52 protein-coding genes, 1 tRNA gene, 1 other RNA gene, 3 pseudogenes and 1 riboswitch (3 of these 58 only partly in view) are annotated in these 56,035 nt (G+C 70.1%); of the genes and pseudogenes, 23 read left to right on the top strand and 34 right to left on the bottom strand.

Features of this window, described 5'->3' with window-relative positions; all coding sequences use genetic code 11:
- On the top strand, positions 1-2 hold a 2-nt sliver of the coding sequence (locus ET989_RS01395) for an ABC transporter ATP-binding protein (RefSeq protein WP_241656158.1). The gene continues 1,816 nt to the left of window position 1, outside the view; just 2 of its 1,818 coding nucleotides fall inside the window; the start codon falls outside the window, past its left edge; its stop codon straddles the left edge of the window (only 2 of its three bases are visible, at positions 1-2).
- On the opposite strand, the gene ET989_RS01390 is transcribed toward ET989_RS01395, so the two are convergent.
- Both ET989_RS01390 and ET989_RS01385 read right to left on the bottom strand, forming a co-directional pair.
- Positions 1-1,231: the 5' portion of an asparagine synthetase B family protein gene (locus ET989_RS01390; protein ID WP_131166759.1), read on the bottom strand. 2 nt of this gene lie to the left of the window's left edge; 1,231 of the gene's 1,233 nt are visible here — the first part of the coding sequence; it begins with the start codon at positions 1,229-1,231; the stop codon is cut by the window's left edge — 1 of its three bases falls inside, at position 1. The two genes, ET989_RS01395 and ET989_RS01390, sit on opposite strands and share 4 nt — an antisense overlap.
- Before the next feature lie 308 nt (positions 1,232-1,539).
- A complete protein-coding gene (locus tag ET989_RS01385) occupies positions 1,540-2,907 on the bottom strand; it encodes a glycosyltransferase family 4 protein (protein WP_131166758.1) in 1,368 nt (455 codons plus the stop codon).
- Positions 2,908-3,025: 118 nt separating this feature from the next.
- Between ET989_RS01385 and ET989_RS01380 the strand changes: the two genes are divergently transcribed.
- A complete protein-coding gene (locus ET989_RS01380) occupies positions 3,026-3,199 on the top strand; it encodes a hypothetical protein (protein WP_180320744.1) in 174 nt (57 codons plus the stop codon).
- Here ET989_RS01380 and ET989_RS01375 read toward each other — a convergent pair.
- From ET989_RS01375 to ET989_RS01330, 11 genes and pseudogenes are all read right to left on the bottom strand, one after another.
- Positions 3,192-3,707 (bottom strand): hypothetical protein, encoded by a 516-nt coding sequence (locus ET989_RS01375; RefSeq protein ID WP_131166757.1) that lies wholly within the window; start codon positions 3,705-3,707, stop codon positions 3,192-3,194. The two genes, ET989_RS01380 and ET989_RS01375, sit on opposite strands and share 8 nt — an antisense overlap.
- Positions 3,708-3,773: 66 nt before the next feature.
- Positions 3,774-3,998 carry a hypothetical protein gene (locus ET989_RS01370; RefSeq protein ID WP_131166756.1) on the bottom strand — a complete coding sequence of 75 codons (225 nt, stop codon included), beginning with the start codon at positions 3,996-3,998 and terminating at the stop codon, positions 3,774-3,776.
- Complete coding sequence (locus ET989_RS01365; protein ID WP_131166755.1) at positions 3,983-4,495, bottom strand: hypothetical protein; 513 nt, start codon at positions 4,493-4,495, stop codon at positions 3,983-3,985. The genes ET989_RS01370 and ET989_RS01365 overlap by 16 nt, the downstream gene beginning before the upstream one ends.
- Positions 4,492-5,013, bottom strand: coding sequence for a thioredoxin domain-containing protein (locus ET989_RS01360; RefSeq protein WP_131166754.1), 522 nt, complete (start codon positions 5,011-5,013; stop codon positions 4,492-4,494). Before ET989_RS01360 ends, ET989_RS01365 begins: the two co-directional genes overlap by 4 nt.
- Positions 5,010-5,573, bottom strand: a complete 564-nt coding sequence (locus tag ET989_RS01355; protein ID WP_131166753.1) for a MauE/DoxX family redox-associated membrane protein — start codon at positions 5,571-5,573, stop codon at positions 5,010-5,012. The genes ET989_RS01360 and ET989_RS01355 overlap by 4 nt, the downstream gene beginning before the upstream one ends.
- Positions 5,570-6,244, bottom strand: a complete 675-nt coding sequence (locus ET989_RS01350; protein WP_131166752.1) for a hypothetical protein — start codon at positions 6,242-6,244, stop codon at positions 5,570-5,572. Before ET989_RS01350 ends, ET989_RS01355 begins: the two co-directional genes overlap by 4 nt.
- 289 nt (positions 6,245-6,533) lie before the next feature.
- Entirely contained in the window at positions 6,534-6,860 is a 327-nt protein-coding gene (locus ET989_RS01345) for a hypothetical protein (RefSeq protein WP_131166751.1), read from the bottom strand.
- A gap of 186 nt (positions 6,861-7,046) precedes the next feature.
- On the bottom strand, positions 7,047-7,466 hold the full coding sequence (locus tag ET989_RS14720; RefSeq protein ID WP_165489972.1) for a type IV toxin-antitoxin system AbiEi family antitoxin domain-containing protein: 420 nt from the start codon (positions 7,464-7,466) through the stop codon (positions 7,047-7,049).
- Between the two features lie 186 nt (positions 7,467-7,652).
- Positions 7,653-8,297: a hypothetical protein gene (locus ET989_RS01340; protein WP_131166750.1), complete on the bottom strand. Its 645-nt coding sequence runs from the start codon at positions 8,295-8,297 to the stop codon at positions 7,653-7,655.
- A 98-nt stretch (positions 8,298-8,395) separates the two neighbouring features.
- A pseudogene (locus ET989_RS15925) lies at positions 8,396-8,497 on the bottom strand (DUF6918 family protein); the annotation flags it as partial.
- 688 nt (positions 8,498-9,185) lie between these two features.
- Positions 9,186-10,586 (bottom strand): tetratricopeptide repeat protein, encoded by a 1,401-nt coding sequence (locus ET989_RS01330; RefSeq protein ID WP_131166748.1) that lies wholly within the window; start codon positions 10,584-10,586, stop codon positions 9,186-9,188.
- A gap of 276 nt (positions 10,587-10,862) precedes the next feature.
- Here ET989_RS01330 and ET989_RS01325 point away from each other — a divergent pair, with 276 nt between their 5' ends.
- From ET989_RS01325 to ET989_RS01310, 4 genes are all read left to right on the top strand, one after another.
- Positions 10,863-11,654 (top strand): hypothetical protein, encoded by a 792-nt coding sequence (locus ET989_RS01325; protein ID WP_131166747.1) that lies wholly within the window; start codon positions 10,863-10,865, stop codon positions 11,652-11,654.
- Between the two features lie 51 nt (positions 11,655-11,705).
- The gene (locus ET989_RS01320) at positions 11,706-11,903 is read left to right on the top strand and encodes a hypothetical protein (RefSeq protein ID WP_077348558.1); all 198 of its coding nucleotides are present in this window, start codon (positions 11,706-11,708) and stop codon (positions 11,901-11,903) included.
- Between the two features lie 297 nt (positions 11,904-12,200).
- Positions 12,201-12,389, top strand: a complete 189-nt coding sequence (locus tag ET989_RS15110; RefSeq protein WP_180320743.1) for a hypothetical protein — start codon at positions 12,201-12,203, stop codon at positions 12,387-12,389.
- Positions 12,334-13,026, top strand: coding sequence for a hypothetical protein (locus ET989_RS01310; protein ID WP_206662166.1), 693 nt, complete (start codon positions 12,334-12,336; stop codon positions 13,024-13,026). The genes ET989_RS15110 and ET989_RS01310 overlap by 56 nt, the downstream gene beginning before the upstream one ends.
- Here ET989_RS01310 and ET989_RS01305 read toward each other — a convergent pair.
- The 4 genes and pseudogenes from ET989_RS01305 to ET989_RS01290 all read right to left on the bottom strand — a co-directional run bounded on the left by ET989_RS01305 (position 13,023) and on the right by ET989_RS01290 (position 19,646).
- A complete protein-coding gene (locus tag ET989_RS01305) occupies positions 13,023-14,348 on the bottom strand; it encodes a restriction endonuclease (RefSeq protein ID WP_241656157.1) in 1,326 nt (441 codons plus the stop codon). The two genes, ET989_RS01310 and ET989_RS01305, sit on opposite strands and share 4 nt — an antisense overlap.
- A 49-nt stretch (positions 14,349-14,397) precedes the next feature.
- On the bottom strand, positions 14,398-15,042 hold the full coding sequence (locus tag ET989_RS01300; protein ID WP_131166743.1) for a prepilin peptidase: 645 nt from the start codon (positions 15,040-15,042) through the stop codon (positions 14,398-14,400).
- 84 nt (positions 15,043-15,126) lie between these two features.
- Positions 15,127-16,765 (bottom strand): annotated as a pseudogene (locus ET989_RS01295) (IS1634 family transposase).
- 829 nt (positions 16,766-17,594) lie between these two features.
- Positions 17,595-19,646 carry a protein kinase domain-containing protein gene (locus tag ET989_RS01290; RefSeq protein WP_165489971.1) on the bottom strand — a complete coding sequence of 684 codons (2,052 nt, stop codon included), beginning with the start codon at positions 19,644-19,646 and terminating at the stop codon, positions 17,595-17,597.
- 52 nt (positions 19,647-19,698) lie between these two features.
- On the opposite strand from ET989_RS01290, the gene ET989_RS01285 reads away from it, so the two are divergent.
- Both ET989_RS01285 and ET989_RS01280 read left to right on the top strand, forming a co-directional pair.
- Entirely contained in the window at positions 19,699-21,282 is a 1,584-nt protein-coding gene (locus tag ET989_RS01285) for an IS1182 family transposase (protein ID WP_131166741.1), read from the top strand.
- A 1,160-nt stretch (positions 21,283-22,442) separates the two neighbouring features.
- Positions 22,443-23,458, top strand: a pseudogene (locus ET989_RS01280) (IS110 family RNA-guided transposase); the annotation flags it as partial.
- A 63-nt stretch (positions 23,459-23,521) separates the two neighbouring features.
- On the opposite strand, the gene ET989_RS01275 reads toward ET989_RS01280, so the two are convergent.
- Genes ET989_RS01275 through ET989_RS01265 form a run of 3 tightly spaced genes read right to left on the bottom strand, consistent with a single transcriptional unit; the run spans position 23,522 to position 25,470 of the window.
- On the bottom strand, positions 23,522-24,208 hold the full coding sequence (locus ET989_RS01275; RefSeq protein ID WP_180320742.1) for a hypothetical protein: 687 nt from the start codon (positions 24,206-24,208) through the stop codon (positions 23,522-23,524).
- A 9-nt stretch (positions 24,209-24,217) separates the two neighbouring features.
- On the bottom strand, positions 24,218-25,090 hold the full coding sequence (locus ET989_RS01270; protein ID WP_131166740.1) for an HAD family hydrolase: 873 nt from the start codon (positions 25,088-25,090) through the stop codon (positions 24,218-24,220).
- A complete protein-coding gene (locus ET989_RS01265) occupies positions 25,087-25,470 on the bottom strand; it encodes a relaxase domain-containing protein (protein WP_131166739.1) in 384 nt (127 codons plus the stop codon). The genes ET989_RS01270 and ET989_RS01265 overlap by 4 nt, the downstream gene beginning before the upstream one ends.
- Between ET989_RS01265 and ET989_RS15920 the strand changes: the two genes are divergently transcribed.
- Positions 25,452-25,673, top strand: coding sequence for a helix-turn-helix domain-containing protein (locus ET989_RS15920; RefSeq protein WP_131166738.1), 222 nt, complete (start codon positions 25,452-25,454; stop codon positions 25,671-25,673). The two genes, ET989_RS01265 and ET989_RS15920, sit on opposite strands and share 19 nt — an antisense overlap.
- Before the next feature lie 241 nt (positions 25,674-25,914).
- On the opposite strand, the gene ET989_RS01255 is transcribed toward ET989_RS15920, so the two are convergent.
- Positions 25,915-26,002: transfer RNA gene (locus ET989_RS01255), tRNA-Ser, on the bottom strand.
- 86 nt (positions 26,003-26,088) lie between these two features.
- Between ET989_RS01255 and ET989_RS01250 the strand changes: the two genes are divergently transcribed.
- From ET989_RS01250 to ET989_RS01240, 3 genes are all read left to right on the top strand, one after another.
- Positions 26,089-26,931, top strand: a complete 843-nt coding sequence (locus ET989_RS01250) for a carbon-nitrogen hydrolase family protein (RefSeq protein ID WP_131166737.1) — start codon at positions 26,089-26,091, stop codon at positions 26,929-26,931.
- Between the two features lie 50 nt (positions 26,932-26,981).
- Positions 26,982-27,078, top strand: an RNA gene (gene ffs, locus ET989_RS01245) — signal recognition particle sRNA small type.
- Positions 27,079-27,137: 59 nt separating this feature from the next.
- Entirely contained in the window at positions 27,138-29,489 is a 2,352-nt protein-coding gene (locus tag ET989_RS01240) for a DNA polymerase III subunit gamma and tau (protein WP_131166736.1), read from the top strand.
- A 55-nt stretch (positions 29,490-29,544) separates the two neighbouring features.
- Here ET989_RS01240 and ET989_RS01235 read toward each other — a convergent pair whose 3' ends face one another.
- Positions 29,545-30,054: a hypothetical protein gene (locus ET989_RS01235; protein WP_131166735.1), complete on the bottom strand. Its 510-nt coding sequence runs from the start codon at positions 30,052-30,054 to the stop codon at positions 29,545-29,547.
- A gap of 93 nt (positions 30,055-30,147) precedes the next feature.
- On the opposite strand from ET989_RS01235, the gene ET989_RS01230 reads away from it, so the two are divergent.
- The 5 genes from ET989_RS01230 (at position 30,148) to ET989_RS01205 (ending at position 34,468) form a co-directional block, all read left to right on the top strand.
- Positions 30,148-30,468, top strand: a complete 321-nt coding sequence (locus ET989_RS01230) for a YbaB/EbfC family nucleoid-associated protein (RefSeq protein ID WP_206662165.1) — start codon at positions 30,148-30,150, stop codon at positions 30,466-30,468.
- Positions 30,469-30,479: 11 nt separating this feature from the next.
- Positions 30,480-31,079: a recombination mediator RecR gene (gene recR / locus ET989_RS01225; protein WP_131166734.1), complete on the top strand. Its 600-nt coding sequence runs from the start codon at positions 30,480-30,482 to the stop codon at positions 31,077-31,079.
- Position 31,080: 1 nt separating this feature from the next.
- Positions 31,081-31,905, top strand: coding sequence for a Cof-type HAD-IIB family hydrolase (locus ET989_RS01220; protein WP_131166733.1), 825 nt, complete (start codon positions 31,081-31,083; stop codon positions 31,903-31,905).
- A gap of 167 nt (positions 31,906-32,072) precedes the next feature.
- Positions 32,073-33,038 (top strand): zinc-binding dehydrogenase, encoded by a 966-nt coding sequence (locus ET989_RS01210; protein ID WP_131166732.1) that lies wholly within the window; start codon positions 32,073-32,075, stop codon positions 33,036-33,038.
- 26 nt (positions 33,039-33,064) lie between these two features.
- Entirely contained in the window at positions 33,065-34,468 is a 1,404-nt protein-coding gene (locus ET989_RS01205) for a threonine/serine exporter family protein (RefSeq protein ID WP_165489969.1), read from the top strand.
- Positions 34,469-34,477: 9 nt separating this feature from the next.
- Here ET989_RS01205 and ET989_RS14710 read toward each other — a convergent pair whose 3' ends face one another.
- Positions 34,478-34,651: a hypothetical protein gene (locus tag ET989_RS14710; protein ID WP_165489968.1), complete on the bottom strand. Its 174-nt coding sequence runs from the start codon at positions 34,649-34,651 to the stop codon at positions 34,478-34,480.
- 277 nt (positions 34,652-34,928) lie between these two features.
- Between ET989_RS14710 and ileS the strand changes: the two genes are divergently transcribed.
- Positions 34,929-38,066 carry an isoleucine--tRNA ligase gene (gene ileS / locus ET989_RS01200; RefSeq protein WP_131166730.1) on the top strand — a complete coding sequence of 1,046 codons (3,138 nt, stop codon included), beginning with the start codon at positions 34,929-34,931 and terminating at the stop codon, positions 38,064-38,066.
- A gap of 62 nt (positions 38,067-38,128) precedes the next feature.
- Here the strand turns inward: ileS and ET989_RS01195 are convergent, their stop codons facing one another.
- From ET989_RS01195 to ET989_RS01180, 4 genes are all read right to left on the bottom strand, one after another.
- Complete coding sequence (locus ET989_RS01195) at positions 38,129-39,055, bottom strand: alpha/beta hydrolase (protein ID WP_131166729.1); 927 nt, start codon at positions 39,053-39,055, stop codon at positions 38,129-38,131.
- Positions 39,055-41,088: an acyltransferase family protein gene (locus ET989_RS01190; protein WP_131166728.1), complete on the bottom strand. Its 2,034-nt coding sequence runs from the start codon at positions 41,086-41,088 to the stop codon at positions 39,055-39,057. The genes ET989_RS01195 and ET989_RS01190 overlap by 1 nt, the downstream gene beginning before the upstream one ends.
- A 70-nt stretch (positions 41,089-41,158) precedes the next feature.
- On the bottom strand, positions 41,159-42,208 hold the full coding sequence (locus ET989_RS01185) for a lipoate-protein ligase LplAB (RefSeq protein ID WP_131166727.1): 1,050 nt from the start codon (positions 42,206-42,208) through the stop codon (positions 41,159-41,161).
- Positions 42,139-42,693: a DUF1707 SHOCT-like domain-containing protein gene (locus tag ET989_RS01180; RefSeq protein WP_131166726.1), complete on the bottom strand. Its 555-nt coding sequence runs from the start codon at positions 42,691-42,693 to the stop codon at positions 42,139-42,141. The genes ET989_RS01185 and ET989_RS01180 overlap by 70 nt, the downstream gene beginning before the upstream one ends.
- A gap of 125 nt (positions 42,694-42,818) precedes the next feature.
- Between ET989_RS01180 and ET989_RS01175 the strand changes: the two genes are divergently transcribed.
- The 4 genes from ET989_RS01175 to ET989_RS01160 all read left to right on the top strand — a co-directional run bounded on the left by ET989_RS01175 (position 42,819) and on the right by ET989_RS01160 (position 48,174).
- A complete protein-coding gene (locus ET989_RS01175; protein WP_131166725.1) occupies positions 42,819-44,078 on the top strand; it encodes an aspartate kinase in 1,260 nt (419 codons plus the stop codon).
- Positions 44,079-44,199: 121 nt separating this feature from the next.
- Positions 44,200-44,306, top strand: a riboswitch (TPP riboswitch).
- A 40-nt stretch (positions 44,307-44,346) separates the two neighbouring features.
- Positions 44,347-45,429: a thiamine ABC transporter substrate-binding protein gene (locus ET989_RS01170; RefSeq protein WP_131166724.1), complete on the top strand. Its 1,083-nt coding sequence runs from the start codon at positions 44,347-44,349 to the stop codon at positions 45,427-45,429.
- Positions 45,430-45,454: 25 nt separating this feature from the next.
- Positions 45,455-47,098 (top strand): ABC transporter permease, encoded by a 1,644-nt coding sequence (locus ET989_RS01165; protein ID WP_131166723.1) that lies wholly within the window; start codon positions 45,455-45,457, stop codon positions 47,096-47,098.
- Positions 47,092-48,174, top strand: coding sequence for an ABC transporter ATP-binding protein (locus ET989_RS01160; RefSeq protein WP_131166722.1), 1,083 nt, complete (start codon positions 47,092-47,094; stop codon positions 48,172-48,174). Before ET989_RS01165 ends, ET989_RS01160 begins: the two co-directional genes overlap by 7 nt.
- A 20-nt stretch (positions 48,175-48,194) precedes the next feature.
- On the opposite strand, the gene ET989_RS01155 is transcribed toward ET989_RS01160, so the two are convergent.
- Both ET989_RS01155 and ET989_RS01150 read right to left on the bottom strand, forming a co-directional pair.
- Positions 48,195-49,337, bottom strand: a complete 1,143-nt coding sequence (locus tag ET989_RS01155) for a hypothetical protein (RefSeq protein ID WP_131166721.1) — start codon at positions 49,335-49,337, stop codon at positions 48,195-48,197.
- Positions 49,334-49,873, bottom strand: coding sequence for an RNA polymerase sigma factor (locus ET989_RS01150; protein ID WP_131166720.1), 540 nt, complete (start codon positions 49,871-49,873; stop codon positions 49,334-49,336). The genes ET989_RS01155 and ET989_RS01150 overlap by 4 nt, the downstream gene beginning before the upstream one ends.
- Before the next feature lie 117 nt (positions 49,874-49,990).
- Between ET989_RS01150 and ET989_RS01145 the strand changes: the two genes are divergently transcribed.
- Positions 49,991-50,524, top strand: coding sequence for an NADPH-dependent FMN reductase (locus ET989_RS01145; protein WP_131166719.1), 534 nt, complete (start codon positions 49,991-49,993; stop codon positions 50,522-50,524).
- Here the strand turns inward: ET989_RS01145 and ET989_RS01140 are convergent.
- The 5 genes from ET989_RS01140 to ET989_RS01120 all read right to left on the bottom strand — a co-directional run.
- Positions 50,521-50,748, bottom strand: a complete 228-nt coding sequence (locus ET989_RS01140; RefSeq protein ID WP_421958203.1) for an IclR family transcriptional regulator domain-containing protein — start codon at positions 50,746-50,748, stop codon at positions 50,521-50,523. The genes ET989_RS01145 and ET989_RS01140 overlap by 4 nt on opposite strands.
- Positions 50,749-50,802: 54 nt before the next feature.
- Positions 50,803-50,961 carry a helix-turn-helix domain-containing protein gene (locus tag ET989_RS01135; RefSeq protein ID WP_165489967.1) on the bottom strand — a complete coding sequence of 53 codons (159 nt, stop codon included), beginning with the start codon at positions 50,959-50,961 and terminating at the stop codon, positions 50,803-50,805.
- A 131-nt stretch (positions 50,962-51,092) separates the two neighbouring features.
- Positions 51,093-54,440, bottom strand: coding sequence for a DEAD/DEAH box helicase family protein (locus ET989_RS01130; RefSeq protein WP_131166716.1), 3,348 nt, complete (start codon positions 54,438-54,440; stop codon positions 51,093-51,095).
- A gap of 4 nt (positions 54,441-54,444) precedes the next feature.
- Positions 54,445-55,506 carry a PDDEXK family nuclease gene (locus ET989_RS01125; RefSeq protein WP_131166715.1) on the bottom strand — a complete coding sequence of 354 codons (1,062 nt, stop codon included), beginning with the start codon at positions 55,504-55,506 and terminating at the stop codon, positions 54,445-54,447.
- 3 nt (positions 55,507-55,509) lie between these two features.
- Positions 55,510-56,035 carry the 3' portion of a restriction endonuclease subunit S gene (locus ET989_RS01120; RefSeq protein WP_241656174.1) on the bottom strand. It continues 620 nt past the right edge of the window, so 526 of the gene's 1,146 nt are visible here — the last part of the coding sequence; the start codon falls outside the window, past its right edge — the gene reads right to left on this strand; the stop codon is at positions 55,510-55,512.

The following is a 56,035-nucleotide window of genomic DNA, read 5'->3' as shown; positions in this document are numbered from 1 at the left end:
AGGACGTGTGCCGGGCAGCACGGGCGTAGAGCGCCGACTTCCAGTGCTTGCGGAAGCGGGCCTCCAGGTGGGTGAACCGGTTCTTCGGATTGATGGGGTAGTCCAGGAGCCGCGGCCACAGCTGCCCGGTCAGGTCTCGGAAGAACCGCCAGTCGTCGGGCTGCCGCAGCGAGGGGTCAACGCCCAGGAAGCACTCGATCAGGCTGCGCGAGTTGAAGGGGCTCACCGCCTCCTCCACGATGTCGAACTCGGACCGCACGGCTCCCAGCCAAGCGCTCAGTCTCTGTTCCCAGTAGAAGAGCGCCCAGGGATGGATTCCGGACACCTCGATCGCCGGTCCGGCGTCCTCGAACCACTGACCGAGTTGCGCGACAGCGAAGGCGCTGTCGCGCATGTGCACCGCCTCCGCCAGCCCCTCGGTCGTCATGTCCTGGCGCACGATCCAGGGAAGCCGTGCGATCTCGCAGACGTTCCCGTTAACGGTCACCCACTGCCCGCCGGGGCGGGGAGGTGTCTGGGCCAGCGCGGCTGCCTGGTCGGCCGTCTGCTGGTGGAACGGCGTGAAGGATGCGGCGATGGAGCGTGCGAGCGGGTGCGTCGACAGGGGTTGGACGGGTATCACTCGGTGAGACAGCCCGAGTTCCTTCGTCATCCGTCGGGGGATGGCGATGTCGGGTGTCAGGCGCGTCGCGCCGGTCTTCTTGAGGGTGTAGTAGGTCATCTGCCCGACGTAGTCACGGGCAGCGGCGAGCAGCAAGCGCGAGTCCTGTCCCGCCGTCAGGGCCATGGCGAGGGGGAACCGCGCGGTGGCGGCGGAGAACGCCCCTCTCAGGGAGCCGCCCGACCGGGCCATCGCCGTGTCCTGGTCCACCGCCGCGATGGGCGCGACGGGCCAGTAGCGGCGCGCCTGGCCGACGGTGAGGTCGAGGCAGTGGTTCGGAAGGAGCCGTTGGACCCCGATGAAGGCAGATCCGCTCCCTGGCCAGAAGCCCGTGGCCCCCGCGCGAAAGACCCCGATGCTGCGCAGTTCGTCCAGGTGCTCCAGGTCCAGCCTGTTCCCCCCCAAGCGGGCGATCAGCTCCGGTCGCGATCCGCACCACAGCGCCCCGGCTCCGTCGCGCCCGTAGTGAACCTGGCGCAGCCCGGCCGCATCGTGGAACACCACCGCCTCGTCGTCGTCGAAGTAGAGGGCCGCCCAGCGTCCGGTGAGGTCATCGAAGGACTTCAGCACGCTGGACAGGGTTGGTGACTTCCCCAAGACGTCCATCACGACCGTCCGGTCGTCCCGCGAAGGGTGTGCGGGGTCCAGTACATGGCCCAGGAGGATGAGGCTGCGGCATCGCTCGTCCGCACGCATGCACGCAAGATCGGGATGGACCGACAACACGAGATCCGTGCCCACCCGGTGGCGGCTCCAGCCGTGCAGAAGGTCAGGGGAGTGCGGGCCGAGGATGAACTGCCGCCTGTACTCCGCGCGGTCTGCTCGTGGTGCTCCCAGCGGTGCCATGGGAATCTCCCTCTTCTCCGGGTTGGCCGTTCTCACTCGCCCCGTAGGGCACCCCGCCCGCGTGACGCGATGAAGTGGCGGACCTCGGCGTCGTCGCGCAGGTCGACGTAGGGACGTCCGGCCTTGTCGACCCCGGCGGGTGGCTCGGTGAACGGGGTGTCGTCAGCGCCTCCTGTCCCGGAGCCGCCGACCAGCTCGTCGTACACGCCGATGTAGGCCCGTGCCTGGGGGCGCCAGTCCAGCTCGGAAGCCACGCGGTGGCGCGCGCGCAGCCCCAACTCGACCCGCAGGTCGGGGTCGTCGAGGAGCCGCTCGACGGCGTCCGCGAAGGCGATGATGTCCCCACTGGGCACGTACAGGACTGCATCGCTGCCTGACACGCGCGTCTCGACCAGGTCGAAGGCGACCGACGGGAGGCCGTAGGCCATGTACTCCATGGTCTTGTTCATCGTGGAGAGGTCATTCAGCGGCGTCTTCAGGTCGGGGCCCAGGCCGATGTCCGCGGCGCTGAGCCGGGTGGCGATCTCGTCACGGTCGACGCGTCCGGTGAAGGTCACCCACGGGTCGAGCCCCATGTCGGTGCACTGCCTGCGCAGGTCCTCGAGGCAGTCGCCGAACCCCATAAGTGTCGCCTGCACGTCACGGCGTCCGCGGCGGCGCAGCTCGTCCATCACGAGGAGCAACTGGTCGACCCCGTCCTGTGGGCCCATGATGCCGAGGTAGACCAGCTCGTGGGGCTTGTCGCCCGTCGCCTCGACGCGCAGGGGGCGCATGGCGTGGGTGTCGGGGCCGCTCCGCACGACCGTCACCAGGTGTGGTGCCAGCCCACCGCGCTCGATGGCGATACGCCGGTACGACTCGTTGGTGGAGATCACGCGGTCCGCCGCACGGAAGGTCATGCGCTCCAGCCACAGCAGGCCGCGGTACAGCGCCTTCCCCTTCGCGCCGGTGGGCTGCCCGAACCTGGACAGGTACAGCTCCGGGTTGAGGTCGTGGTGGTCGAAGATGAAACGGACGCCGGCGGGTCGCCACAGCCGTGCGAGCAGCCAGTACGTGTCGGGTGGGTTGCAGGCCTGCAGGATGGTGAAGGGCCGACGCGCACGGACGGCGATACTCAGGATCGCGGTGCGCAGCCAGCAGTAGACGAACTCGAGCGCGTACCCCGGCAGCCCCTCGGCCTGCGGTGGCGGTGCGTACTTGTAGAGATGCACGCCATCAATCACCTGGCGCACCGGGTCACCGGGGCCCGCGGGGCAGATGACGCTGACCTCGTAGCCGTGCGACACCAGCTCCCGGCACTCGAGCCAGACGCGACGGTCGAAGGGGACGGGCAGGTTCTGCACGATGATCAGCACATGCGGGCGGGCGGCCTGCCGCGTCGCCCTCACCGACTGCTCCATGCCTGATGGTAGCGCCAGCCCGAGCCGCTCGGTCAGGGCTGGGCCGCGATCGATGGCGATTGGGTCGGATGAGATTATCAATCACCGGCGATCAAGTCTTGGACATGTCAAGGTCTGCGTGCGACGCTGGGCGGGTCACCAGGGAGGTTCGAGGAAGCGCGTCATCACCAACCTCGGCGTCCTCGACTGCGCGGGAACTCACTACGTGCTGCGCGAGCTCGCCCCGGGCGTGGGCGTCGACGACCTGGTCGCCGCGACGGACGCCAGGGTCGACACCTCCCAGCTCATCTGAGGCCGAACGCGACCGCGGCGAGGACGAGGGTCGCCGCCACGACGCTGCCGAGGCGCTCGAGCAGGCGGCTGTGCCGGCCCAGGAACACCGACCAGGCGCCCTTGCTGAGCGCCATCGCCAGGCCGACCGCCCACGACCGCGAGAACCCGAACACGGTGGCGACCAGCAGCGTCTGCCACCACGGCAGGTGGAACATCACGAGCGCCCACGCGGTGATGTAGGACGCCGCGCTGGGGATCAGCGTGCGCACGCCTGTGCCGTACTCGAAGCCGAACCAGGCGATGCCGCGGGCCATGCCCTGCGCGAACACCTCCTGGGGGATGAGCGTCTCGCGCTGAGGGAGGCGCAGCTTGGCCTGGGTGAGGTCGAGCAGCAGCAGTCCCAGGGTGACCGCGACCGCGGCCATCGCGCGCACCGGCAGGGGCAGGACCGACGCGAGCCCGGACGCCACGGCCAGGCCGAGGCCGGTGACGGCACCACCGAGGGTTGTGCCGACCGCGAACGCCACCCACAGGGGAAGGGGGGAGGATTGGCCTCGAACCGAAGCCAACAGCGCCCACGCGCTGTTCAGGCCTCAAGTGGAGCCGGACAGCGCCAACCCGGCGGACGCGGCGGCAAGAGCCAGCAGCAGGACCGGCAGCCAGGTCGGCGAGCCCACCGCGAACCCGAGCCCCACGGCGACCAGCGCGAGGGCGCCGACGGCCCACAGCAACCACAGGGGGTCGGCCGCCCACTGGCGCAGCGTCGCTCCGCGCCAGGTGGGGGTCGAGGTGGGCGAGGACATCAGGTGACGGCCCAAGGACAGATCGTGCGGACGCAGGAGCCGTTGTTGCACGTCCAGCCGTCGGAGCAGCGGTAGGTCTTGCCGTCGCTGAACCTCCAGCGCCAGCTGTCGTACGTGCCGCCCCAGCAGGCGTCCGGACGGAACAGGTAGTACGTGCCGGTGCTGCGCGGGGTCTGCTTGTGCCAACCGCGGACGTTGCTGGGGGTGCTCTTGTAGCGCCAGCAGCACGACAGGTCGGTGCACATCGCCGAGGGGCCGCACTTCAAACCCTGCTCGGTGTGGTCCTTGGCGTAGGTCTCGCACGGGCCGGTCGAGGTGCTCAGGTAGTCCTGCCAGTAGGCGGCCTCGGCCTGGTCGGCGCTCCGGTTGACGAGGGCGAACGCCCCGAAGGCGACGCCGACGCCGCCGAGGGCCGCGGCGCGGAACAGCCCGCGCCGGCTCGGCGAGTTCTGCAGGCGCGCCCGCAGGTGCTTGTCGTCAGCCTCGGGCAGGTCGTCGAAACGCACGGTCATGGCAGTGCACCCTTCTGCACGGCGTGGTGGTTCAGCCAGTGCTCGAGTTCGTGGGGATCGATCGGAAGGAGGGAATCGATGATGGTCCCCGCGGCGTCCACCGCGAGGAGGTACGGGGTGGCGGGCACCTGCAGCTTGCGCAGGAGGTCGCCGGAGTCGGCCAGGCAGGTCGCGCCCAGGGCGTCCGGCACCTCGGCGCAGTCCCCGGTGGAGACGACCGTGACCGAACCGACGGACGGGCCGGACGCCAGGTCGGCGAGCACGTCCGAGCACGCGGGGCAACCGGGGGAGACGAAGGCGATCACGCCGCCGCCCGCCGGGCGGATCCGGCCGAGGGCGCCGGACGCCGGCAGCGCGAGGCCGGCCACGGGGCCGCCCGGCCGTTGGGAGGCCTGCCCCGAGCCGTCGCCGACGGCGCGGCGGAGCTCGCCCACCTGGGCGAGCAGGCCGGCGTAGCCGAAGGCGAGCAGGACGATCGCGAGCCAGGACACGATCAACGCGGCGGTGGTGAAGCTCATCGGACGCCTCCCCGGGTCACGAGCGTGAGGCCGGTCGGGGTGGTGCGGGCGACCGGCAGCAGGGCGGTGGACACGGCGAGCGTCACGGCGGCGCAGGCGAGGACGACCAACTCGTCCCAGGGGCGTCCGGCGAAGCCCCAAGCGCCGGAACTGAACGCCGCGACACCCCCGGCGACGGCAGCGAGGCCGGCCAGCAGCGCGGCGCGCAGGGTCACCCACGGGCCCAGCGGGGCCTCGCCGATGCCACAGGCGCACGGGACCGCGCCCGCGCTCCGCCGGTGGGCGACGTGCACGTAGGCGGCCATCAGCCCGAACAGCACGGCCATCGCCGCGCCGGCCAGCGCCGCCAGCCAGCGCGGCCCGACGAGCGCGGCCACCAGGCCGACCACGCCGAGGACGGCCTCGGTCGTCATCACGAGCCAGGCCAGCGGCGTCCGCACCCCGGCGGGCAGGACACCGTGGGCCGCCATGCCGGACGCCAGCGCGCGGGGACGCCGCAGGTGGGCACCCGCCGAGGCGAGCAGCACCAGGGCGCAGGCGGCGAGCAGGGCGGGGGTCATCGGCGTTCGACCAGCACCTCGGCGACGGTGCCGGCCAGGTCGTTGAGCTCGATCTCGGGGATGGGCAGGCCGTAGATCACGAAGTCCGGGTTCTCCAGGATGACGTAGTCGCGGCCGTGCTGATTCTGCTTGGTGAGCGAGCCGCCGCGGACCTGCAGCCCCTTGCTGCTGCGCTTCTGCCCGGGCACGGCGCGGCGGATGTCCAGCATGAGCTTGGTGCCGTCGGGGCGCGTGCCCATCTGGGAGGCGCCCTGGGTGCGGAACGGGGACCACGTGGCCGACCCGTTCGGCTGCAGGACGACGCCCCGGCCGTTGCGGGCGGGCGACGTGTCGGCCAGCACGGCGGCGAGGCGCTCGACGGTCACCGACGGCGGCGTCGGGCCGAACACGCGGTCGTCGCCGATCTCCACGACGTAGCCCCACCCGTTCGCGCGGTCCCCGCCGAGCGGACCGACGTGCAGCGTGCGGCCGCCGCGCAGGGTCAGCTGGCTGGTGAGCTCCGTGCCGGTGATCCCGAGGAAGAGGTCGGCGGCCTCCTGGGTGCCGGCGTTGACCTCGATCTCGGTGCTGTCGGCGTACAGCACGCCGATCACCACGGGCGGTGAGAGGGTCACGTCCGGGGCGTCGACGGAGACGAGGTCGCCATCGAGCAAGGTGAACTGGCTGAGCATGGGTGGTCCTCGAAACAGGGGGTTCGTCGACGGTCAAACTAGCCCAACTGCTGGCGCAGGGGGAACAGCCGGTGCGCAGGTCCCCACCCGGCGGCTGTCACGATGTCATCACGAACGGCGAACCCCCACCCGTTCACCGCACCGCAAACCTTCGAGACCAAGGGCGACGCCTGGGGGTGGATCGACCGCGAGCGCCGGCTGATCGAGCGCGATGAGTGGACTCCCCGTACGAGCGCATCCTCGCCATCCGAATCACTGAGCTCAGGGCCCCGGCTGCGAGGGCAGTCCGTCACGCCGCGGACAACGGTGCGGAGTCACTCGGCCTCAGCTTGAGCGAGCTGGTCAGGCGAGCCGATCGGCGTCGCCCACGACACCGGACGGCGGGACGGGGTGTGGCGGCTGCCCCGCGGGCGACTCGGGGGCTCAGGTCGAACGCCACGCCGTCGTCCCCGTCGGCGCCGGCCACGTCCCGGGCGACCTGGGTGAGCCACTCGTCGCTGACGCAGGCGCGGACCGCGTTGCTGTCGACGTCCTTGGTGGGCCGGCGGACGTCGTAGGCACCCAGGAGCAGGCCGCCTTTGAGGACGAAGCCGCGGGCGTGCCCGGTGACCGTCAACCGGTGGAGGAACGACTCCAGCGTGTGCCGGGTCAGGTACTCCTCGGTGGATGCAGACTCGCCGTCCTGCCGGGCTTGCGCGCGGGCGCGACGCTGCAGTTCGTTGAAGACCTGCCGGCCCGTCCTGGTACCTGGTCGGAGTGGCCCGCGGAGGCGGCAGCGGCGTGGGTCATGGGGCAGTCTCGCTCAGGTCAGCGCGGTGAGCGCTTGAAGGAGGGGGGCCTTGACCCTGGGGAGCTGGTTGGCGATCCTCATCAGGTCGGAGGGCATGCCGCCCCGGTTCAGCCAGGTGCGCAACGCCTGCGTGGCGATCTCGTAGCCGAGCTTCCCGCGGAGTCGGTAGGCGTCGGCGATGCACCGCTCCGGGCTGTACAGGCCGATCTGGAGGGCATCGGTGCCGGGGATGTCGATCTCGTCACGGCCGAGGTCGAAGGTGGCCTTGTCGAACAGGTGCCAGGTGATCGCGCCCTCGGTGGCCGGAATCCATGACCCTCGGGGGATGGCTATGTCGAGGCTGCTTGGGATCTCGTCGGTGAGTTCGTGGTGGGCGAGCGCCGAGATGAGGCAGATCGTCGCATCGGGCCGGCGGGTGGCCGCCTCGATCATGTCGAGGTCTGCCGGTTCGGCGTCGGCGGTTCGATAGATGCCGCGGGCGATACGCTCGTAGCGGCCGTCGCGGGCGCCGCGGTGCAGCCGTGTCTTGTTGGCGTCCTTGCCGGGCTTGGGCGCGACGCTCGAGGGGTTCGTGCGCTGAGCACTCCCGTGCGGGTTGACGCCTGAGGACAGGTGCTCTCAACGTTCGGGAAGCGCCGCTCGCCCAACGACCATGTCCCAGATCACCATCGTCGTCGGACCGATGTCTTCCAGGTCTGCGACGAGATCGGGCCAGAAGTCGGTCTCTCCGGCGATCTGCGCCACCTCACTCTCGAATGCTCGCACGGCCGACTCGATCTCGATCTGGGGCGTCACGTCGCCATCGATGGCATAGGTCCACCACTGCAGCGTGAGCATCTGGGCGCGGACGTGGCAGCGGGCATAAGCCTCCATGGATGGGGCGACGAAGCGCACCCGGAAGCCATCCGGATCGCGGTCCCCCTGGTCAGTACGGAGAGCCGCGACGCTGCCGGGGACGATCCTGGAGAGGTCAGCTGCACTGGCGTCGATGGTCCCGGTGACGCCCTCGACGAGGACCAGCAGAGTCTCGCCCGCGTTGCCGATGGCCACACCCCTCCAGTCCACGCTGACGACGTCCAGCGCGTCGTCGGGATGCTTCACAGTCGCGGGCAGGTCGCCACGGACGTGGGGCAACTTCAGGATCGGCCAGCGGGACTGGACGTCTTCATAACCGGCTGTGCCCTCGGGGCGGTCTCGGAGCGTGACCGTGTAGCCCGCAGCCTCAAGCGATTCAGTCGAGATGCCACCGAAGGGAAAGTGCATACATCAACCCTAGCCAAGGTGCCGAAGGCGAGGTCACCTTTGGCCTCGAAGTGCGGGTCCAGGGCCCGGGCGATCCCCGGTAGCAACCGGTCGATGCCCTTGCGCACGCTGCCCGCACTGGCCTTCTTGGCGCCGGAGTAGGCAGTCTTGAGCATCGTCCCCGAGATGCCCTTCTTGGTCGCGACGTCGGCGTCGGCCAGGCGCAGGAGCGCGTCGACCACCTGCGGCCGCCGCCTCGACGCGTCCATCCGGCGCGCCGGCTTCGCACCCCTGCGCCTCGACCTCGCCCAGGACGCCGGCTTCGCCGCCGCCACCCTGCCCCTGGGCCTCGGGCTCACCAGGAAGGCCGACGAATGAGGACGCCGCCCCGAGGGCGATCCACCGCCCAATTGCTCGCCGATTTTGGCCACGACCTACCCACCAAACCCGAACCCGAACGTCCCGGCAAGGAGCCGTACCTGTTCCGCGCGTCGCCGCGCCACGGCCGGCGGCGTCCCGGTCGCGGGTGGAACCCAGCTCGCACGCCGGTCGTCCAGTACCGGATGACCAGCGACCAGGCCGCTGCGCGGTGGCCGTTCATCGCGAACCCGCCACTGCCTCCCACGGGCGCGCAGATCGGCATCGACGAACTCTCCGGGGGTAGCTTCTACGCCGACCCGCTCGCATGGGTGCTCGACGACACCGTCCCAGTGACTAACCTAAGGCGGAATCGTCGCCACCACCTCGGGCAGAACGTCGAATGTCAGCCCCCCGTAAGCCCGGGAGAGAGAGTTCACCGGGCCAGTCGCACAAACACCGCCCCTTTACAGGCACGGTCAAGTCGCCCTGTACTCCAGAGGCGGCTTGGCGGCTGATCCTGCTCGCGCACATCGTCCTTCGGGGTGGTGCCTAGGAAAGTCCGGCCCGGTTCATGGCCGACATCAGGGCGGGACGGCGGCGATAGACCTCGCGCAAGCGGATGATCTCAGCGTCCGCCTCGGCTCGGTGGCCTGCCGTGTCGTAGAGGGCGCGTGCCTTGACGAGGAGATCGACGATGGCCGGGTACCGCTTGGAGTCCGGTGTGGTGAGGGACTCCAGCACCTGAGCCAGGCATAGGCGGGCTGCCCGGAGTGGGAAGGCGTCTTCGGAGGCGTCGACGAGTTCGCGCCACGCGTGGCCGGCGCCGAAGGTGTCCGCGGCCTCCCACGCGTGGGTGGAGTTCCCGTCGGCGAGGTGGAGCCGGACGAGGTGGGCGCCGCCGCTTCGGCGCGCCCGCTGGGTGGCCTGCTCGAATGCCCAGGTGCGTTGTTCGTCCTGGCGCCCGCACCGTTCCGCCACCTGGCTCAGCAACCGGAAGGCGTCCACGGTGAGGTCGCGGTCGAACAACGTCCGCGCGATCGCGAGGGCGGCCTCCGGACGCCCACCCTCCAGGTAGGCGTCGACGGCGTCCTCGACGGGCACGATGGCGGGTCCCGCCCGCCAGGCGACATCCACGCAGCCTTGGGTGACTGCTCGGTCCAGCCACGCGAGGACGTCAGCCGGCCGTCCGGCGTCACGCAGCCGCTGGAGGATCTCCCGGTAGTACGGGTGGTCCCCTCCGGACAGCAGGGCGACGGCCCGGTCAACGTCGCCGTCGTGGTCGGCCAGTTCCAGCAGCATGTGGTCGATCTCGCTGCGGTAGGGGTCGGCTGCCGGTCCACCGCCGCCGAAGGTCGCGACACTAGTGCGGTAGGCGTCCCAGGCGGGCTCGTCGAACGCGTGGGCCACGGCGTCCAGCGCGAGCGATGGCCAGCCGCCGTACTCGACCCGGAAGTCGACCACCCAGCGGGCGAGGGTGACCGGGTCGGGGTGCCCTTCGGCCGCGCGGCCGAACAGTGCCGACGCTCGTTCGGCCACCTCGAACAGGGCGTCCGCGTTGTCGGCGTCCCGGGCCAGGTCGCCGAGCCGGGTGAGTAGGTGCTGGAGCACTCGTACCACCACGGGGTGGGCGCCGCCGTCGAGGTGCCGCTCCAGTTCGTCGACGGCCTCCTCGATCCCTTGGACGCCGTCGTCGACGTCTTCGTAGAAGGGGTCGTGGTAGTCGAGGTCGACTCCGGCCAGCGCTGCGTCGACGGCCGTCAGGAGTTCGGAGGCGGTCGGTTCGCCCTCGGGTGTGGCGCGCAGCTGCAGCGATCGCATGGCTTCGGGGCTGTACCCCGCCATCTCGAGTACCAGCGACTGCAGCGCATCACGGTCCATCGAGCGCAGGAACCGCTCGATGTCTGGCGTGACCGGATACCGCACGCCGCCGGGCCCGATCACGTTCTTCACCCGCTGATTATCGCTGAACCTTTCCGCACGTGGCCGGTGTGGCCGCGTGGTTGCTTCCGTAAAGGGCCAGGCCCACTTCTCACGCGCTAGCGCATCTCCAGCCTCAGGCCGGGCGTGTCAGGGGCTACGCGGGGCAACACGGGGTCGACTAGGCGCTTTGGTTGGTGTTGGCCGCGTCGTGGGTCGCGGTTCGATGCCGCGAAGCCCTGTGGACTACGAAAGGAACAACGTCCGATTGGTGATCTTCCTGCATACCGACGCGGAAGGACCACGGCCATGAACATCACCGAGATGTTGGGTTTGCAGGACGAGCGGATGGCGTCCGTCGTCAAGGAACACTGGGCAGAATGGGTCGCCTTCGAGCCCCGGTTGGGGTTCGTCAACGACCCGTGTCGGCTGGACGCCTGGAGGCGAGCCGCCGATCCTGCGGTCGCCAACGACGTCCTGCTCGGCCTGGCCCGGCTGGCCGCCTTCGACGGCGCCGACGACCGCGACGCAGCGCTGGTACTGGCGTGGCTCCTCCTCCCGACCGCCCTGCGCGTCCGCCGCCGATTGGGGCTGGCCGACGATCGGGTGGACGAGGTGCTGGCCGCGCAGTTGTGGGTGGAGGTCCGCGGGCTGCCGTGGCGGCGTCCGCACTGGGTGGCGGCGAAGGTCGCCGGTCAGCTGCGTGAAGGGGTGCTACTGGACTGCGGGGCTCCCACGCACCACATGCCCCACCGGCTCTCGACCGTCTCGCTGGGCCCCGTCGACCCGGCTGACGATCGGCTCGTCGAAGACGAGGACCCGGCAGCCGAGTTGGCCGAGTTGCTCGCCTGGGCTTGCGCCGAGGACGTCATCACCCACGAGGATCGCGAGCCGCTGGTCAGTCTCATCGAAGCCGCGAAGACCGTTCAGGCCGAGGGCCATGCCCGCGAGGGCGGAGTTGCCGGCCTGTCGAGCCGACAGCTCAGCGCCGTCGTGGCGGAGGAGTGGGGCGTGTGCGCCCGCACCGTGCGTCGTCGCACTGCTCGCTGCGTGGCGGCCCTCAGCGAAGCCGCCGGCGAGTACCTGAGCGCCGTCGGCTGACTGTCCACCGGTGACGGGCGCGGCCCGTTAGGGATGGCGGAGGTGATGCCGATGACCAGCACTCCGGCCGAAGTGGCCGCCCTGTTGAAGATCGCGGCCATGGAGCCGGAGACCCTGGACGACCTGGACGGCTGTCTGCGCAGGCTCCGGGATGTGCAGAAGGCGAGACGTGAACTGGCCAAGGTGCCCCCGGCCATGCTCTTGTCCGGGCTGCTGGATCGGAGGCCTCGGGGCGGTGACCCGTCGTGACCGCGCACAGTGTGGCAGAGCTTCGAGAGGCGTGGCGCGCGATCGAGGGGGGCGAGTTCGCCCACGGGCCCCGGTCTATGCCCGCGGCCCCCGGAGCTGCGACCGTCTGGACGCCGGCGCCAGGTGAGCGGGTGGTCGCCGTCGTGGGCTGTGCCGGCGGAGTGGGTGCGTCCGCGGTGGCGCTCGCGCTGGCCACCGCATCCGGGGCACCGGCGCGGGTGGTGGAGTGCTGCTCGCCGTTGGCGTCCGATCCTGCGCCCGGAGGAACTCCGGCAACTGCCCGACAAGCAGGCGCTCGTGATCGCGGAGAACGCCCGTCCGATCATCGCCCGGCTGCACCGGTGCATCGAAGGACGCGACGGCCAACGGCTTCTCGCGCAACAGCGCGCGCTCCGGGAGCAGCTCGCCGCGAACCGTCAGGGTGTCGTGGATGTCGAGACCCGCACCGCCGCAGCGCTGGTGGAAGCGCAGCGTCATGGCTGGTGACCCGACGAGCTTGGCCGGGCCTCTGGCGCTGGGATTCCCGGCGCCGGGCAGCCGGGTCCAGAAGGCCTACCAGAACCTGTGGGAGGCCCAGAACGGTAGCGAGGAGCGCAAGAAGAAGCTGGGCAATCCGGCCAACCTGCCGCGTCCGTGGGATCCAGCGACCTGCTTGGAACGCGGCTTGCGGTGGGAGCTGTGGCTGTGGCTGGACGAGGTGGCCGAATGGATCAACTCCGAGTACGTGTGGGAGGCCTCCGGAGGCGGGTGCATCCCCGAGTGCTGGCCGCTGCACCCGCACCTGGTCCACGAACTGGCGGTGGTCGCGGATCAGCGCCGCAAGGCCGGTCAGGCGCCGAACTCCGACGTCCTGGAGAACTGGCACCGCTACGTCCTGCCCGGCTTCGTCGACCGGATGCGGCAACGCCTCAAGCAGTCCTGCGACGACGACCACCAACCCTGGCCCGCCCGGAGCCGCTACACCCGGCACACGAGCGAAGCGGCCTCCGCCCAGCGGCTCCGAGCGTTCGAGTCGGACCTCCTCGCACTCACCTACGACGAGGACCTCAAGCCCGCCCGCGGGCAACTCACCCTCCTGGACGGCGGCGGCCTGATCGATCCCGACACGGGTGAGGTCTTCTAGGCTCGCCGGAACCTCGCAGGGGTCCGACCCGGGAGCGGGCTGATAGCCGGTGACTGTGGTCCCTCCAGTGGCAGTTCCTCCGGGGAGCCGAGCACGATGTCGGCGTCGGGGGTCACCAGATCGGCGCGCGCGCGGGTGCTCGTGCTCACCGGGAACGTAAGCGCGAGGTAGGTGTTCAGTGCCTGGGGGTCGGTCATGCCCATGCGTTTGAGGAGGGCTGCGATGTCCCGTCCGGTCAGGAAGACCACCGGGTGCTTGTCCTCGCGCACCTCCTGATAGGCCTGCTGGGCGATGAAGGCGGTGGTCACGAAGACGCCGAACTCGCGGTGCTTGATGCGGGAGATCAGCCGGCTCACCATGCGGACCCCCACGCCTCCGCCGTCCGGGGCGTAACACTTGGCTTCGAGCGCGAACTGAAGCCGGATCGGATCCAGGTCCGGACCCAGGCGGTACTCGCCGACGGCGTCGCGTCCACCGTCCCGACTGGGTCGGGTGACCTCGATCGAGGCCACGTGCGGGTCGGACTGCACCCACATCGCGGCCGCGAAGTTCTCGAATTGCACGGGGTCCGCGGCGAAGTGTTGGTGCACGGCCCGCACGATCCACAGGTCATCCGGCTTCGGAAGCTGCTCCTCCTTGCTGCGGACGGACACGTTCCGCGGCGCTTCCAGGGCCCGGTAGATCCTGCCCTTGACCCAGACCCGCCACTCCGGGGGACAGGCAGGTCCGAGGGGATCGCCCGCGAGGATCTCGTCGATCCACGCGCGGGAGATCCGGGGTGTCTTCAGGACCGTGAAGTGCGAGCGGTAGTTCTGGAACCTCAACTGGCGGGTGGTGCGCCAGATGGCGACCAGTTCCTCATCGCTGGTCAGGCGAGGTGAACCCGGCGCCAGCAGCCCCCGGAACCTGACGTCGCGTCCGCTGACGCGCTCGAACAGGAAGACCGGCGGTACCTCCTGGCGTTCGATCGCGTCGGCTCGTGATGCCGCGAACATCTGCCGGAGGAGTTCGTTGCCGCTTCGGGGCGTGTCGTGAAGGTCCTTGCCGGGCTTGCGGTTGTCGCCGTAGTAGGTGAAGTCGCCCGTCGTCGGATCGATGTGGTCGGGCCAGTCGACCTCGGCGCCGGAGGTGTAGAGCACCACGAGTTTGACGGTCCGACTGGCCACACTGCCGTTGAACCTGAAGCCTCCCTGGTTGCCGACCGGCAACAGCCTTCCGATGGCATCATCGCCCGCGTGGCCGCGCGTGCCGCCGGCGTAGACCCGGTCAAGCACCAGGTCCGCGGTCGCGAGAGCGGCGAACGGGACCATCTCCTCGGGCATGCGGCCCATCCTGCCAGGGCATCTCGCGCCAAGTGAGGTCGTGTGCGGCTCAGCCGAGCAAAGCGAGGGCCAGCAGAGCACCGCCGACCAGCCACGGTCCGAATGCGAAGGAGGTTCGCTGGCGTCGGAATGGTGCGGCCACGACGGCTGCCACGCAGGCGATCAGGAACGCCCACCACTCGACGGTGGGGCTGACGGCGGCGGTCGCGGCTCCAAGGATCGGGACGTACTTGCCGTCGCCCCAGCCGAAGCCGCCGGGGCGGGCGCGGTCGAGAACCCAGAACACGACGAAGGCGACCACACCGCTCAGGGCGGCTTGGATCGCGATCGCGGAGTCGTTGGTGATGACGGAGGCGGCGCCCACCCCCGCAACGATGAAAGCGGCGTGGGCGGCGAGCAGCCGGTTCGGGAGTCGGCGAACGTCGAGGTCGATCGCCGACAACCACGGCCCGAACCAAGCAATGGGGAGCGTGGGCAGCAGCAGCGGCCACCGGTCAACGCCAAGACTCCAGGCAAGGAGTCCGCTGGGCGCCGCGACCGCGAGGGGGATCCACCATCGAGGCCCGGGAGGGGGTTGGTCCGCTTCATCGCCTTGACGGTAGGCGAGCGTGGAGAGCCGCCACCTGATGGCCACGCCGATCAGCGCACCGACGAGGGTAAGGGCTGCGGTGAGAATAGGGTCGTTGCTTGTCATCGCCGGAACCCGTGCTGCTGCTGGTCACCTGACGTCGTTCGGTTCCGCCTGAGCGGTAATCCGACCTGAGTTGGGTCAAGCGGCTTAGTGCCTTGAGCTGGCTTGTTTGAGGTCGTCAAGGACGGTCTGCTCGTCGTCGCCGAGGGCTGGTGGCAGGGTCTGGATAGCGCCGTTGGCCTGGATCGTCGCTGAACGCAGCGGACGGAGTAGGCGCAGGACTCGACGTAGCGACAGGCCGGTCCGGTCCTGGACGGTGCGGCCGATGGCTAGGGCGGTGAACACGATGGTCAGGTGCGCCTCGATGGAGTCGCGTCGTCTGGCGAACAGTGGGCGGGCCCTCAGGTCACTCTTGGACATCCTGAAGGAGTGCTCCACGTGCCACAGGTCGGCATAGGAGCTGATCACCTCGGCAGCGGGCAGCACCGTGGCCGGGATGTTGGTGACCAGGCCTTTGAGTCCTGCCAACCGCCGGGCTCGGGCCAGCGCGGCTTCGTCCAGGACCAGTCCGTCGGTCTGTGTCTTGACGAACCTGGGCGTCCGGGCTGGATTGTCCCCCTCGATCGCTGCCCGGGCCCGGTTCTCCTGGGCGGTGAGGGTCTTGTTGTCCCGGGCGAACCGCTTGGCCGCGTAGGACCACACCGCCCGCCACGAGTTGCGGTGCTGCTCGGGGTCCCAGACCGGCTCGCGACGCTTGGCGGTGTCGTTGTCGGTGTTCTTGCCGACCTTGGGGGTCAGGGTGTCGATGACCTGGCCGTCGGTGAACACGTCCCCGTGCCAGCGGAAGTGGGAGGCCAGGTCGATCGGGGCCTTGGTGGTCTTGGACCCGAGAATGAAGGTGTGCCCGGCCTGATCCAGGGCCTTCAAATTGGCAGCCGACAGCATCCCGGCGTCAGCGACCACGACCAAGTCCTCGATCTCGTGCCGGGCGGCGAAGGCCTCGATGATCGGCACGATCGTGTGCGTCTCGGCCTTGTTGCCCTCCCAGCACCCGATCTCCAACGGGAAACCGTGCCGGTCGACCAGCAGACCGACGATGATCTGCGGGTCGACCCGGCGTTCCTTGGAGTAGCCGACCTTGCGCAGGGCATCTTCCTCAGCGGCTTCGAAGTGCAGCGTGGTCACGTCGTACAGGCACAACGACACATCCCCGCTGGCCCGGGCCTGCTCGAAGCACAGTTTGGCGACCTGGTCGCGGTAGGCCCCGTCCTGGCATCGGCCCAACGTGCGCTTGCGCGTCGACAGGCTGGCCGCGGTCCGACCCAGGTCTGCCAGCACCCGGTCCACGTCCAGCAGGCTGGTCGGCTCCACCACCCGCGCGATGACCAGGTCGCGGAACACCTCATCGTCCATCCAGGATGTCGAAACCCAGGTCGGTGTACACCCCGGCCAACGCCTCATACAGCAACGCCGAGGACGTTCGCAGCACGCGAGGCGCGGCCACCACCGGGCGCCGCGCCGGGCCCTTGACCTGCTCCCCGAACAGCGTCTCGGCCGGGGCCGGCACCATCGCGGCCCAAGGAACTGGCAGCGACAGCCCCAGATCCAACTGCCCCTGGGCATCGTCCTGGAGCAGCTTGCTGGCCTGGGCCATCAGCAGCCCAAGCTCGGCTTCATCGTGCGCCGACCCCACGTGCCGCACGATGCGACGTCGACCACCCACCGACTCAGCGATCTGCACCGCGGTCGCCCCCGAGGCCGTCCGCACCCGCCGAATCCACGCCATGCCCCGATCCTAGAGTCCCGCTTAGTGCCTAAACGAAGCACCAAGCCACGGCATCACCGCAAGTCACGGCCCCTACCGATGCAAGAATCGCCGAACCCGACTTGCACATGTTTAGTGCCCTCCACGCGGGTCGATATCTCCAGCGAGTTCCGCTCACGCAGGGGCCAGGCCACGTCAGCGGGCTTCATGCGCAGGTTGGCCTCGGTGTCGTTGAGGCCCAAGAGGCCGGAACTTGCCAGGTGCGACTCCAGCAGGGCCCTCGTCAGGGTCTCAACGTGTCTCTGAAGTCCGCCCTGGGGGCTGCTGGCAGCGTGTGGTGGCCGACACCCGGCGCTCCAAGGCGTCGTGAACGGTCGTCACGGCTCAGGTTGATGAGGGCCACGGCTTCGAAGCGGTCATCATCTGCCCGGCTCTGACGGCGTTCAGCGGCCAACTCCAGCCTCGCATTAGTGCCCCGAAGGGGGCGGCCAAATCGCTTTGATAAGGCGCGATGAGCCAGCGAATCCACAAAGTTGACCTGAGGTGTGCAAGTCAGGCCCGAAGGGGGCGGCCAAATCGCTTTGATAAGGCGCGATGAGCCAGCGAATCCACAAAGTTGACCTGAGGTGTGCAAGTCAGGTCAGGCCGAACGGTGACCCAACTCAGGTCAAATTCCCCGAAAGTGGCCTAAGTCAGGTTTCACGAGCCATCACGCTCAGCCGGATAGCGGCGAGACCCGGAGCCTTCTCCCACGACCACCGTAGCGACCACCACCCGTCACCAGGAGGCACTCCAAGCAATACAATGATGCGAAGGGCGATATGGGGGGGGACTGCTGCGCGAGCAACACTCAATGAAGCGTCATCACACTAACCGCCTGGTCCAAGCTCTTGCCTAGATCATCAAGCTTCGCGGCGACGCTGTCGATAGCGATGTGAGCTTCTAGGCGCAGCGTCCCCTGAGGGCGGCCCGCAGCTGAAGCCTGCCAACCAGCCTTTCGTAGGATCGAGGCAGCACGATCAACGCGGTCCGGAATAGAGCGTAAGGCGCCATACACTTCAGTGCCCCTTGCCGTCCAGCTAATCGCGAGATTTAGATCATCGCCTTCGAGGGGTCCGGATAGCTTGATTGACATCCCCTGCGCGGTCTCGCGGGTCGCGCAATCTAGCTCCTCCTGCCATTCATACTTGTCATGCAACACCTCACTTCGTGCGCACAGTTCCTCGCAGAGGAGATCTGCTTCCATCACTCCATCCGGGTCGTCGATGCACGACTTCAAACGCTGGACCTCGTGGAGGAGCTGCGAGACGTCCGGCCGCTGGCTTTGCTGTTCGCGAGTTGCGGACAGGATCAAGCGTTCGATTCGGCGCGGAACTGATCGCCAGAACGGTTCGTCGACGCTTCGCGTTGCGGACCGGACGCTCCTCTCGAACTGAGCGCTCTGCTCAAAATTCGCCTTCGGCTCTTCGCCGCCGCAGAGGAAATAGAGGGTCATACCTATCCCAAATGAGTCCACCAAGCTGCTACGAGAGGAAAAACGCGATCGCGGGTCTACCTGCTCAGGAGCCAGATAACCGAGAACGCTCCGTTCCGCCAGGACAGATTTTTCCTCCGCACCCTTGTAGGTAGACAGATCGAAGTCGAGCACAAGCAGTTCCCAGTCTGCACGGGAACTCCAGCCATTACGCAGCATGACGTTAGCTGGCCTCAGGTCTCGATGGAGGACCCGTTCCGGAAGCGCGTGAGCGCGACGGATGATCGAACACAACTCAACTGTGATCCAAAGGATCCCGTCCCAATCTTGTAGGAGGCGCGCAGACTTGGCAACCGCGAGATTCGGACCGTCAATCCACTCCATCGTGACGAACGCCGGAATTTCGCTCGCTTGCTGGTATGCAACCATGCCGCGGACCCCCCTCTCCGCCAGAACCTGCATGGCACGGACGCCTCGCCGGTACGAGCGCAGAAGCGGCAGATTGGTTCGAATTTCTCGACGGAGAAGCTTGAGCGCACACAGGTTCCCGTCGGGACCAATTGCCGGGAACACGCGGCCAAACGCGCCAGCAAGGTTACTGTCCTGGAGCGTGTAGCCGAACAGCGTCGTCCCTTCAACCTTCCTCGGCATAAACCAAGCTCGATCGATAGCCTCCTCATACTCGTCGAGGAATTCTTCGAACAGTTCGATTCCGCCTTCCTGTGCCAGGAGGTGGCAGGCGTGCGCGTTCAGGATGAGGCGGAGTTCGTCGAGGGGGAGCGAAAGCAGGGTGCCAATTTGAGGCAACTCGGTGGGCGGATTCGGGCTCGCGATAAGTACCGGCTCAGCCTCGATCTCTGGCGCTACAGCAGCGCCTAGTCTATCGAGGAGTTCGAGGACATAGCTGTGTCGACCCGATGGGTAGTTTACTAGTCTCACACCACACGAGGCGGCCCATTTCCGAGAGTCGGCGTCGTCCCGATCGGTCACCCAGTAGTGGGTCGGCCCATCATTACCCCGGTCTCGCAGGCGCAGTAGAGGGGACCCGATCGCTAGATCGTGTGCAGAGATTCCAAGGTACAGAACCGTGCAAGTGTTAAAAACCAACTCCAAGAACTCTGCGTACCCAGATATCTCGTACAAGCTATCCAGGTCGGTCTTGGTAAAAACCCATGAGGAGTAGTCATCATTCGTGCCGTGCAGCTGGTATAAGAAGTGATGTGGTGAGTGAACAAAGCGGGACAGTCGGGCAGCATCCCTACCTAAGAAGCTCTTGAGTTCATCGCCAGGATGAACGAGTGAGTGAGATCGTTTGACGAACGAGTCAAGATTGAGCGAGAGGATTCCGCGTATGGGGAGCCTCCAAAGGAGTTGATATGCCTCCGGGGGTTGAGCCGTGTCGCTGGCCGCTAGGAGCCTGCTGAACAATCTGTCCGCGTGCCCACGGGACTGACCGGCAGCTGGCTGGAATTGTTGGGTTGTGCAGGGTGAGTCGAGTCCGCAGCGGGATGTGTTGGACGTGGAGTCGCTGGCGGGGCATTTGTTGCCGGCTGGCAGCGTGTTCCGGTTCTTGGCCGAGCACCGGCACCGCCTGTTCCCGGACGCGTTGTTCGCCGACCTGTTCCCGTCGGGGCGGGGCCGGCCATCGATCCCGGGCGAGGTGATCGCCTCGGTGATCGTGCTGCAGGCGTTGAACGGTTTGTCCGATCGGGAAGCCGTCGAAGCGCTCACGTTCGACCTGCGGTGGAAAGCGGCGTGTGGCTACCCGGTCGACAAGAAGGCGTTTGATGCGTCGTCGTTGATGGTGTGGCGGGCTCGGCTGGCAGCGTCGGAGCGGCCGCAGCGGATCTTCGAGGTGGTCCGGGACGTGATTGACGCCACGGGTGCGGTGAAGGGCCGGACGCGGCGTGCCCTGGACTCGACGATCCTGGATGACGCGGTGGCAAGGCAGGACACGGTCACCCAGCTGATCGCGCAGGTGCGCCGGGTGGGCCGGGAGGTGCCCGGCGCCCAGCAGGTAATCGAGCAGCGCTGCACCCGGCTGGCCGCGCTGACCGGCCAGGGGTACGACAGCACCGGCAAGCCGCGGATCGCGTGGGACGACCGCCAGGCCCGCGACGAACTGGTCACGGCGCTGGTCAACGACGCGCTCGCCCTGCTCGCCGGCCTGGACGCCGAAGCGATCACGGCTGCTGGCGGCAAGCCGGCCGAGGCGGTCGCGTTGCTCGCCTTGGTGGCCGGTCAGGATGTTGAACCAGCCGAGGGTTCCGTCGGCACGGATGGCCGGTGGCGGATCGCCCGCCGGGTCGCCCCGGACCGGGTCATCTCAACGGTCGACCCTGATGCGCGGCATGCGCACAAGACCGTGGAGCGCCGCCAGGACGGGTTCAAGGCCCACGTGGTGATCGAGCCCGACACCGGCCTCGCGACCATGGTCGAGTTGACCAAGGCCGCCGGGCCGGACAACAGCGACGCCACCGTCGGTGCCAGGCTGGTGGTGGCTGATCCGACCATCGACAGCCCGGTCGAGGTGCTGGGCGATTCGGCCTACGCCACCGGCGACATGCTCGCCGTCCTTGAGGCCAAGAGGTGGGTGCCGCTGGTCAAACCCTGGCCGATCCGGCCGGCCGTCGAGGACGGGTTCACCATCGACGACTTCACCCACGACCCTGCCGCCGGCACCCTGACCTGCCCAGCAGGAGTAACGAAGACCATCACCAAGACCCGCAAGGCGGTGTTCGGCATCGCCTGCCGGGCCTGCCCGTTCAGGCAGCGATGCACGACCGCCGCGAAAGGCCGCACCATCCAGCTGCACCCCCACGACCTGCTGCAACGCGCACACCGCCAACGGGCCGCCGGCGAGGGCTTCCAAGCCACCTACCGCCGGTACCGGCCCATGGTCGAACGCACGATCGCGTGGCTGGCCCGAGGCAACCGCAAAGTGCCCTACCGAGGCGTCACGAAGAACGACAACTGGCTCCACCAACGAGTCGCGGCGATCAACCTCCGCCGCCTCCTGAACCTCGGCCTCAGCTTCGGCAACACCGGCTGGGCGATCGCCTGACCAGCCCCGGAACGAGCTTGAACACCAACCACACGGGTCCACCACGACCCTCAGACAAGCGCGACGACCCCGCTGTCGCACTCAACTGCGCTGACTCACACTCGCGGCTCGACAGCCGCGGCGGCGTCCCACCCGCCACCCACGTCCAACCCGCCGTCAGATAGACGCCTTGTTCAGCAGGCTCCTAGAGCGTCGCGCAGTGTTGCCCTGTAGTCCGCGACGCCGAGCTCTTCCCTAAAGCCCTCGAACGCTAACCAGGGGTCCGGTTGTGTCACGAGCCGGTCCACCGTGCGCCGGATGCGGACCGCATCGTCTTCACCCGCCAGAGTCGCCCGGTCGAGAAGAGCAGTAGCAAGTTGCGTGCGCAAGTCAGCCCAACCAGGAATCCCGGCTGATTGGCTGAGCCCGGCCCCGACGACGGCGACCACCGGTGTCGACTGAAGAGCAAGCGTGGTTTGAAGGCCCCTGTAGCTTCCTGATGAAAGTACTTGGTCTAACAGGTCCACTGACGTCCTCCGGTTCGTCGTCGCCTGGGGAAATGACGCCAATCCTACTGCAATGCAGCTCACTGGCCGGGTGTCCCGGGCGTGTCCTACCCTCCCACCTGCCCAGTCCTCGCCCGTCGCGTCAGCTGATGCGCCCGAATCTGGCACGTGGCACCTGGCCCTCAATTGACATCGTAAGGCGGGAAGGCGATGAACGTGCTCGACAGAGGGCCGGTCATTCGTAGGTCTCAGGTTGGTGCATGCACCCTCTTGCCAGGAGCGCTGGGTGAGCTCGCAAGTGTGAGGCAACTTGAGCAACTGGGCATAAGAGCGAGGTGTTGACCTTCGGGTGCCAGGCCCTGCTTGGGAAGCGCGTCGGGACGGAACGAAGTGCCTTTAACTTGAACTATGACGCCGTGCGCTGTGGGTAGCGACGGAGCAGGGCTCGACGGCCTTCGGATCCAGGTTGAGGCTGCGGCCGGAGCGTACGACGGGAATACGCCCTCTGCGATCCGGCGGCGGATGGTCTTCACGCTGACCCCGATCCTGGCGGCTGCCGTGGGCAACGACTCGTAGGTCCGAGTGGTCATGGCGCTGTCCCTTTTCCGGGCCCTGGCGGGACCTCAAAGACACAGGACCAGCTCGACGTAGTGCACGTCGCAACCCCCGGACTGCACGATCGGCGCGTTGCCGATCGCGGTCGCCCGATCGATGGGCATCGAGGTCGCTTACCTGCCCGGCCTCGCGATGCGCCGGATCGCCGACCTCCACCCGGGCACCGGGAAGACCGGCGCCCGCGACGCCTATGTGATCGCCGACGCCGCCCGAACGCTGCCACACACCCTGCGCAGAGTCGACGCCGGCGAGGAGACGCTGGCCGAGCTGAAGGTACTGGTCGGGTTCGACGACGACCTCGCCGGTGAAGCGACCCGCCTGTCGAACCGAATCCGCGGGCTGCTCACCCAAGTTCACCCTGCCCTGGAACGCGTACTCGGACCAAGATTGGCCACCAAACAGGTCCTCGCCCTGATCAAGACCCACGGCGGCCCCCAAGGCATGGCCACCGCCGGGAAGACCCGGCTGCTGCGGACCGCGACCAAGGCCAACCCGCGGCGGCAACCGAGCCCGTCGACGCCATCGTGAAGGCCCTTGGTGAACAAACAGTGACCGTTCCCGGGACCGCTGCGGCCGACACTGTCCTGCCCAAACTCGCGGCCAGCCTGGCCGCCGTGCTGGATCAGCGGGCCGAGATCGCCACCCAGGTCGAACAGGTCCTCGATGCACACCCTCTTGCCGAGGTCCTGACCTCCAGGCCCGGCGTCGGGGTCAGGACCGCAGCCCGCATCCTCCTCGACGTCGGCGACGGCAGCGCGTTCCGCACCGCCGGCCACCTCGCTGCCTACGCCGGACTCGCGCCGGTGACTCGCCGCTCGGGCACCTCGATCCGCGGAGAGTTCCCCGCCCGCAGCGGCAACAAGCACCTCAAGCGGGCACTGTTCCTTTCCGCGTTCGCCGCCCTACGAGCCGACCCCGTCAGCCGCGCCTACTACGACCGCAAGCGGGCCCAGGGCAAGAAGCACAACGCTGCACTCATCTGCCTCGCGCGCCGCCGCTGCGACGTACTCCACGCCATGCTCAAGGCACGAAGCCACTACCAGAGGCCACCCGTCGGATCAGCGCCGGCCGCTTGACACAGAACATAGGGACACCCCGTGCAACGTCTGCCCGGTCGTGGGCCGCGACGCTTTCCGGCATCAAGGGGTTGCGTGCGGGGAGGGGGCTGCTGTCGTCGTGGGAGCCACCGTGGTGGACACTGTGCTACGTGTCGGCGCGAGTACTTCGGTGTGATCTGCCAGCAGGGCGCCAACCTGCAGTGCGACGGCTCCGATGATGAAGGTGAACGCGCCGACGCGATAGAACCACCGGAGCTTGTGGTCGGAGTGCATCACCGCGGCCCCGGCGACCCGCTCGGTGCCGGTGCGGCCAGCCAGGAACGCGATAAGTCGCCCGACTCTCTGCGGGCTCCGCTGGGTGATGCCTGCGGTCATGTGTGCCTCGGGGAGGTACTGCGCGATGGCCTTCTCGAACTCCTCACCTTCCGAGACGGCTGCCTTCAGCAGGGGGTGGTACCACAGGCGATCTACGAAATAGAAGGCGTACCAGAGGATCAATCCGAGCACCAGGACGGCGCTGCCGAGGCTGATCGGGCCGAGGGTCGAACCGTCCTTGGCTGCAACTCCTGCGGCCCCAAGTGCGAAGGTGGCGACCGTGAGGGCGAGCCCTCGGATGCGCCACTCGATGTCGTTGAAGTGCTGCTGAACCTCCACTGACGTCTTCCACAGCGAGACGTAGTGCCCCAGCGCCTCGTTGGGGCTCAGGCACACGGGGTCGGGGGTGGGTCGGCAGCGCCGTCCGGGACGCAGACGCTTCTTGTCGGCCATGAGGTGAGCCTAGGCCAGCCCGAGAATGGGCAGGACCTCGGCGAACTCGCTTCGGCAGGTGTGGGTCGCCGTGATCGGTCGCGCGACGCCAACGTATCTTCGTTCCCGCTCGACGTCCTCGTCGGTCCAGTGGGTAACGCGCCTCAGCAGGTCGTAGCCCGGGTGCTGTTGCACTTCGCCGTAGAGGGCGTGGACATCAGTGACGTGCGCCTCTTGCGCCATCGCGACGTCCTTCATGAGGCTGTCCCCGATGTAGACGGCTTCCTGCGGCTTGAAGCCGGCGGAGTCGAGGATGGTGAGCAGCACCTGAGCGTTGGGTTTCAGAATGCCTCTGGGTACGTGTTGGTGTTCTGTCCGTTCGAGTGCGTACGCCTCCTCTGGTTGACTGCGCATCCTCTCGAAGCTCTTACCCTTCGGAAGATCGTGGTCGGGCGCCGAGTAGAGGACGTCGATGATGCCGTCTAGGCCGGTGCGCTTAATCCGCCACATGGTCCAGTAGGCCAAGGACTCGGTGTAGGCGATGACGCTGATCCCCGCGGACTTCAGCGCGCTGAGCGACTCGAGGACGCCCTGGTAGGGCCGAGTCCGTTCACGTCGCTCTCGGCGAAGGGCTTCAACGGCGCGGGGGAACGCTCTCCACGGTTCCACCCCGCCGGCAGCATCAAGTAGGGATGGCACTTCGCTTAGCAGGTTCGAGTACTCGGTTGTGGCGTACTTCTGATGGAGGATTCGGATTTCGCTCTCGAGGACGCTGCGCGGCACCCCAGAATCCTCTTCGAGCGCCTCCAGCATCGCCGAGAAGGACGCGTTCCACGCGGAGAACCAGTCCCACAAGGTGTTGTCCAGGTCAGTGACCAATACCCGCTTCAGATCCCGCGTCATAGGCTCAACGTACCGGCCCGATGCGACGATTCCGCGCCGCCCTTGAGGGCGACCGCGAAGACGACCGCCGGGCTGGGCCCCGACAGCGCCTCGCCGCGCTGACTGGCGAGGGAATGGTGGCCGGAGCCAAACAGGAGCCGCATCTGCTCGGCGGTCAGCGGGTCACCGGCGTCCAGGCCCTCGATGCCGGCCATCCCGGAGCCGACCCACACGTCGGGGGTCTCGCCCTTCTGCGCGTAGTAGGACGCCAGCCCGGTGTGGCCCTTCTCGATGGAGTCCATCGCAGCCACCTGCCGGGTCAGGTACTCGTACCCGTCCCCGACGGTCAGCTTGTGCAGACTCGACCAACTGGGGTCAACACGTGCCCGAATGGCTGTCATTGCAGCAGGCGGCCGCGGTGCACGGCGTGAGTGTCGACACCCTGCGGCGCCGCATCGCCTCAGGGAAGCTCCGGGCGTCACGGTTCGGCGTGAGGCTCATCCGAGTCCGCGTCGAGGATCTCGACCGGCTGTTCCGACCCATCCCCACGGGCGATGACCTCACTCAACGACGGGCCCGTGCGCGCAATCAGCGCCCCTGGTAAACCACTGATCGTCCTCACCGGCGCCGCGCACCTCATGGTGCGCGGCGCTTCATGCCTGCGTCTGCGAGCTGGCGCGACCCCACGTCACGCGGATCCACGACGGCCGCGTCCGGGGCGCTCAAGTGCTCGGGCGAGAACAGGTCACGAAAACTCGGGGCACGCTCGGGGGCACGAATCGTGAAGCAGAGCACCATAGATCCCGAAAAGAAGATTCCCGCCCTAGTCAGAGCGGGAATCGATGTGGCGGAGGATACGAGATTCGAACTCGTGAGGGCGTGAACCCAACCCGGTTTCCAACCGAGCGCCATAGGCCTCTAGGCGAATCCTCCGTCGGACATGCTAACCGATGCCGCAGCGTCCGCCCAATCGGGTGTCGGCATTGACGCGGCACCCGTCGACACCGTCGAATGGGGGCATGCGCATCGCCCTGGCCCAGGTCGTCGCGGGCACCGACCCCACCGCGAACCTCGGCCTCGTGCGCGCCCACGCCACCCGGGCGCTGGACGTCGGCGCCGAGCTCGTGGTCTTCCCCGAGGCGATGATGGCCAGTTTCGCGACCCGCTCCGCCGACGTGGCCGAGCCGCTGGACGGGCCGTGGGTGCACGGCGTCCGTCAGTTGGCGCACGGGCTCGGCATCGCGATCGTGGCCGGCATGTTCACCCCCGGCGGCCCCCGCCCCGACGAACCCGACCGTCGCCGCGCCCGCAACACCCTCGTCGTCGTTGACGCGACCGGGGAGCTGGTCGCGACCTACGACAAGATCCACCCGTTCGACGCGTGGGGCTTCGTCGAGTCCCGCCACGTCGAGCCGGGGGACGCCCCGACCCTCGTCACCCTCGGCGGCGTCCGCTTCGGTCTGGCCACCTGCTACGACGTGCGCTTCCCCGAGCTGTTCAAGCACCTGGCCCACGCCGGCGCCGAGGTCGTGCTCGTGCCGGCGTCCTGGGCGAACGGCCCCGGCAAGGCCGAGCAGTGGCGGGCGCTCTGCGTCGCCCGCGCCCTGGACACCACCTGCTTCATCGTCGCCCCCGGCCAGGCCGACCCCGCCACCGTCGGTGTGGAGGTCAGGCCCGGCTCCCCGACGGGGGTTGGCCACAGCGTCGTGGTCAGCCCCTTGGGGGAGGTGCTCGCCGAGGGCGGGGCCTCCCCGGAACTGCTGGTGGTCGACATCGACACCGCCGGTCTTGAGGACGCCCGCGGGAGGCTCCCCGTGCTGGCCACGTCGCGTTTCACGATCTCCCCGCCGGAAGCCGGCTGACCCCGTCGGCCGTGCGCGGAGGGTGGCCCGCGGCATCGGTTATGATGGGCGTCGGGTCCCCGCGCGGTGGTACCTCGCCCAACTCCCCCAGGGCCGGAAGGCAGCAAGGGTCAGTGAGCTCTGTCAGGTGCGCGGGGGCCCTTCTGCGTCCCGGCGCGGCGGTGTCGGCGCGACCCAGTAGGGTGCGGAGCGTGGCAGGAGACGCGATGGGTGGTCTGTTCGACGACGACGAGGGTGTGGTCGCCGACGAGGCCGTGGACGCCTACGCCCAGGACGGTCCCGACCTGTTCGGCACCGAGCCGGACGAGCTCATCCTGCCCAGCGAACCCACCCCGGTTGACGACCCCGAGATGGAGATCGAACTCGACGAGATGGACGAGATCCCCGTCGACCCGGAGGAGGACGAGCCGACCGACGAGGCCGGGCCCGAGGCGTCCGCCCCTGAGCCCGCCCGACCGACGGGGCTCGCGCCCCCGCCCGCAGCCCCTGCGCCGACCGCGCCCGCGCGCCGCGACGCCCCCCTGGCCCTGTACCGCCGCTACCGGCCGGACACCTTCGACCAGGTCATCGGCCAGGAGCACGTGACCGAGCCGCTGCAGCGCGCGCTCACCAACAACCGGGTCAACCACGCCTACCTGTTCAGCGGCCCGCGCGGCTGCGGCAAGACCACGTCGGCGCGCATCCTGGCCCGCTGCCTCAACTGCGAGCAGGGCCCGACGCCGACCCCGTGCGGCACGTGCCGCTCCTGCCGCGACCTGGCGCGCGGTGGCACCGGCAGCATCGACGTGATCGAGATCGACGCGGCCTCCCACGGCGGCGTCGACGAGGCGCGCGACCTGCGCGAACGGGCGTTCTTCGCCCCGGTGCACAGCCGCTACAAGATCTACATCATCGACGAGGCCCACATGGTGACCCCGCAGGGCTTCAACGCGCTGCTGAAGGTCGTGGAGGAGCCGCCGCCCCACGTGAAGTTCATCTTTGCCACGACCGAGCCCGAGAAGGTGATCGGCACGATCCGGTCGCGCACGCACCACTACCCCTTCCGGCTCGTGCCGCCGCGCACGCTGAGCGCCTACCTCGCGGAGCTCTGCGAGGCCGAGGGCGTCACGGTCGACCAGACGGTGCTGCCGCTGGTGGTCCGGGCCGGCGCCGGCTCGGTGCGTGACTCGCTGTCGGTGCTCGACCAGCTGCTCGGCGGCGCCGCCGAGGGCGGCGTCAGCTACGCCCAGGCCACCGCGCTGCTGGGCTACACCCCCGACAGCCTGCTCGACGAGATCATGGACGCCTTCGCCGCCGGTGACGCCCACGGGGTGTTCGCGTGCGTGGACAAGGTGATCGAGGTCGGCCAGGACCCGCGCCGCTTCGCCGAGGACCTGCTCCGCCGCCTCCGCGACCTCATCGTCGTCTCCGCCGTGCCGGACGCCCTCGCCACCGGCCTCGTCGACGTGGCCGCCGACCAGGGCGAACGCCTCACCACGCAGGCCAACGGCATGGGCCGCGGCGAGCTCACGCGGGCCGCCGAGGTCATCGCCAAGGGCCTGACCGACATGCGCGGCACCACGGCCCCGCGCCTCCACCTCGAACTCATGTGCGCGCGCGTGCTGTTGCCGGGCGCCGACGTCGACGAGCGCGGCGTCCACGCCCGCCTCGACCGACTGGAGCGCAGGCTCCAGATGGCGGCCGGTGCCGACTCGCACGCCCCGCGTCCCGAACGGGCGGACGGCCCCGCCGAGGTCCCGGCGCCCCAGCGCCCGGCGCCGAGCCCGCAGCCCGGCCCCGCCCCGCGCCCGCAGGAGGCGGCCCCGGCCGCGCCGCAGGGCCGCCCGGCGCCAGCACCGACGGGCGATCCGTGGGCCGCTCCGTGGCCGGAGTCCGCACCGGCCCGGCGCCCCGAGCCGCAGCAGGAGCGCCGTCCCCAGCCGCCTGCCGAGCAGCCGCGCCGGGAACAGGTGCCCGCGGCGTCCGCCCTGCCGGCCACCCCGGCCGCACCCGCGGCGTCCGGGGGCGACCCGGCGGTGCTCACCACCGCCCAGATCCGCAACCAGTGGCCCGACGTGCTGGAGAAGATCAAGGGCCGCCGACGCGTCACGTGGATCACGGTCCGCGAGAACGCGGTGGTGCACGACTTCAGCGGTGGCGTCCTGACGCTGGCGTTCAACAACCCGGGCGCCCGCGAGAGCTTCTCCCGCGGTGGCAGCGACCAGGTCGTCCGCGAGGCGGTGCTGGAGGTGCTGGGCGTGGCGGCCACCATCCAGACCGTCGCCGGCGACGAGCCGCCGCCCCCGCCGAGCCCGGCCTTCGACACCGCGCCCGCGCCCAGCAATCCCGAGCCGCCGCCAAGCACCCAGGGACCGGACGCCGCGGCCGCTGCGCTCGCGGCCCGGGGCGCCGAGCAGGCGCGCGCGAACATCCAGGCGACCCAGGTGGGTCCGGTGGACGAGGGCGAGGAGGCGGAGGAGTCGCTCGACGACATCGACCTCGACGGCGTCACGAACGTCGACGAACTGCTCACCCGACACCTCGGTGCGGAGTTCCTCGGCGAGGAGGAGCCCGGGTAGTGAGCGCCGGGCTGGCGGATCGCCCGGGGCCTTCGGCCCGGCGTGATCCGCGGGCTCAGGCGTTCGGCGAGGAGCCGGACGCCGGCAGGATCGGGTTCGGGCAGTAGCTGAATGTGCCCGCGTTGCCGGCGTGGTAGCTGGCCTGGTTGCCCGCGACGCTGAGGACGAGCCGGTGCCCCGGCACGAGCGCCTGGGTGTACATCTTCCCCGGCTCGGGGCAGCCGAGGCTGCCGTCGTTCCAGGTGATCGACTCGTAGGCGACGACCGTCACGTTGACCGGGTCCACGCCCAGGCGCTCAGCCTCGGCCTGCACCGCGGCCTGCACCTCGGGTCGCGTCACGATCTCCTCCGGCACGGGCGTGGCCGGGGTGGACACCGGCGGCGAGATCGGGCCGGGGGTCGTGCGCTCGGGGAGGGGCTTGGTGGGGGACGCCAACGGGGGGCGTTCGCTGGGGCTGGTCACGGGTTCTCCCGGGGTCGTGGCGCAACCAGTGAGCAGCGCGCCCATGAGAACGCCCGCTGCGAGCGCGGCGGACAGGGATCGGGACGTGCGTGGTCGGTGCATGGCGTCCTCCTTGTCGCCAGCGTAGTCGCCGGACCGCCCTCAGGGGTCACCCCTCGGATCACCTACGATGGGGGCGACGTGAGGAGGTCACCGATGTCGATGTTCGGCACCGAGGGCGGGTTCGACATGAACGCGCTGCTGGCGCAGGCCCAGGCCATGCAGGAGCAGATGCAGAGCGCGCAGTCAGAGCTGGCGGCGCGGACGGTCACCGGCACGGCGGGCGGTGACCTCGTCACCGTGACGATGACGGGCGCCGGTGAACTCACCGCGGTGCGCATCGACCCGAAGGCGGTCGACCCCGACGACGTCGAGACCCTCGGCGACCTGGTGGTGCTGGCCGTCCGCGACGCCAACAACCAGGTGCAGGCGCTCGCCGCCGCCGCGATGCCGCAGATCCCCGGCCTGCCCTTCTAGGCGCAGGCGACGTGTACGAAGGCCCCATCCAGGCCCTGATCGACGAGCTGGGCCGGCTGCCGGGCGTGGGCCCCAAGAGCGCCCAGCGCATCGCGTTCCACCTGATGAACGCCGACCGCGAGGAGGTCGACCGCCTCGCGGACGCCCTCCGCGAGGTCGCCGACAAGGTGCGCTTCTGCGACCTCTGCTTCAACGTGTCGGAGGACACCACCTGCCGGATCTGCCGCGACCCGCGCCGCGACCAGTCGACGATCTGCGTCGTGGAGGAGTCCAAGGATGTCGCCGCGATCGAGCGCACGCGCGAGTTCCGCGGGCTGTACCACGTGCTCGGGGGCGCGATCAGCCCCATCGACCACGTCGGCCCCGAGGACCTGCACGTCGCCGAGCTGCTGCGCCGCCTGTCGGGCCCGGTCGTCGCCGAGGTCATCCTCGCCACCGACCCGAACGTCGAGGGCGAGGCCACCGCCACGTACCTGACCCGGCTGCTGGCGCCCACCGGCATCACGGTCTCGCGGCTGGCGTCCGGCCTGCCGGTCGGCGGCGATCTGGAGTTCGCCGACGAGGTCACCCTCGGGCGCGCGTTCGCCGGCCGCCGCCAGGTCGGGGTGTGACGTGGGCGTCCGCCTGATCGCGACCGACGTGGACGGCACGCTCGTCCGCTCCGACCACCGCACCATCAGCCCCCGCAACCGCGTCGCGTTCGCCGCGGCCAGGCAGGCGGGCATCGACGTGCTCGCCATCTCCGGGCGCCAGCCCTACTCGATCGGCGCGATCGTCGCGGGATCACCGCTGGAGGGCTTCGTCGTCGGTTCCAACGGGGCCGTCGCGGTCGACCTCGCCAACCGGCACGTCCTGTTCGAGGAACTCCTCGACGTCGACGCCCAACGCACCCTCGCCCACGCGATGCTGGCGGAGTTCCCCGAGGCGCGGGTCGTCTCGGTGCGCTCGGCGGGCAACGAGTACGTCGCCCAGCACGGCTACGTCGGCGAGCAGGACCCGGGCGCGGAGAACGCCCTGTGGCCCGTGTCGCACCGCTTCGCCGACCTCGACGACGTGCTCGCCGAGCCCTCGCTCAAGCTGGTGGTGAAGCACCCTGACCCGACGGTGGCCCCCGAGCAGATGCTCGAGGTGGCCCGGGGCCTGGCCGTGCCGGGCACGCACCCGACGACGTCCGGCGCCCCGTTCCTGGAGGTCGGGCGCGCGGGGGTCTCCAAGGCGTCCGCCCTGGCCCGCTTCGCCGCCGACCGGGGCATCGACCCCGCCGACGTGGTCACCTTCGGCGACAACCTCAACGACGTCGAGATGCTCCGCTGGGCAGGTCTGGGCGTGGCGATGGGCAACGCGGTCGCCGGGGCCAAGGAGGCGGCCGACGAGGTCACCCTCCACCACGAGGCGGACGGCGTGGCCGTCGTGATCGAGCGCCTGCTCGGGCTCTGAGCCGGCGCCCCACGCTAGAGGGCGGCCAGCAGGCGCCCAGTCGGGCGCCCAGGGCGAGCGCCGCGGTCGACTTCCCCGAGCCCGCCACGCCGTGCAGCAGGATGCGCCGTGCCCGGCGCACGTCGTCGATCGTGGCGGTGGGCACCGCGCCAGCCTAGTCTGGGGCCATGCGCGCTGCATACGTAGAAGTTGCCAACCCGGCCGATCCGCTGGCCGCCCTGGTCGTGGGGGAGCGACCAGACCCCGAGGTGCGGCAGGGGTGGGTACGCGTCCGGGTGCGGGCCGCCTCGCTGAACCACCACGACGTGTGGTCGCTGCGCGGGGTGGGCCTGCCGCCCGAGCGCATGCCGATGATCCTCGGCACGGACGCCGCGGGCACCACGGACGAGGGGCGTGAGGTCGTCGTCCACCCGGTCATCTCCTCGGACGGCTGGGCGGGGGACGAGACGCTCGACCCCAAGCGGTCGCTGCTCTCCGAGGTGCACCAGGGCACCCTCGCGGAGTGGGTGGTCGTGCCCGAGCGCAACGTGGTCGACAAGCCGGCTGCCCTCACCTTCGAGGAAGCCGCGTGCGTCCCGACCGCCTACCTCACCGCGTTCCGGATGCTCACGCGCGACGCCGGGCTGTGGAAGCCGGGCACGGTCCTGGTCCAGGGCGCCTCGGGAGGGGTCGCCTCGGCGGCCATCCAGCTCGCCAAGGCGCTCGGCCATCGGGTGTGGGCCACCGCCCGGACCGAGGCCAAGCGCGACTTCGCCCGCTCGCTCGGTGCCGACGAGGCCTTCGAGCCGGGCGCGCGCCTGCCCGAGCGGGTGGACCTCGTCGTGGAGACCGTGGGTGAGGCGACCTGGGCGCACTCGCTGAAGTCGCTGCGCCCCGGCGGCACCGTCGTGGTGTGCGGCGCGACGTCCGGCGCCAACCCGCCCGCGGACCTCAACCGCGTCTTCTTCCTGCAGTTGCGGGTCATCGGCTCGACCATGGGCAACAAGGAGGAGCTCGCGGGCGTCATGGCGCTCATGGAGCGCGCGGGCGTCCGGCCCCGGATCGACCGTGTGGTCGGCTTCGACGCCCTGCCGGACGCCGTGGCCGCGCTCACGGCCGGCGACGTGCTGGGCAAGGTGGTGTTGCAGCCCTGAGGGGTTTCGAGGGCCGCGCCCCGCGGTTGTTCGAGCGCTCCGACGGGCTGGAGCGCCTGATCCGCCGGCGCCGGCAGCGGCGGACGTACCCTGAAGCCGCGCATCCCCGCGAGGCGCGGGTCCCGATCGTGGCGCTGGCCACCCGCGTCGGGGCGGCCGCCCTGGTGGCGGGGGCGTCCGCGGCGGAGGCGACCCAAATGATCCTGCGCCTCGGCATCGCGCTGGAGGTGCCCCTGCACGTCGACGTCACCTACACCTCGATCATGGTCAGCGCGCCAGACATCGGCGGCTCGGCGCCGGTGACGATGGTGCGGACGGTGCCCGCGCTGGCCCGGGATTACGCCCGGCTGGGCCACCTCGTCGGGATCGTGGACCGCGTCTGCGCCGCTGAGCTCGAACCGGCGGAGGCTTCCCGGCAGCTCAAGGAGCGCGAGCTCTCGGGCATGGAGTACCGCCGCTGGGTGCGCTTCGGCGCCGCGTTCGCCCAGGGCGCGAGCATCTGCGCGCTGCTCGGCGGTGTGGCCCTGGACATGCTGGTCGCGGGGCTCGCCACCGTTCTCATCGCGATGGTGACGGTGGGGCAGCAGGTGCGGCGGGGCTCCTACTTCTTCACGCAGGTGGCCGCCGGTGCGATCCCGACCGCGCTGGCCGTGATGCTCATGTACCTGCGCCGCTTCGGCGTCGACGAGCTCTGGACGCTGTCGCCTGCGCTCGTCGTCGCCTCCGGAATGGTGTCGATGCTGGCCGGCATGGGCGTCGTCGCCGCCGCGCAGGACGCCCTCGACGGCTACTTCATCACCGCCGGCGCCCGCGTCGTCGAGTTGCTGATGCGCACGGGCGGGCTGATCCTCGGCGTGGCCGGCGTCCTCTGGCTCGCCGTCCGGATCGGCGCCCCCGCCTACCTGGCGCCCGAGGCGGTCACACCTCCCCACCCGGTGGTGCAGATCGTCGCCGCCGGCGCCTTCACGGTGGCCCTCGGCGTGGTCAGCGGGCTCGGCCCGCGCGGAGCCGTCATCGTCGGCGCGTTCGGTGCGTTGGGCTGGGCCGCCTACCTGCTCGCGCTGACCCCGGTCGGCGGGGAGTACCCGATCGCCGCCGGCCTGGCCGCGGCCGTGGTGGGCCTGCTCGCGCACCTGATGGCCCGCAAGCTGGGGCCTCCCGCCGTCGCGATCATCACCGTCGGCATCGCGCCGCTCATGCCCGGCATGTTCCTCTACCGGGCGCTGTTCCGGCTCGTCGTGGGGACGCCCGCGGTCCACCCACGCGACACCGCCGAGGAGCTGTTCATGCTCGCCGCCCTCACCGGCATCGGCCTGGCGCTGGGCAGCTCCGTGGGCGCCGCGGTCGGACGCCGCCTGGCGCAGCCCACCGAGCGCGTCGCACGTCTGGCGACCCAGATCGCGTTGGGGCGCGGCCGGCTGCGGGAGTGACCCCGAACGTCAGCCGAACACGCCCGCCAGGGCGAGGAACCCGACGCCGAACCCGACCAGCACGACGCCCAGCGGCACGATCGCGATCGGACGGATCTCGCGCGGCAGCGTGCGCACCAGCACGATCGACCCGACGACGACCAGCACGCCGACGCCCATGAGGAACCAGAGCAATCCATCCATCGCGGTCGACCCTAGTGGAGTGGGCGCCGATGGCGGTCGGCGCGGCGTCCGCCTACACTGGGCCCCGTCGCAGGGCATCGATGGGGCCATCACCCCGGAGCTGCCGGAAGAACGGGACGCACGGCGTCCTCACTAGAACCGGCCGCGGCGAGCAAGAGTGGGACGGCTTCGGCAGGCTCAGCCAGCGGGAGGCGTCCAAGAAGGGTGGTACCGCGGGGTTCGCCTCGTCCCTTCGGCTTCGACAGGCTCAGCCAACCGAAAGACGAAGAGGGACCACATGACCACCCAGCCCGGGTACAACGTCGTCGCGCCGCAGGTCGACCTGCCGGCGCTGGAGCACGACGTGCTCGCGTTCTGGCGCGACAACGACACCTTCAGCAAGTCGCTGGCGCAGACCGCCGACGGCCCCCGTTGGACGTTCTACGAGGGCCCACCCACCGCCAACGGCATGCCGGGCACCCACCACATCGAGGCGCGCGCGTTCAAGGACGTGTTCCCGCGCTTCAAGACGATGCAGGGCTTCCGCGTCGACCGGAAGGCCGGGTGGGACTGCCACGGACTGCCCGTCGAGCTCGCCGTCGAGAAGGAGCTGGGCTTCTCCGGCAAGGCCGACATCGAGGCCTACGGCGTCGAGGCGTTCAACGAGCGTTGCCGCGCGTCGGTCACCCGCCACGTCGACGCCTGGACCGGCCTGACCGAGCGCATGGGCTACTGGGTCAACATGGACGAGGCGTACTGGACGATGTCCACCGACTATGTGCAGTCGGTGTGGTGGAGCCTCAAGCAGATCCATGACGCCGGCCTGCTCGTCGAGGACTACCGCGTCGCCCCCTACTGCCCGCGCTGCGGCACGACGCTGTCCGACCACGAGCTCGCCCAGGGCTACGAGGACGTCACCGACCCGTCGGTCTACGTCCGCTTCCCGCTGACCTCCGGCCCGCTCGAGGGCAAGGCCGACCTGCTCGTCTGGACCACGACCCCCTGGACGCTCGTCTCCAACACCGCCGTCGCGGCGCACCCCGACGTCACCTACGTGGTCGCCTCGAAGGACGACGACACCCTCGTCATCGCCGAGCCGCTGGCCGAGAAGGTGCTGGGCGAGGGCTGGAAGCTCGGCCCGTCGTTCTCGGGGAAGGAGATGGAGGGCTGGCGCTACGGGCGTCCGTTCGAGCTGGTCGAGTTCCCCGACGTCGTCGGCGGCACGCACTACGTCGTCAACGCCGAGTACGTCACGGTTGAGGACGGCACCGGCCTCGTGCACCAGGCGCCCGCCTTCGGCGAGGACGACATGATCACCTGCCGCGCCTACGGGCTGCCGATGGTGAACCCGATCCGCCCCGACGGCACCTTCGCGCCCGACGTTCCGATGGTGGGTGGGCAGTTCTTCAAGACCGCCGACAAGGCGCTCGTCGCCGACCTGCAGCAGCGCGGGCTGATGTTCCGCGTGCTCGACTACGACCACAGCTACCCGCACTGCTGGCGCTGCCACACCACGCTGCTCTACTACGCGCAGCCGTCCTGGTACATCCGCACCACCGCGATCAAGGACGCGCTGGTCCGCGAGAACGAGAAGACCAACTGGTACCCCGAGCACATCAAGCACGGGCGCTACGGCGACTGGCTGAACAACAACGTCGACTGGGCGTTGAGCCGCAAGCGGTACTGGGGCACCCCGCTGCCCATCTGGCGCTGCGAGGACGACCACCAGGTCTGCATCGGCTCGCTCGCGGAGTTGGGCCAGCTGGCCGGCCAGGACCTCGACGAGCTTGACCCGCACCGCCCGTTCGTCGACGACATCACCTTCGGCTGCCCGACCTGCGGCAAGCCGAGCCACCGCGTGCCCGAGGTCATCGACGCCTGGTACGACTCGGGCTCGATGCCGTTCGCGCAGTGGGGCTACCCGTGGGCGCCGGGCTCGGAGGAGCAGTTCCAGCAGGCCTTCCCCGCCGACTTCATCTGCGAGGCCATCGACCAGACGCGTGGCTGGTTCTACTCGCAGATGGCGGTCTCGACCCTTGTCTTCGACCAGTCCGACTTCAAGAACGTCCTGTGCCTGGGCCACATCCTCGCCGAGGACGGCCGCAAGATGTCCAAGCACCTGGGCAACATCCTCGAGCCGATCCCGCTCATGGACCAGCACGGCGCTGACGCGGTGCGCTGGTTCATGGTGGCGGGCGGCTCGCCGTGGGCTTCTCGCCGGGTGGGTCACACCACGATCCAGGAGACCGTCCGCAAGGTGCTGCTGACGTTCTGGAACGCGGTCAGCTTCCAGTCGCTGTACGCCCGCACCAACGGGTGGACGCCCACCGGCGCGGCCCCGGCCGTGGCCGAGCGGCCGGTGATGGACCGCTGGCTCGTCGCCGTGCGCAACGACCTGGTCCGCGACGTCAGCGAGGCGCTGGAGGCCTTCGACACCCAGCGCGCCGGATCCCTGCTCTCGGAGTTCGTCGACGACCTCTCCAACTGGTACGTGCGGCGCTCGCGCCGCCGCTTCTGGGACGGCGAGGCCTCCGCGCTGTGGACCCTGCACGAGACCATCGACACCGTCACCCGCCTCATGGCCCCGATGGCGCCGTTCATCACCGAGCGCGTGTGGCAGGACCTCGTGGTCGCCGCCGTGCCGGGTGCGCCCGAGTCGGTGCACCTGGCCGCGTGGCCGACCGTGGACGCCGAGGCCTCCGACCCCGAGCTGGTGGCGTCCATGCGCCTGACCCGGCGCCTGGTCGAGCTCGGTCGCGGCGCCCGCTCCGAGGCGCAGGTCAAGACGCGCCAGCCGCTGCGCCGCGTGCTGGTGCCGTCGGCGTCCTTCGCACGGCTGACCGACGAGCTGGTGGCCGAGATCGCCGCCGAGCTCAATGTGGGCGCGGTGGAGTCGTTCGCGTCGGCAGGCGACCTCGTCGACCACTCCGCCAAGGGCAATTTCCGGGCGCTGGGCAAGCGGTTCGGCAAGGACACCCCGAAGGTTGCCCAGGTGATCGCCGACGCGGACGCCGCCGCCCTGGCCGCTTCGCTCGCCGCGACGGGCGAGGCCACGGTCGACTGGGCCGGCGGCACGGTCGTGACCGCCGACGAGGTCATCGTCTCCGAGCGGCCGCGCGAGGGCTGGTCGGTGGTCAACGAACAGGGCGAGACCGTCGCGCTCGACCTCGAGCTGACCCCCGAGCTGGTGCGCGCGGGGCTGGTCCGCGAGGTCGTCCGCATGGTGCAGGACGCCCGCAAGCGCCTCGGGCTCGAGGTCTCCGACCGGATCTCCCTGACCTGGGCGGCCGGCGGCGAACTCGGCGAGGCCCTGCGCGGGGCGTCCGCCCTGGTGGCCGACGAGGTGCTGGCCACCTCGATCGTCGAGGGGGAACCGACCGGCACCGTCGTGACCGACGAGGAGCTGGGCCTGAGCTTCTCGGTGGCCAAGGCCTGATCGTCGCCGCCCACGGGGACGAGGAGGACGTCGCCGAGAGCCCCGAGCCGGGCGTCTGAGCCTCAACCCTCGGGCGCCGGCTCCAGCGCCGCGAGCGCGGCGTCCGTGCCGAGCATGCCCGCGAGGTCGTGCCCGACGCCGGGCACGACGATGAGGGGCTGGCGCGTGGCGACCTCGGGGCCGAACATCTCCCGGATGTGCCGGACGTAGTTCACCGCGCGCTCCTCCCGGTTGGCGCCCTCGGCCATCGCGCCGCAGCTGCGGTCGAGCGAGGCCGAACGCGGGTCGTCGTCTGCGGTGCCGATGAGGTACCGCACCGAACGCCGTGCGTACTGCTCCTCGATCTGCCCGATGGACAGCCGCGAGGCGTACCGGTTGCGGTGGTCGAGGCCGTAGCGCCACGCGTTCCAGGCCGGGCAGTCGGCGGTCGGCCCGGGGCGCTCGTCGGAGAACCACACGTAGCTGGACGGGTTGATCACCACGTACGCGTCCAGTTCGGTGGGGGAGACCGCGGCGTAACGGTTCGTGAGCTGGCCGCCCCCGGAGAAGCCCACCAGCGTGACCGCCCGGTCGTCGAGGCGCGCGACCAGCTCGTCGAGCGCGGCGTACGAGGAGGCGCCCGCGTCCGACTCGGCCCCCTCGGGCCACGTCATCGTGCCCCACACGTGGCCGCCGGGGAGGGCGTCCACCGACGTCGCGAAGTGGGGCGCCAGCACGACCGTGCCCGCCGGCTCGCCACCCAACGCGTCCACCACGGCCTGCCGCATGCCGCAGGCGTTGCGGTCCAGCCCGTGCACGGCCACGATGACGCGGCGGACGTCGGCGCCCCAGCCCTCGATCGGGGCCGAGGCGCAGTAGGCGAGGCCGCCCCCGGCGACCTGCACGGTGTGGACGAGGTCGCCCTTGGGCGGCTGCTCCAGCGGGTGCTGCGCGCACGCCGCCAGGACGGGGGCGGCGAGCAGGGCCGCCACGGCCACGCGCCACCGCATCAGCCCATCGCCTCGTCCCAGGCCTGGGCGAACACATCGCCCATCGACTCCAGGTAGGCCCGCGAGAGGTGGTTGGAGTCCATGTAGACGTAGGTGTTGCCGATCACGCCCGGGCAGATGCTCACCTTGGTCGGGGGGCAGAACCAGTCGGAGAAGTCGAGGTAGTACTGGTTCGGCAGGTCGGCCAGGCCGCCGGTCGGCCACGCCTCGCCGAGCTTGTCGGCGCGGCGTGCCGAGCAGCGCGGGTCGTCGGTGCCGTACCGCTGGATGCACTCAGGCATGTCGAAGGCCCAGCGCGGGTTGTCGCGGACGTTGACCACCGCGATGCCGGCGTGGGCCACCGGGGCGATCGCCTCGGCCCACCCCCAGTCGTCGTGCTCGGCGCCGTCGGCGCGGGTGGAGGAGCCGGTGCTGATCACCTGGTCGGGCCGCGTCTCGAGGAGCCACGCGATGGCCTCGTCGGTGTACTCGGTGCAGCCCGGGTCGGGGTTGGGGGAGCCCACCCGGCAGGCCGCCCGGCCGTACGCGGCCAAGCGCCATCCCCGTTCCTCGGCCAGCGGGATGAGCGTCGTCAGCCACTGGAAGGCGTGGCTGTCGCCGACCACGGCGACCACGCGGGTCGGGGTCCCCTCGGGCTCCAGGACGCCGCACCAGCCCAGGTCCGGGCGCGCCGGGTGGCCCGGGACGCCCTCCTCGCAGGGCGGCAGGTCCTGGGGCCAGTCGAGGGCGATGGCCCGGTCGCCCGGGGCGATGCCGCGGCCGGGCGTGGGGCTCGGAGCGGTGGGCAGCGCGGGGGCGGGCGTGACGGCGGCGTCCGGGCCCGGGGTGAGGGCGCGGGCGCCGGGGCGCTGTTCGGGCGCCAGCGCGGCCGTGGCGCGGTCGTCCGCCTCCACCAGAGCGGCCACGCCGCCCAGAACGGAGGTCGCCATCAGGGTGAACGCCACGATCGCCGTCGCCGCGTACCGCTTGGAGCGCAGCAGGTCGAGGCGGTGGAAGCGGCGCTCCACCAGCCGGGTCGACAGGTCGGCCAGCACGAACGACAGGGCCAGGATCGTCAGGGAGTCGACCGGTCCGGTGCGGTGGTCGCCGTTGGAGGTCAGGACGACGGTGAAGACGTAGACCGGCCAGTGCCACAGATAGAGCGAGTACGCGCGGTTGGCCACGAAGGTGACCGGACGCCGTGACAGCCACCACGCGGCGTGCCCGGCGTCGTCCGACCGGGGGCCCGACAGGATGACCAGCGCCGCGGCCGCCAGCGGCGGCAGGGCCGCCCAGGCCGGGAACGCACCGCGTCCCCACAGCAGGCCCGTGGCCAAGAGGAGGGCCACGCCCGCCCACGAGAGGGCCCGGGCGAGCGCGGCCGGCATTCGGAGCGTGGGCAGCAGGGCCACCAGCCCGGCGGCGGTGAACTCCCACGCGCGCGCCCACGTCTCGAAGTAGGCAGCGGCAGGGTCGACCTCCACCCGGTGTACCGCCCAGGCGAACGAGGCGACGGTGGCCAGGCCCAGCACGACCGCCAGGGTCCGCCGGATCGGGATGCCGCGGTGGCGCTCCAGGGCCGCGGCGGCCACGAACACCAGCGGCAGGAGGACGAACAACTGCCCCTGCAGCGACAGGCTCCAGAAGTGCTGGAACGGGTTGAGGCGCTGGGGGTCGGCGACCATGTAGTTCGCCTCGTCGGCGATGAGTCGCCAGTTCTCGCGGTAGATCAGGGACGCCCGCGCGTGGTTGAGCAGCCCCTCGTAGCGCGTCGGCGGCAGCACCACCCACCCGACTGCCGTCGTCGCCGCCACCACGATGGCGGCCAGCGGCACGAGCCGGCGGAACCGCTGCACCAGGAAATCGAGCAGCCGGAAAGCGGTGCCCTTGCGGACGAAGCTGGCCGTCATCAGGAAGGCCGAGATGAACAGGAACACGTCCACGCCGCCGGAGACGCGGCCCGCCGTCCAGAGGTGGTAGGCCACCACGAGCAGGATCGCGACACCGCGCAGTCCGTGGATCTCGGGGCGGAAGCCCGCGGCAGAAGGCTGCATGGCTCCTCACGCGGTGTCGGGGGGTCGGGAACCCACCATCCTACCCCGGGACGCCCCGGGCCCACCCGGGTCAGGGGACGCGGTGCGTCCAGGCGTCGGTGAGGAACTTGGAGTCCATGAGCGCGCGGGCGGCGTCCAGTTCGGCGTCGGTGTAGGACGCCTCGCGCACGTCGTGGGTCGCGGCGAAGGACGCCATGAAGCGCCGGATGATCTCGTCCCGCGGCAGGCCCGTCTGCGAGCGCATCGGGTCGACGCGCTTGTTGGCCGATTTGGTGCCCTTGTCGGACATCTTCTCCCGGCCGATGCGCAGCACCTCCAGCATCTTGTCGGCGTCGATGTCGTAGGCCATCGTCACGTGGTGCAGGACGGCGCCGGCCGCGAACCGCTTCTGGGCGGCGCCGGCGATCTTGCCCTTCTCCGAGGCGATGTCGTTCAGCGGCACGTAACGCGCCTGGATGCCGACGTCGGCCAGGGCCGTCATCACCCAGTCATCCAGGAACGCGTAGCTCTGCTCGAAGCTGAGGCCCTCGACCAGCGAAGTCGGGGCGTGCAGGGAGTAGGTGATGCAGTTGCCCGGCTCCATGAACATCGCCCCGCCGCCCGAGATGCGCCGCACCACGCCGATGCCGTGCCGGGCCGCGCCCTCGGGGTCGATCTCGTTGCGGTAGCTCTGGAAGGAGCCCATCACCACCAGCGGGGAGTCCCAGTCCCAGAACCGCAGCGTCGGCGGCCGCGTGCCGGCCGCGACCTCGCGGGTGAGCACCTCGTCGAGGGCGACGTGCATGGCCGGCTGCAGCGTGACCGGGCCGATGAGGTCGAAGGTGTGATCGGCCCACCCGGTCGCTTTGCCGAGCGCGCGGCGGACGGCGATCCCCACGGACGTCGGCGTGAAGCCAATCATCTCGACCCCGTCAGGCAGGGCGGCCTCGATCGCGCGAGCCAGCCCATCCGCGTTGGTGGTGTCGGGGAGGCCCGCCAGGGCGGCGTTGATGTCCTCCAGCGCCTCGTCCGGCTCGAGGAAGAAGTCGCCGTGCACGAACGCCCGGGTGATCATCCCGTCCGCGACCTCGACGTCGACCGCGACCAACTTGCCGCCGGGAACCTTGTACTCGCCACGCATGACCGCCAGCGTAGGCCTCCTACCTCTCCAGGTACGGTGGGGGGCTTGCGCTGGTTGTTGCTGATCTGGCTGAGCACGATGCTGCCGATGATCGCGATGATGATGAACGTGGCCCAGTTGCCGGTGACGATGCCCATGACGATGGCGGCCGGCCAGATGACGCCCTTGGCGACGGCGAGCCAATCGGTGTTGCCCGTGGTGCCCGGCGGGGCGGAGTCCGGACGCGGTGCGGGGGTGTTGGCGTACGTCGGCGCCCACGTGGCGGGCTGCGCGTACGGCTGGAGCGGAGAACCGGGGTGCGGGGCGGGCAGGTCCGCGAACAGGGGCTGGAAGTCCGCAGCGATGCGCGCCGACAGGGCGGCCGAGAGGCGCTCCTCGAACTCGTCGGCGTCGAGGCGTCCGGCCTCGTAGTGCTCGCGCAGCATCTGGGCGGCGGTGTCCCGCTCGGCGTCGGACAGCCGTTGGGGGACCGGGTCGTAACTCATGGGAATCCCTCCTGTCCGCGCCCATCTTGGCACGCCACCGGGGCGACCGGCCGCTGGGACGCACGCTCCCGCGACGTGGGACGTGGCAGAGTTGGGGCCGGTTTCAACTGGAAGGGGACCCGACCGTGCGTGTGGTGCAGAAGTTCGGCGGCTCGTCGGTGGCGGACGCCGCCAGCATCAAGCGTGTCGCCCAGCGCATCGTCGCGACCAAGGAGCAGGGGCACGAGGTGACCGTCGTCGTGTCGGCCATGGGCGACACCACCGACGAACTGCTCGACCTCGCCCAGCAGGTCAGCCCCAACCCGCGGGCCCGCGAGATGGACATGCTGCTGACCGCTGGCGAGCGGATGAGCGCGGCCCTTCTGGCGATGGCGATCAACGACCTGGGCCACACCGCCCGGTCGTTCACCGGCTCTCAGGCCGGCGTCATCACGTCCGAGAAGCACGGCGACGCCCGGATCATCGACATCACGCCCGGCCGCATCGAGTCGGCGCTGGAGGAGGGCGACGTCGTCATCGTCGCCGGCTTCCAAGGTGTCTCGCAATCCACCAAGGATGTGACCACGCTGGGGCGTGGGGCGTCCGACACCACCGCGGTCGCGCTCGCCGCCGCGCTGGGTGCGGGCTACTGCGAGATCTACTCCGACGTGGACGGTGTGTTCACCGCCGACCCGCGCATCGTCCCGGGGGCGCACCGCATCCCGGAGATCGGCTACGAGGAGATGCTGGAGATGGCGGCCAACGGCGCCAAGATCCTGCACCTGCGCTGCGTTGAGTACGCCCGCCGCGAGAACGTCCCGGTGCACGTCCGGTCGTCGTTCTCCGACAAGCCGGGCACCTGGGTCAAGCACATCGACGAGGAGGATTCCGTGGAGAACCCCATCATCACCGGCATCGCGCACGACCGCCACGAGGCCAAGATCACCGTCGTCGGCGTGCCCGACCGCGTGGGCGCTGCGGCCGAGGTGTTCACCACCGTGGCGGACGCCGGCATCAACATCGACATGATCGTCCAGAACGTCTCGGTCGAGGGCGGCACCACTGCGATCTCGTTCACGCTGCCGCAGTCCGACGGCGCCAAGGCCCGGGAGGCGCTGGAGGCCGCCCAGGGCAGCATCGGCCACACCCAGCTGATCTACAACGACAAGATCGGCAAGGTCTCGGTCATCGGCGTCGGCATGCGCTCGCACCCCGGCGTCTCCGCGACGGCGTTCCGCGCACTGGCCGAGGCGGGCATCAACATCGAGATGATTTCCACCTCCGAGATCCGCATCTCCGTGCTGGTCGACGTCGATGACCTCGACAAGGCCGTCCGCGCCTGCCACACGGCGTTCGGCATGGACGCCGACGGCGAAGCCGTCGTCTACGCCGGCACCGGCCGCTGACGGGCGACAAACCTGAGCGACGGCTCTCGCACCCGTGCGACAGATCTGGCTGACGCCATGCACGCTATAGCGCGTGAGGTGTCAGCCAGATTCGTCGCACGGGGTATCCGAGGTAAGCTGGCCGGACAGACAGGGGAGCGCCCGAGGGGGCGCTGAGAGTGCGGAGCACCGCAGACCCTCGAACCTGATCCGGTTAGCACCGGCGTAGGGAGTCGAGTTCTCATTCGGCCAGCGAATGGCCGTCCCCTCCACACCAGGAGGAAGCAGCATGTCCACCAACCCGAAGGGCCGCCGCGCCGCAGTGGCCGCCCTCGTCACCGTCACCGCCCTCGCCCTGGCGTCCTGCGGTGGGACGCCGGCAGCCAGCCCGAGCGGGGCTTCGACGAGCTCGGCCAGCCAGAAGCTCACTGTCGTCACCCACGACTCGTTCAACCTGAGCGAGGAGGTGCTCGCGAAGTTCAAGGCCGACTCCGGCCTGGACGTCACGTTCGTCGCCCCCGGCGACGCCGGCACGGTCACCAACCAGCTCGTCCTCACCAAGGACTCCCCGCTCGGTGACGTCGTCTTCGGCATCGACAACACCTTCGCCGGACGCGCGCTCGCCGAGGGCGTCATCGCGCCCTATGCGGCGCAGGGTCTCCCGGCTGCGGATGCCGACGCACTCAAGGCCGACGACTCCGGGCGCCTCGTCCCCATCGACTTCGGTGACGTGTGCATCAACGCCGACACCGCGTGGTTCGAGGCCAACGGCAAGGCCGTCCCCGCCACGCTGGACGACCTGGTCAAGCCCGAGTACGCCGACCTGCTCGTCGTCCCGAACGCGGCGTCCAGCTCGCCCGGGCTCTCGTTCCTCGTGGCCACCGTCGGCGCCAAGGGAGACCCGGGCTGGGTCGACTACTGGACCCAGCTGAAGGCCAACGGCGTCCTCGTCGCCAAGGACTGGACCGAGGCCTACACGGTCCAGTTCTCCGGCAGCAGCGGCAAGGGACCGCGCCCGCTCGTCCTGAGCTACTCGACGTCGCCTGCGTTCGAGGTCGTCGACGGCGCCGCGCCGCCCACGGCGTCCCTGCTCCAGACCTGCTTCCGGCAGGTCGAGTACGCCGGCGTGATCGAGGGCGCCGCCAACCCCGAGGGCGCGCAGGAGTTCATCGAGTTCCTGCTCAGCCCCGAGGTGCAGGCCGACATCCCCGGCCAGATGTACATGTACCCGGCCGTCACCAGCACCGAGCTGCCGGCCGAGTGGGTGCAGTACGCGCCGCTGTCGGACGCCCCGTTCACCGTCCCCGCCACAGAGATCGCCGAGAAGCGGGACGGCTGGATCCGGACCTGGACGTCGACGGTGGTCGGCTGACCCTTCGACAGGCTCAGGGAACCGCATGACACGGCGCGTCGGGTGGACGCTGGCGGGGGCCATCCCGCTGGCGTTCCTCGCCGTGTTCTTCGCCTGGCCCGTCGCCACGCTCGTCGGGCGCGGCTTCTTCCCCGACGGGCCGTTCACGCTCGACGGTTTTGCTCAGGTCTTCTCGGACGCCCGCACCTGGCGCGTGATCCGGACGACCCTCGCCCAGGCTGCGGCGGGTACCGTCGCGGCCGTGCTGCTCGGCATCCCGGGGGCGTGGGTGCTCTACCGCACCCGCTTCCCGGGGCGCTGGCTGGTGCGCGCGATCGTCACCGTGCCGTTCGTGCTGCCCAGCGTCGTGGTCGGCGTGGCGTTCAAGAGCCTGGTGATCTCCACCGGGCCGCTCGGTCACCTCGGCCTGGATCGGTCGTTCGCGATCATCGTGGCGAGCCTGGTGTTCTTCAACTACGCGGTCGTCGTGCGCACCGTCGGGGGGCTGTGGGCGTCCCTCGACCCTCGTGTCGAGCAGGCCGCGTCCGTGCTGGGCGCCTCGCCCGGCCGCGTGTTCTGGACGATCACCATCCCCGCGCTGGCTCCGGCGATCGCGTCCGCGGCCGCGCTGGTCTTCCTGTTCTGCGCCTCCGCCTACGGGGTCGTGATGGTGCTGGGCGGCGCCTCCTACGGCACCATCGAGACCGAGATCTGGTTCCTCACCACGCAGCTGCTCGACCTGACCGGCGCCGCAGCGCTGTCGATCGTCCAGCTCGTCGTCGTCGGCGCGGCGCTGATCGTCTCCAGCCGGCTGCAGGCATCCCAGGCCCGCGCCCAGCGGCTGCGCACCGACGAGTCGGTCGAGTCGCCCTGGACGGCCCGCCGCGACCTCGGCCCCACGATCCTGACGGCCACGGTCGTCGTCGGCCTGCTGCTGTTCCCCATCGCGACGCTCGTCCAGCGCAGCCTGACGACGGCGTCCGGGCTGGGACTCGACCACTACGCCAACCTCGCCTCCACCGGCGGCGGCACCCTGTCCGTGCCCGTCTGGGAGGCGGTCGGCAACTCGCTGCGCACGGCGTCCGCCGCGACCGTGCTCGCGCTCGTGCTGGGCCTGCTCGTCAGCCTCGTCGTCTCCCGCAGCCCCCGCAACGAGGTCGGACGCCGTGCGCTCGGCCTCCTGGACGCCGCGTTCATGCTGCCCCTGGGGGTGAGCGCGGTCACCGTCGGGTTCGGGTTCCTGATCACCCTCAACCGGCCCCCGCTCGACCTGCGCAGCTCGCTGGTGCTGGTGCCGATCGCGCAGGCGCTCGTGGCGCTGCCGCTGGTGGTCCGCGTGCTGCTGCCGGTGCTCCGCGCCATCGACCCGCGGCTGCGCGAGGCGGCGGCGGTGCTGGGGGCGAGCCCCGGCAAGGTGCTGCGCGACATCGACCTGGCGTTCCTGGGCCGCGGGCTCGGGTTGGCGACCGGCTTCGCGTTCGCGACGGCGCTGGGCGAGTTCGGGGCCACGTCGTTCCTGGCCCGCCCCGACCAGCCCACCCTGCCGGTCGTGGTGTTCCGCCTGATCGGACGCCCCGGGCTGGAGAACCAGGGCATGGGCTTCGCTGCCGCCGTCCTGCTGGCGGTCGGCTGCGCCGTGGTGATGGGCCTGGCTGAGAGGATGAGACCCCAGGAGGCGATGACATGGTGACGAACCGGACCGGGCTGGGCGTGCACGACGTGGTCGTGCGCTACCGGGTCTCGACCCAGCAACCCGGCTACACGACGCCCGCGAAGCGGCCGCTGTTCTCGTGGGCGGCGCCGAAGCGCCCGGCGGCCGAACCCGGCGACGGCCGCACCGTCACCGCCGTCGACGGGGTGTCGCTCGACGTCGCGCCCGGCGAGGTGGTCGCGCTGCTGGGGGCGTCCGGATCGGGCAAGTCGTCGCTGCTGCGGGCGATCGCCGGGCTGGAGCCGCTGGCTTCCGGCCGCATCACCTGGGATGGCGAGGACCTCTCCGGCACCCCCACCCACAAACGCAACTTCGGGATGATGTTCCAGGACCCGGCGCTGTTCCCCAGCCTGAACGTCGGCAAGAACGTCGCCTACGGGCTGCACAAGCAGCCGCGGACGCGCCGGGCGCAGACCGTCGAGAAGTTCCTCGACCTCGTCGGCCTGCCCAGCTTCGCCGGCCGGAAGACGACCGAGCTGTCGGGCGGGCAGGCCCAACGCGTGGCGCTGGCCCGGTCGCTGGCCCCGGCCCCGCGCCTTCTCCTGCTGGACGAGCCGCTCTCGGCGCTCGACCGCGGCCTGCGCGAGCACATGGTCGGCGTCCTCAGCGACGTGCTGCGGGCCACCGGCACCACGGCCGTCCACGTCACGCACGACCAGGACGAGGCGTTCGCGCTGGCCGACCGGGTCGCGATCCTGGCCGACGGGCGCCTCCTGCAGTTCGACACCCCCGAGAACCTCTGGAGCCGCCCCGCCTCGGCGGAGGTCGCGACGTTCCTGGGCTACTCCACGTTCCTCACCCGGACCGACGCGGACGCCCTCGGCCTGGGTCACCTGACCGCCGACCACGTCGTCGCGCTCGGCCCCGAGAGCCTCACCGTCGACCCGGCCGGGGTCCAGCTCCGGGTGAAGGAGCAGAAGGTGCGCCGCGGCTACGTCCAGGTGACGCTGCTGCTGCCCAGCGGGGCGAAGGCCGGGCTGCGCGTCCCCGAGAAGGTGTCGGCGGCGACCGTGGGCGTCCGGACGGACCCCGACGCGGTCGCCCTGATCGGCTGACCGCGTCGGCGGTTCGGGGCTCAGTCGTTCTCACGGACGCCCGCGCGCACCGTCCCGTCGTCGAGGGTGAGGGTGAACGTCGCCTCGGCCCCCGGGCCGGGCTCGAACGACGCGATGGACCACTCGGCCCAGAAGGCCCCGTCGCGCACCCGTGCCTCGTGGTCGACGCCGTCGAGGTGCACGGTGACCTTCGTCACGCGGTCGCCGACCAGGCCCTCGACCGTCCGGACCAGGCCCGTGGGGCCCGAACCGCCGCCGTACGCGACGCGCCCGACGGACGTGGGTCCGGGCTTCGGCCCGATCGCCTGCATCAGGTCGGTCTGGACGTCGGTGAGCACCGTCCCGTCGGCCAGCGTCACGTCGAGCTCGGCGGTCACGCCGGCGGCCCTCTGCGGCGTGACGCCGGTGACCGGCCACCAGGCCGCGTAGTGGCCGTCGACGACGCTCGCGCTGACCGTCTGGTCGCCGGAGCGGACGACGACCTCGCGCACCTGCTCGCCGACGTCGCCGACCACGTAGGCGTAGCCGGAGGTGCCCTCGAGCTGGAGCCCCACCCCGCCGCCGGTCAGGCCGTTCGCGGGCGCCACGACCGGGGCCACCCCGGCACCGGGGGCGCTGCCGGTGAGCCCGTCGACGCGGCCGTTCTCGGCCGAGGCGAGGCACTGGGCCTCGGCCCCGTCGGCGCCGGCCATCGCCAGGAACACGTGCGAGCCGCGCTGCTCGGCCAGGACGACCCGGGCGCTCGCCGGATCCACCGAGACCTCGCCTGCGCTGCGGTCGTTCCACTGGGCCATGCCGGCGCGGCAGGACTCGGTCGCCCGTGACAGCAGCGGCTCGGCGACGGGGGTGGGCGTGGGCGTCCAGTCGGCGTAGGCGTTGGGGACGGTCGGGCTGCCCGGCAGGAGCAGCGAGCCGGCCACGAGCGCGGACGCCGCCGCCACCGGCACCAGCCAACGCATGACGCGGCGGGGCGAGGGGGCGCGCTCGATCGGGGTCATGGTCGCCGTGACCGCCGGGGCGGTGGCGGCGGGGCCGACCAGGGAAGCCAGCAGCGCGTCGGCGCGATCGCGCTGGGCGTGGGTCAGTACCGGCTGGGCGGCATCGAGGTCGCGCAGGGCGGCCTCCAGTTCGGCGTCGGTCATCAGGTCGGGTGAGTCGTTCATCGCAGAGCCTCTCGCAGGTCGGGTTCGGCCGCGGCGCCGGCGAGGTGCCGGCGGAGCGCGGCCCGGGCGCGGGACAGGCGGACGCGGTAGGCGCCGGCCGTGGTGCCGAGGACGGCGGCGGACTGCTCCGCCGTCAGCCGTTCGAAGACGGCCAGGCCCAGCACCTCGGACTCGGCGTCGGTCAGCCGACCCCAGGCCTGGGCAAGGTCGAGCCGGGACGCCACGGCCTCGGCGGCGTCCGACACGGGGCCGCCGGACGCCGCCACATCGGCGAGCCGGACGGCCAGGGCATCGGCGCGGCGCTGGCTGCGAAGCTCGTTGAGCAGCACGTTCCGGGCGATGCCGAACAACCAGGCCCTGGCGGAGTCGAGGTCGCGGGGGAGTTCCGCGACCCGGCGCCACGCCACGAGGAAGGCCTCGGCCGCGATGTCCTCGCCCCGCTCCGGCGCCGTCCTCCGCTGGGCGAAGCGGACGACGTCGGCGTGGGTCACCTCGAAGATCGCGGCGAACCGGTCGGTGTCTCGTTTCTGGTCCACGTCCTGATCCTGTCCGGATGTCGCCCCGGTGTTACACCCGGCTCTTCGGCCACCCGTTAGGGTCGAAAGGGACGGACCCGGCGACGCCGGGCATGACCTGCACCAGGGGGACAACGGATGAAGATCGGAATCATCGTCGGCTCGATCCGCGAGGGACGCAAGGGCGAGGCCGTCGGCCAGTGGGTGGCCGAGCAGGCCCAGGGGCGCGACGCCACCTACGAGCTGCTCGACCTGAAGGCGTTCGACGTGCCGCTGCTCACCAGCCCGACGCACCCGATGCAGGCGAAGAAGTCCTACGACGACGAGCGCGTGCAGGCCTGGAGCGACGCTGTCGACTCCTGCGACGGCTACGTGTTCGTCACGCCGGAGTACAACCACGGCGTCCCGGGCGCGCTGAAGAACGCCGTGGACTCCCTCGGCTCCGAGTGGGTCGGCAAGGCCGTCTCGCTCGTGGGCTACGGGTCGGTGGGGGGCGTTCGCGCCATCGAGAACTGGCGGACGGTGCTGGCGAACTTCTCCGCCGTCGTGACCCGCGCCGAGCTGAACCTCAGCACCTTCACCGACTGGGCCGACAACGAGTTCAAGCCCTCGGAGCGCCGCACCAAGGAGATCGCCGAGCTGTTCACGGCGCTGGAGAAGGCCGCCTCCTAGGGCTGGCGGACGGCCTCGTCGTCCGACTCCGCCAGCATCCCGAGCCCGCCCGAGGTGCGGTGGGCGGGGAACACCATGCCGGTGCGGTGGCCGACGCGCAGGGAGTGCGAGCACTCGACCTCGGCCACCAACCGGACCATCCGCCTTGTGCGCACCCTCAGCGTGACGGTCTCCTCGAAGGTCGCCCTGAGGCGCGCCATCGGCCCCAGCGCGGCGTCGCGCAGGGATCCGGTCGTGCCGGGCAGCTGCTCGACCTGGCCCAGCAGCGGCCCCAGTCGTTAGGAGCGCCCCTCGCGGGTGGCGAAGTCGCGGTAGACGAGCATCGCCAGCAGCCGGTGGGCGGTGCTGGGGGCGACGCCGAGGTGGGCGGCGGCGTCCGACACCGTGGTCGTGCCTTCCATCTGCAGCAAGGACGCCAGGCGCAGGGCGTGGTCCACGCTGGTGATGCTCCCGCGGCCTCCCTCGATCCAGCGGGCCCCCGGGCAGCGCCACGGTTCCATTGGTGTCCGACCAGCCACCTTCTTCAAAACAAATCACCAACCCATACACCCGGTGCAAATCGGAGGGACTACGCGACTTCCCCTGGAATGGCGTGCTTTCTGATGGTGCGCAGAGTGTCGACGATCACCGTCACCTCGGCCTCCGGGAACACGTAGTCCGGGCCGGTCGGCGCGTGGTCGGTGTACGGGGATTCGAACAGTCGCTGGGGCTCCATCACGCCGTTGCGGGTCAGCTCGTCGACGATCAGGTTCACGAAACGGACCTGGTCAGCGGTGAATCGGGTGCGGTCGAGGTAACGCTCGAAGGCGTCGGTCACGGCCGCTCGGTCGAGCCCGACCAAGCCACGAACGAAGATGCCGAGGCCGCCGGTCTTGGTGTTGGCCCAGGCGAGGTCGGCCTGTTGTCCGCCGGAGGCAACCAGCAGCCCCTCCAGTTCAGCGAGATCGTCGGGGGTGAGTTGCTTGTTGCGACGCAGCCGCTGCAGGGCGAGGTTGTCCAGGTGCTCGCGCAGGTAGGCCTCTGCCTTGGCGCGGAAGCGCTCGAAGTTGGTGCCGGGGGTGACCCCGGGCAGGTCGACCTCGACGCTGTCGCCGAGGGTGTCGGCGAAGTCGGTGTAGACGGGGTTGCGCTGGGTCTTCTCGATGAAGCGAACCAAGCCCCGAAGCTTGCGGCGCGCTTCTTCGAGCATCGGGAGAGTGACGTCGACCCACCACTCGTCGCCAGCGACAGCTTCCAGCAGCACGGCCTGCGCCACGACGCTCGGAATGGCAGTTCGCCCCAGCAAGGCCCCTGCGATGGCCTGTACTGCTTCGCGCAGCCGTTCCGCCAGGAGCGCGTCGCCGTCGAGTTGGGCCAGTTGTCGGTGCAGGACGAGCAGGTCGAAGCGCTTGGCATCCTCGTCGTCGTCACGCAGGGACGACGGGAGGCCGGACAGCCCCAGCAGTGCCTCGGAGTCGGACGGCGACAACGACGCCCATGCCTCGGGGACGCGGAAGCGCTCCACGGTCGCGCGGTGTGGACGCACCACGAAGTTGTCGAGGTTCATCCCGTTGACGACCTCGTGAAGCGTCGCACCGGTGGCCCGGCGCAGCTCCGGTTCGGCGTCGCCGAGGGCGAGGATCAGCCCGAGCCTCGCCTCGAACAAGCGCTGCGAGAGCGGTTTGGCGAGCTGCGTCTCTGCCCCGGGCAGGTTCTGACCGAAGTATTCGAGGTTGCCGCAGAAGTCGAGGACGAGGAAGTCGGGCTTGTCCTGGCCGGGGCCGTAGAGGTCGGGGCAGAGGCGGGTACCGCGTCCGATCATCTGCCAGAACTTCGTCTTGGAGCGCACGGCTTTGAAGAACACGAGGTTGACGACCTCGGGCACGTCGACGCCGGTGTCGAGCATGTCGACGCTGATCGCGATGTGCGGAGCCTTGTCCTTGGTCGAGAAGTCGTCGATCAGCGACTGGGCGTACGGGCTGGCGTGGGTGATGACGCGGGCGAACGCGCCAGCGTATTCAGGAAAGGCCAGGTCGAACCGCTGCTGGATGAACTCCGCGTGCCGTTGGTTCTTGGCGAAGATGATCGTCTTGCCCAGCCGGTCCCCGCCCGCGACCCGCCGGCCTTCGGTCATCAGGGTCGCGAGCACCTTCTCGACGGTGTCCTCGTTGAACAGGAACCGGTTCAGTTCCTCAGCGCCGACCTCGTCCGGCGGGCCGTCCTCGCCCCAGTCGAGGGCGTCCCACTCGTCCTTCTCGGCCTCGCTGAGGTCGTCGTAGGCGATCCCGGAGCGCAAGAACCGGGTGCCGACGCTGAGCCCCTTCGGCGGCACCAGGTAGCCCTGCTCGACCGCTTCGTCGAGGGTGTAGGCGTCGGTCGGGACGCCGTCCTCCAAGTGGAAGAGACGGTAGGTGTTGTGGTCGACCTCGTCCTTCGGGGTGGCGGTCAGGCCGACCAGCAGCGCGTCGAAGTAGTCGAAGATCGCGCCGTACTTGGCGTAGACGCTGCGGTGGGCCTCGTCGATCACGATCAGGTCGAAGTGGCCGGGCCCGAACCGGCGGACGCCGCCGTCGACGTCGTCGATCAGGTTCATCATCGTCGGATAGGTCGACACGTACACGCGGCCGTCGGTGGCCTTCTCCTCGACCAGATTGACCGTGGTCGAGCCAGGCAGTTGATCCTTGAACGCGTTGGCCGCCTGCCGAACCAGCGCCGTGCGGTCGGCGAGGAACAGGACGCGCTTGACCCAGTTCGCTCGCTGCAACAGATCCACCAGCGCGATCGTGGTGCGGGTCTTGCCCGAGCCGGTCGCCATCGCCAGCAGGGCGGCGCGCTGCCGACGATCGAACGAGGCAGCAACGGCCTTGATCGCGCGCACCTGATAGGGACGCCCGGCGATCTCGGTGTTGACGGCTGCCGACGCGAGGGGCGTCCGGGTCGTGCGTCGCTGGATCAGAAGTTCGAGTTCGTCGGCGGTGTAGAAGCCCTGGATCTCGCGGGGCGGGTAGCCGCCGGCGTCGTCCCAGATCCGGTGGGTGTAGCCATTGCTGTAGAAGATCACCGGCCGGCGTCCGAACGCGTGCCCCAGGCAGTCGGCGTACAACGCGGCTTGCTGCTGGCCCATGTCGGGCGACTTCGAGGTTCGCTTGGCCTCGACCACGGCCAGCGGCAGCCCGTCGGCGCCCCACAGCACGTAGTCGGCGTAGCCCTGCCCTTCGGCGTTTGGCATTCCGGTGACCGGGTATTCGCGGTCGCGGGTCTGGTCGAGCGGCCAGCCGGCCTCGTGCAGCAGCAGGTCGATGAACTCCCGTGCACCCGCCTCGTCGTAGTCGCGGGTGTCGGGGGCCAGGGAGGCCTGCGCTGCCGCGATCTGGGCGCGAAGGTCGGCCAGCTCGGCGTCGCGGGCGGCGAGTTGCTCGTCCCGGACGGCGAGTTCGCGGGCGTGCGCTTCGTCCTGTGCCTGGAACTGTTGGGCGAGCCGGGCGACCTCAGCCCGGGACAACGGCGCTGCCCTGGCGGCAAGCTCGGGGTCGAACGTGGCCTGCAGCGGCACGACCTCCGGGTGTGGCGAGTGGTGGTAAGACGTCCAGAGCACCAAGTTGAACAGTTCTCGGAGCACGGCCAGTGCCACGTCAGGACGGATCAGTCGACCGTCGTGGACGGCGGTGTTGGAGACTTTGCGGATCGTGGTCAGCTTGGCGGTGATCCCGTGCGGGACCCTTGCCTGGAAGCCCGGATCGCTGACCTTCGCGGCCAGATCGTCGCGGTACGGCAGCGGCAATGCGAGCACGTCGTAGAGGTAGCTCACCAGCCCTTCGACCACGCGGCGGGCGTAGAAGCAGGCCGCGCGTGGGTCGGAGGTCAGATACGACTCCGCCCGGACGCAGTCGGCGTGCACAGCCGGAAGCGTCTGACGTACGAAGTCGAAGTTGGCCATCGGGTCACTCGTTGCTCACGCCGAAGAGATCCTCGAGCAGGCTCAGCGTGAACTCCTGGCGAAGCTTGCAGGCACTGTGCTGACTGGCGAACATGCCCTTCTGCCAGAACGCTTGACTCTCCGGACCAGACCTCGCCCATGCCACTGGCACGACCCATTCGGCCTCGTCGTCGCCGTCTCCACGATGCTGGTAGTTGCCGCTGAGTCTCTGCTCCGTCAGCCGACACCAGCTTCCGTCGACCAGCACCTTGGCTTCGTCGAAGCGGGACGCCGGCGCGAGCGTTGTCCCGACCGCCACGTAGCCACTGCCCGGGACGTTGACCCAGACCCGGGAGCCCTCGGGTAGGGAGCGGATGGTCTGGGAGTAGAACTTGCCGCCGCCGGCGGAGACGAAGTTGAACTGCCGGGCGTCCTCCCACGGTCGGCCGCCACCGAAGGAGACGTACCAGTCGCGGCCGTTCCAGGTCGCGCGCTTGCCCGGCTTGCCGCCACCAGACGGTTCCTCCTCGTCAGCGGCCAGCCACGATCGGGCCAGGTACCGGCGGCCCTCGTCCTCGAGATAGGAGAAGAACACCGCGTTGACTGGCACGCCGAACGTGCGAAGGTAGTTGACGATGCGCTCCGCACTTGCGTCGAGCTCGGCGGCGACGAGTGTCAGGTGGAGGTCGTGGTTCAGCTCATCGGGGGGCGCGCCGCCGAAGACGTCCTCGAAGGCGGCCTCGAACGGCTGGGAGAGGTGGCGGTTGGCGATGTCGATGACGTCCTCGCGGGACAGGGTCGACACCCACGAGCCGTAGTCGAGAACCTGGGCCACGACTTCGCGCGGAGTCTTGTCGCGCTTGAGTTCCAGCAGGTGCAGGCTGCCCTCGGCGTCAATAGCGAGCAGGTCGAGCCGTGGCCCGAATGGAGTGGTCACCTCGCTGCCGATCACCAGCAACCGTTCGCCCAAGAGTGACGGGTCACGCTTCAGGAACTCGTGGAGATCCTTCTCCGCCGGCAACGCTGAGGCAGTCAGTGCCCGCGGCTCATCACCGTCGATGCGCCACATTCTCATCTCGACCGGCATGTATCACAGCCTCCCATCGAATGCGCGGGCCTGCAGGGATGCGAAGAGTTCGTCTTCGGCGGCCAGTGTTGCGATAGCGGACGTGCGAGCGGCGGCAACTTGACGGGCGCGCTCCGCGAACTCTCGCTGGCGGTCGATGGGTGGCTGGGGGACGGGCATCGCCTTGATGATCCCCATGTTGAGACCAGCCATGATTGAGCCCTTGGTCTGTCTCCGGAGGTGCTCGCGCGCCTCGGTGTGCCAGAGGAAGGCTGCGCGAAGAAACGCCGGATCAAGGCGCGCGCCATCAACGCTGACCGCGCAGATGTGCTTGGTGTTGATGGCGGTAGGAATGCCATCCGGCACGACCACGCAACGGCCGGTTGTGCCCATGATGCTGATCAGGACGTCGCCAGAACGAACCGTATAGCGCTTCAACTGCTCGTACTTCGCGGTTGTGATGTAGCGTCGTTCGGCCCAGCGGAACTCGTTGCCGACGACGTTGTCGAGACCGAGAACGGCGATACCCTCATCGACGAACTCGCCGTGC

The organism is Propioniciclava sinopodophylli (assembly GCF_004324755.1).
In the GTDB taxonomy this organism is placed as follows: Bacteria; Actinomycetota; Actinomycetes; order Propionibacteriales; family Propionibacteriaceae; genus Propioniciclava; species Propioniciclava sinopodophylli.
The sequence above is the reverse complement of the archived record's forward strand: the minus strand, read 5'-3'. Positions and strand labels throughout refer to the sequence as shown.

Excerpts from the sequence above, each read along its gene's own strand:
- ET989_RS01385 (WP_131166758.1), bottom strand. The coding sequence starts at position 2,907 with ATGGAGCAGTCGGTGAGGGCGACGCGGCAGGCCGCCCGCCCGCATGTG.
- ET989_RS01365 (WP_131166755.1), bottom strand. The coding sequence starts at position 4,495 with ATGACCGTGCGTTTCGACGACCTGCCCGAGGCTGACGACAAGCACCTG.
- ET989_RS01360 (WP_131166754.1), bottom strand. The coding sequence starts at position 5,013 with ATGAGCTTCACCACCGCCGCGTTGATCGTGTCCTGGCTCGCGATCGTC.
- ET989_RS01355 (WP_131166753.1), bottom strand. The coding sequence starts at position 5,573 with ATGACCCCCGCCCTGCTCGCCGCCTGCGCCCTGGTGCTGCTCGCCTCG.
- ET989_RS01350 (WP_131166752.1), bottom strand. The coding sequence starts at position 6,244 with ATGCTCAGCCAGTTCACCTTGCTCGATGGCGACCTCGTCTCCGTCGAC.
- ET989_RS14720 (WP_165489972.1), bottom strand. The coding sequence starts at position 7,466 with ATGATCGAGGCGGCCACCCGCCGGCCCGATGCGACGATCTGCCTCATC.
- ET989_RS01340 (WP_131166750.1), bottom strand. The coding sequence starts at position 8,297 with ATGCACTTTCCCTTCGGTGGCATCTCGACTGAATCGCTTGAGGCTGCG.
- ET989_RS01325 (WP_131166747.1), top strand. The coding sequence starts at position 10,863 with ATGAACATCACCGAGATGTTGGGTTTGCAGGACGAGCGGATGGCGTCC.
- ET989_RS01320 (WP_077348558.1), top strand. The coding sequence starts at position 11,706 with ATGACCAGCACTCCGGCCGAAGTGGCCGCCCTGTTGAAGATCGCGGCC.
- ET989_RS01310 (WP_206662166.1), top strand. The coding sequence starts at position 12,334 with ATGTCGAGACCCGCACCGCCGCAGCGCTGGTGGAAGCGCAGCGTCATG.
- ET989_RS01305 (WP_241656157.1), bottom strand. The coding sequence starts at position 14,348 with ATGCCCGAGGAGATGGTCCCGTTCGCCGCTCTCGCGACCGCGGACCTG.
- ET989_RS01300 (WP_131166743.1), bottom strand. The coding sequence starts at position 15,042 with ATGACAAGCAACGACCCTATTCTCACCGCAGCCCTTACCCTCGTCGGT.
- ET989_RS01275 (WP_180320742.1), bottom strand. The coding sequence starts at position 24,208 with ATGGCCGACAAGAAGCGTCTGCGTCCCGGACGGCGCTGCCGACCCACC.
- ET989_RS01270 (WP_131166740.1), bottom strand. The coding sequence starts at position 25,090 with ATGACGCGGGATCTGAAGCGGGTATTGGTCACTGACCTGGACAACACC.
- ET989_RS01265 (WP_131166739.1), bottom strand. The coding sequence starts at position 25,470 with ATGACAGCCATTCGGGCACGTGTTGACCCCAGTTGGTCGAGTCTGCAC.
- ET989_RS01250 (WP_131166737.1), top strand. The coding sequence starts at position 26,089 with ATGCGCATCGCCCTGGCCCAGGTCGTCGCGGGCACCGACCCCACCGCG.
- ET989_RS01240 (WP_131166736.1), top strand. The coding sequence starts at position 27,138 with ATGGGTGGTCTGTTCGACGACGACGAGGGTGTGGTCGCCGACGAGGCC.
- ET989_RS01235 (WP_131166735.1), bottom strand. The coding sequence starts at position 30,054 with ATGCACCGACCACGCACGTCCCGATCCCTGTCCGCCGCGCTCGCAGCG.
- ET989_RS01230 (WP_206662165.1), top strand. The coding sequence starts at position 30,148 with ATGTCGATGTTCGGCACCGAGGGCGGGTTCGACATGAACGCGCTGCTG.
- ET989_RS01210 (WP_131166732.1), top strand. The coding sequence starts at position 32,073 with ATGCGCGCTGCATACGTAGAAGTTGCCAACCCGGCCGATCCGCTGGCC.
- ET989_RS14710 (WP_165489968.1), bottom strand. The coding sequence starts at position 34,651 with ATGGATGGATTGCTCTGGTTCCTCATGGGCGTCGGCGTGCTGGTCGTC.
- ileS (WP_131166730.1), top strand. The coding sequence starts at position 34,929 with ATGACCACCCAGCCCGGGTACAACGTCGTCGCGCCGCAGGTCGACCTG.
- ET989_RS01195 (WP_131166729.1), bottom strand. The coding sequence starts at position 39,055 with ATGCGGTGGCGCGTGGCCGTGGCGGCCCTGCTCGCCGCCCCCGTCCTG.
- ET989_RS01190 (WP_131166728.1), bottom strand. The coding sequence starts at position 41,088 with ATGCAGCCTTCTGCCGCGGGCTTCCGCCCCGAGATCCACGGACTGCGC.
- ET989_RS01185 (WP_131166727.1), bottom strand. The coding sequence starts at position 42,208 with ATGCGTGGCGAGTACAAGGTTCCCGGCGGCAAGTTGGTCGCGGTCGAC.
- ET989_RS01180 (WP_131166726.1), bottom strand. The coding sequence starts at position 42,693 with ATGAGTTACGACCCGGTCCCCCAACGGCTGTCCGACGCCGAGCGGGAC.
- ET989_RS01170 (WP_131166724.1), top strand. The coding sequence starts at position 44,347 with ATGTCCACCAACCCGAAGGGCCGCCGCGCCGCAGTGGCCGCCCTCGTC.
- ET989_RS01165 (WP_131166723.1), top strand. The coding sequence starts at position 45,455 with ATGACACGGCGCGTCGGGTGGACGCTGGCGGGGGCCATCCCGCTGGCG.
- ET989_RS01160 (WP_131166722.1), top strand. The coding sequence starts at position 47,092 with ATGGTGACGAACCGGACCGGGCTGGGCGTGCACGACGTGGTCGTGCGC.
- ET989_RS01155 (WP_131166721.1), bottom strand. The coding sequence starts at position 49,337 with ATGAACGACTCACCCGACCTGATGACCGACGCCGAACTGGAGGCCGCC.
- ET989_RS01145 (WP_131166719.1), top strand. The coding sequence starts at position 49,991 with ATGAAGATCGGAATCATCGTCGGCTCGATCCGCGAGGGACGCAAGGGC.
- ET989_RS01130 (WP_131166716.1), bottom strand. The coding sequence starts at position 54,440 with ATGGCCAACTTCGACTTCGTACGTCAGACGCTTCCGGCTGTGCACGCC.
- ET989_RS01125 (WP_131166715.1), bottom strand. The coding sequence starts at position 55,506 with ATGCCGGTCGAGATGAGAATGTGGCGCATCGACGGTGATGAGCCGCGG.